The organism is Pseudomonas sp. GYB4201, assembly GCF_056312595.1.
Window position 1 is genome coordinate 55,506 of sequence record NZ_JBWGIG010000007.1, and the last position, 57,671, is coordinate 113,176.

The window sequence follows — 57,671 nt, forward strand, 5'->3', positions numbered from 1 at the left end:
TCAACCAGAACGGCAAGCTGTTTGCGAACGGCGCCCTGAGCCTTGGCAGCACAACCCTGGACAACCGCCAGAATGGCCTGGTGGGCGCGCTCGGGGCCATGACCCTGAACGTGGGTGCTGTGGACAACCGCGGCGGCGAGCTATCCAGCGATACCAACCTGAGCCTGGCGGGCCACAGCCTGGACAACAGCGATGGCGGCCTGGTGATTGCCACGCAAACCCTGGGGTTGAGCGTCGACCAAATCCTCGATCGCAATCACGGCCAGCTGACGGGTAAAGCGGCGCTGAACCTGACCGGCCAAACCTTGGACAACACCAGCGGTGTGCTGTCCAGCTTGCACAGCCTGCAGGTCAACCTGACCGGCACCCTCACCAACAGCCAAGGCCTGCTCAGCAGCGAAGGCCTGCTGACCGCCAGCGCCGCCAGCCTGTCCAACCGCCTGGGCAGCTTGTCCAGCGCCGGCCAACTGAGCCTGACCACCACTGGCGCCGTCGATAACCAGGGCGGCAAACTGGTCACCGACGGTGGCCTGGACCTGCACAGCGCAAGCCTTGATAACAGTAACCAAGGCACCGTCAGCGCCAGCCAGGCCATGGCGATCACCACCGGCACGCTGAACAACCAGCACGGCGGCAGCATCAGCGGCGGTGACACCCTGGCTGTGGCAGCGGGGCAGGTCAGCAACGGCGACGGCGGCAGCATCGCCGCGCAGAACGCCGTCACCGCCAGCGTCACCGGCCTGGACCAGAACGGCGGCAAGCTGTTCAGCCACAGCGCCCTGACCCTGGACCTCAACCACGGCGCCCTCGCCAACCAGGCCGGCCTGATCAACGCGCCATTACTGGTGCTGAAAAACCTTGCCGCCGTGGACAACACCGGCGGTGAAATCTCCAGCGCCCAGGCCTTCACGTTCGATGCCGCCAGCCTCACCAACGACAACGGCAAACTGCTCTCCAACCAGGCCCTGGCCGTTACCGTCAACCAGGCCCTGAGCAACCTCAACGGCACCATTGCCGCCGCCAGCCTGCACGTGCAAGCCGCCAGCCTGAACAACGCCGGCGGCACGCTGAACAGCCAGGGCGACCTGAAGCTGATGGTCGACGGCCAACTCACCAACAACAACCTGGGCCTGATCAACGCCACCGGCAACCTGGCCATCAACGCCGCCGCCATCGACAACAGCAACGGCGGCAACCTGCTGGGCAGCGCCATCGCTTTGGATTTTGGCGCCGCCACCGGCGACCTCAACAACGCCAGCGGCCTGGTCACCACCACCGGCCAGCTGACCGTCAACCATCTGCGCGACCTCAACAACCAGCAGGGCGAGCTGTCCAGCAGCCAAAGCCTCACCCTGGCTGGCCGCACCCTGGACAACACCGGCGGCAAGCTGATCAGCGACAACCTGCTGACCCTGACCGCCAACAGCCTGCTCAACCCCGGCGGCCTGGTGTCCGGCTGGCAGGGCGTAAGCGTCACCGCGGGCAGCCTCGATAACCGCAACTCCGGCACCGTTTCCAGCCGCTACGGCGACGTCACCGTTACGGTGCAGGGTGACCTGCTCAACGGCAACAGCGGCGCGCTGGTCAGCCAGGGCGCACTGAATGTCAGCGCTGGCACCCTCGACAACAGCGCCGGCATTCTCTCCAGCGCCGCCGGCCTGACGTTGCAGGCCATCAGCCTGAGCAACAACGCCGGCTCTATCGCCGCGCAAAACGCCTTCAGCTTCACCGGCACCACCTTTGACAACAGCAACGGCAGCGTCACCAGTAACGGCGCCGCCACCCTTGGCCTGCTGGGCGTGCTGACCAACACCAACGGCAAGCTGGCCAGCGGCAGCGACCTGCTGATTCAGGGCGCCACCCAGGTCAACAACCGCAACGGCCAACTGGCCAGCCAGACCCTGCTGACGCTGCTCACCGGCGGCCTGGACAACAGCAACGGTGGCACCCTTGCGGCCAACGACGCCCTGGTGATCACCGCCACCGGCGCCGTGCAGAACAGCGCCGATGGCCTGATCTACAGCCAGCACGCCGGCGTCACCCTGCACGCCGCCAGCCTGGCCAACAGCCGCGGTACCCTGCAAAGCCAGGCCGCCCTGAACGTCACCACCACCGGCGACATCGACAACCAGAGCGGCACCCTCCTGGCCCAGGGCGGCGACCTGAGCGTCAACGCCGGCAACCTCGACAGCCGCGGCGGCACCCTCAGCAGCCAGACCGGCGCTTTCACCGCGCAGCTGACCGGCGTGCTGAAAAACGGCTACGACCTGACCAACGCCAGCCAGAAGGGCAATATCCAGGCGCAAAGCCTGAACCTCACCAGCACCGGCCTGGACAACGACGGCGGCCGCATCGCCGCGCGAACCGGCGACGCGGTGGTCAGCACCGGCGACTTCAACAACCAGAACGGTGGGCTGTACGCCACCGGCAAGGTCAAGGTCAATGCTCACAACCTCGACAACAGCGGCGCGGCCGATGGGCAAATCGGTGGGCAGCAGATCGACCTGAGCCTCAGTGGTGCGCTGAACAACGAGAACGGTATCGTTGAAAGCGACAGCACCCTGGGTGTCACCGCCGCCAGCATCGACAACCAGGGCGGCCAGTTGCGCGCCCTGGGCACCAGCGGCACCACGCTGTTCACGGTCAGCGGCTTGCTGAACAACAGCAATGGCACGTTGGAAACCGCGAACAGCAACCTGGCCTTGAACACAGGTGCCCTGCAAAACCAGGGTGGTTCGATTCTGCACAGTGGCAGCGGCACATTCGGCCTGGGCCTCAACCTGTTGCAAAACGCCGGTGGCAGCCTGGTCAGCAACGGCAACCTGACCGTCACCGGTGACAGCTGGACCAACTCCAGCGTGCTGCAAGTGGGCGACCTGACGGTCAATGTCGGCACGCTCAACCAGACTTCCACCGGCCAGTTGCTGGCCAACCACAGCTTTACCGGGCGCGGCGGCAACTGGAACAACGATGGCCTGATTGCCAGTAACGGCAGCGCCGACCTGCAGGTTACCGGTAGCTATGGTGGTGCTGGCAGCCTGACCAGCGTTGGCGATCTGACGTTCGCCGCAAGCCAGGCCAGCCTGGGCGCCGCTACCTCACGGCTGACCGCTGGCGGCAATGCCGTGATCAACGTAGGCGGCATCCTGGCGAACCAGGGGCGCATCACCGCCAACGGCGGCCTCACCGTCAACGCCGGCACCCTCGACAACTACGGCACCCTGGGTGCGGCCCAGGACGTGACGCTAAGCACGCCGACGCTGCTCAATGAGGACGGCCTGATCTTTGCCGGTGGCAACCTGGCCCTGCGGGCCAACACCTTCACCAACCATGAAGCCAACGTCTATGGCCTGAGTGATGTCAGCATCGGCGGCTACAACGGGGTGACGCGTTCGGCCAGTGTGTCCAACATCTCTGGCGGGTTGGAGAGTGCAGGGGCGTTCACCATCGATGCCGATGCGTTCGAGAACCGTACCGAGGGTGGTACGGCGGCAGGTGATCGTGTCCTCACATCAGGGTATATCGCCGTTAGATGCGATGACTGCAAAGGGGATTACTACGACCTGAAATTGGTTGCACAGGAAACCTTTGAAAGCAGCGATACCGATACCAGTCCCGCGGCCACTCTGTCGGTCGGCAAGGACTTTGTATTTCATGGCGGCAGCTTCCTCAACAGCAAAAGCACGATCGCGGCGGGGGGCAACATTACTATCCAGGCCGACACCCTGCAGAACGTCGGCTCCGTCAGCGGCACCATTGAGCGTACCCGCACTTATTCTGCTCATGATGTGTGGGGGCAAGCGGCAGAGGATCTGATGTCCAACGTCGTCATGCCGTACAACCAAAGGAATAACCCTGATTTTCCATTGGTTTACTACATCGACGATTCAGGGGCAGTCCGTACGGCTGTCGCTAAATCCGTGGCACAACGCAATGGAGGGCGAGACGGCGTTATTGTCAGCGGTGTCACACTGAAGGATTCAGTGACCGGTAATACTGTCACAACACAGTTTGACGATGTTTACGGCGTTGCACTAACAGGGCTAAGCCACGGTTTCGAGGGCAAGGTTACATCGCAATATGACCCTGCAAACCTACTGGCTGTACCCAGTGAAGTGACGCAGTTCACGTTGGTTAGCGACGTCGAACAGGCCACGGACAATACAGGAGCGGCCAGCACCGGCACCATCCGCAACGCGGTTATCCAGGCCGGTGGCACGGTAGCCATCACCGCCAGCCAAACCCTCACCAATAGCGTCATCCACGAGGACTACGGCTACAACGCCGGCGCCAACCAGGTTCAAAATACCCAGCCCGCGACCGGCCCGCGCGTGGTCGTCAGGGTCAACGCCCAGTTGCCCCCGAACCTGGCGCAGCAAGAAGTCGATCCGCTGACCCTGCCAGGCTTTAGCCTGCCCACGGGCCAGAACGGTCTGTTCCGCATCAGTGGCCAAGGCACTGGCAGCGTTGTTGCGCCGCAGGACTGGACGCTGAGCAGCGGCCAATTGAGCGGTGTGCAGACACAGGTCACGGCCCCCGTTGCGCAGGCACGCGCCGTGGACGTGGGCAGCGTTGCACCGGCCTCCAGCACTAGCCTCTCCCTGGGGCAGGGTACGGGCAGCAGTTCAACGGTCGCCAGCACCGCCAGCCAGACCGTGGCTCGAGTACAGGGCGTGCCAGACACAGGCGCCGTTTCCCAACCACAAAAATACCTGATCGAGACCAACCCGGCGCTCACCAGCCTCAAGCAGTTCATGAGCTCGGACTACATGCTGTCGGCGCTGGGCTACAACCCCGACGACAGTGAAAAACGCCTGGGCGACGGCCTGTACGAGCAAACCTTGGTAGACCAGGCCGTGGTCGCCCGCACGGGTCAACGCTACATCGACGGTGAAACCAGCGACGCAGCGCAATTCAAGTACCTGATGGACAACGGCATCGCCGCCCAGCAGACCTTGAACCTGACGGTGGGCACTGCACTGACAGCCGATCAGGTCGCGGCGCTGACCCACGACATCGTCTGGATGCAAAGCGAAGTCGTCGACGGCCAGACCGTGCTGGTTCCGGTGGTCTACCTGGCGAACGCCAACAACCGCCTGGCCCCGACCGGGGCCCTGATCGCCGGCAGCGACGTGAACCTGGTGGCTGGCCAGACCATCACCAACGCCGGCACCGTGGCAGCGTCCAGCAGCCTCTCGGCCATCGCCGGTACAGACGTGGTCAACAGCGGGGTGCTGCAGGCGGGCGGCCGTCTTGACGTGTTGGCCAGCAACAATGTGGTCAACCAGGCGGGCGGCATCATCGCCGGGCGCGACGTCGGCATTACCGCCGTGGATGGCAACGTTACTAACCAGCGCACAGTCAGCTCGCTGGACAGCACCACCGTTGCTGGTGTCTTGCACCAGGACTTCAGCGACAACGCCGCCCGCATCGAGGCAGCGAACGGCCTGACGGTAAACGCCGGCAATGACGTGGCGAACCAAGGCAGCGTGCTGCAAAGCGGCGGCGCTACCAGCATCAGCGCCGGGCGCGACGTGACACTGGCCAGCACCGCCCTGACCACCTCGGCCAGTGCCGGTAAAAACCACACCAGTTCCAGCATCACGCAATTGGGCTCCACCGTGACCAGTGGCGGCGACCTGACCGTGCAGGCCGGCCGCGATCTCAGCGTGGTCGCCAGCCAGCTCAGCGCCAAGGGGGACGTGGCGATGGCAGCCACCGGTACTCTGGACATCAGCTCGGCGGCCAACGAAACACACTCCTATTCGAAGGGTAAGCACGAAACTCGCCAGGAAGACCATGTCCACCAAGTCAGCAGCGACGTCACGGCGGGCAACAGCATTACCCTCCAATCAGGGAGCGACCTGACGCTTGAGTCCAGCCACCTGACGGCGGGCACGGATGCAACGGTTGCTGCCGGCGGCAAGCTCAATGTACTGGCGGTGCAAGACACCGACTATTCGCTGTACGACATGAAGAAGAAGGGCAGCTTCGGGTCGAAAAAGACCAAGCACGACGAGGTTACCCAGGTCACCAACATCGGTAGCGCCATCACCACCGGGGGCAACCTCACGCTGGCCAGCAACAGTGACCAACTGTACCAGGCGGCCAAGCTCAACAGCGGCAATGACCTGACCATTTCCAGTGGCGGCGCAGTGACGTTTGAGGGCGTTAAAGACCTTCATCAGGAGACTCACACCAAAAGCAGTACCAGCCTTTCCTGGAACAGCATGAAGGGCAAAGGCAGCACCAACGAAACCCTGCAGCAAACAGAAATGACTGCGAAGGGCAAGACCGTGATCAACGCGGTCAACGGTCTGAACATCGATGTGAAGCAGATCAACAAGGAAACGGTTAGCCAGGTGATCGACACCATGGTGAAGGCGGATCCGAGTTTGAGCTGGTTGAAGGATGCCGAGGCACGGGGCGATGTGAATTGGCAGCAGATCAAAGAGTTGCATAACTCTTTCCATTACAGCAGTTCGAGCCTTGGGGAAGGGGCGATGCTGGCGATCGTCATCATCGTTTCTGTACTGACCGCAGGGGCGGCTAGTACGGAAATTGCGTCGCTGGCCAGTGCAAGTGGCGGAAGTGCAATGGCGGCGGGCACCGCCACGGCAGCAGCGGGCTGGGGTAACGCAATGCTTACGGCTGCTGTAACGTCTACGGCCAGCAGCGCCGCAGTCAACGTGATCAATGACAAAGGAAACCTAGGGGCAGCGCTGGGCGACACACTGAGTTCCAAAAATCTTAAGAATGTTGCCATTTCGTCGCTGACGGCTGGTGTAGCTTCGGGTTACATCAACCCGGCATTCAGCGGCACTCAAGTGCCGTTCAATGACCTCACCAAAGGTTTCGACCTGTCGACCCTTTCGGGTATTGGTGGCTTTGCGGTAAACGCGGGGGTTAACGGTCTTGCGTCGAGCGTTATCAGTACCGCGATAAATGGTGGGAGCTTCGGCCAAAATCTATCGGGAAGCTTGGTCAGTTCAGCTGCCAACGTAGCAGCTGCGGTTGGCTTTAACGCGATCGGCGGGTACGCCGAAACCAAATACCTGGCTGCGCAGAAATCCGGTGACGTCGTCGGTGAAGCGATGTGGGCCGAAGGCGGTGTTGCGCGCACCGCGTTACACGCGATCTTGGGAGGCGCGATAACGTCTGCCGATGGTGGGGATTTCGCTACTGGGGCAATTGCTGCTGGCGCCAGCCAGGCGATGGCCGGAGTCCTTAACACTTCGTTCAACAATCATCCTGAGTTGCGCTCAGCGATGTCGCAGGTGGTGGGGATTATTGCTGCCGGGGCGGCAGGGAAGGATGTAAGTCAGGGCAGCTGGATCGCCCAGATGGGTGATGAGTACAACCGTCAGTTGCACCAGCCGGAGGCTGTCGCGCTCAGCAAACTCAAAGCAGATCATCCAGAGGATGCCGAGAAATACGACGCGGCAGCTTGTGCGCTCGTTTACTGCAGCAGGTCTGTGCCGGTAGACAGTACGCCTGGTTCTGACTATTTGAAGCTTGCCGCGATGGAGGCAGAAGGGCGCTCGTATATTGCGCAGGAGGGGGCGCTAATTGATACAGGGGCGTTTACATACGACAAGGTTGATGAGCTAAACGATTCAATGCTCGCGGGTGGCGAGGTCACTCAGAGGATCGCAAGCGGAGCTAAGGCCGTAACTAGCGTCATTGCGGGAACCTCGCTAGGTGCTCTCACGATGGCAGAGGCCCCTCTATGTATAAGTATTGCTGGCTGTGCAGCGCCTGGCGTTACCGGTGCACTCAGCCTTACCGCCTTGAATGACGGAAGAAATTATACCAACGATACATTTGCTCCTTACACCAATTCGCAGGCATCTGACGTTCTGAAGTCATTTAACCCCGCGACCTATCCTGGTGAGTCTAACCCCGTAGGAAGCTTGCTTAACTCCCTAGGGCTCCTTGGGGCGGGCGCGGCAGGCAGTAAAGTTCTTTCAAATCTAGACAGTTATGGGAGTAAAATACAAAGCGGGAGTGCTGAGCTTGAAAGCGAATTTAAAAGCTTGGTTGGCAAACTTGAGAGCCTGTTTGGCCCTGCTGGTGATTTAGAGACTCCGCCAAAAACTGAAATAGTAGCGACTGATACGAAAGGAGGAGGCGTTGGTTCCTCTCCTTCCCCTAACTCTGAAGTCGTTACGTCGACTTCAGCCCAGGTTGCTGATCTAGGTCAGGTACCTAACCCGAGCGGAACGCTAGCGCCTACAGGAGGCGTTCCCGGTGAAGGTACGCCGGTCGTATCTGTTGGTGGCGTGAACACCGGTCTTGTGACGGACGCGAATGGTGGGGTATCGTGGGGGGCCGCTGAAGAGGCTGCGGGTGCAAAAGAGGCTGCCGCCGCCAATGAATTAGCAAGATTAACTGAACGGGCGGTGCAAATTCGCTCGGAGCTAAATATTGGTAGCGGTAGGAATATTGCTGTTGCTGAGTATTCAATTGATGGACAAAGCGCTGAGCTTGTAGGGGTAAGCGGGCTAGCGAAGCGCCCTGGAACGGTCGATGTCCCTGAAAAACAGGTCTTCGACACAATACAAACTGGTAACAATCCAAGGACAATGGACTCAGAGTATAAAATATTGTCGAGTTTGGCAGATAAGCTAACACCCTCGTCACAAGGGGTCGTGAATATTTACTCAGAGCTCCCAGTTTGCGTTTCATGCAGCGGGGTTATAAGTCAGTTTCAGCAAAGGTTCCCCGGTGTGATTGTTAAAGTAGAAACAGGAAAGCCAAGATGAAAAGCGTTCGGGATATTTTTCATGAGTTAGTGCTGCGGGGAGTAATTTTAGATTCTACTTTTGTTGGTTGCACCGAAGCGGAGATTGCATCAATCGAGCAATATTTTGGTTGTAAAATTCCTTTGGCATATCGTGAGTTTTTGACGATTGCGGGGCGTTCGGCTGGTAAGATTTTTTGTGGTGTTGATATATTTTATCCGAGATTACTTAGCCTAAAGTTTGAGGCGGATGAGTTGCTTGATGAGTTAGGTCTCTCTGATTTACTGCCTACGGATGCTAAGATATTCTGCATGCATCAAGGATATGAAATTAATTATTTTCTACCGGTCTCTGACGATCCGCCAGTATTCCAATTTTTTGAAGGTCAGAGTTCGATAGCTAAAACTTGGGATAGCTTTTCAAGCTTCTTAATTGCATCAATAGGAAACCATCTTTTACAATGGACGGACTTAAATTGACACGGTTTAAGGTGTTACTTCGAGTGCAATAAGGTGCAAAAGGCGCAGGGGCATCCTTAGAACGAGGTCTTGCCTATGACAATCCGTCAAATCTTGTTCAAAATCGTGTAAGTGAAATTTAGTCACAAATACCTGCGAACGCTCAAGGCCGAATAACTATGGGTGTTGCAGTAGTAGAGGATGCGAATGGTGTTCGCTCTGTTCTAGTCAGTACAAGTGAACCTCGTGGCTATCTTCGCCCTGGAGTAAGTTTGCAAGAAGGCGAGAAAGTAGTTGTTGGGACTGGCCACGCAGAAGCTGATACTGTCAGCTATGCCAACGCTAACGGATTGAAAGTTATTGATGTTGGTGCGACGCGCCCGGTCTGTGCGTCGTGTCCAGAACGTAATTGAGCCGACAGGGGCCAATGTGTCAACGCCATTAAAACCACTACCAAAGGCTAAGCAATGATTATGCGTTTAGAAATGGTTGAGAAAGGCCTTGTGGAAAAGCTTAAGTTGGTCAGTGGTGAGCAACGAAGAGTTGCTGTAAAAGTGGCTTGCGAACTTGCTTTTCAGGCTTGTCCAGTAGAGATGCCTATTGTTATCGAATCTCTTAGGCAACTTCGATCTGGCAATAAGCTCACGCCGGATCAGGTTTCTGGGCTGAATGCTTTAGCTGCACAGTTAGATGAGAAGTATTTTGATGTGCACGATAGCCTGGATGAAGGAGAAAACTTGAATGTAGAAGGCCTTCTGCTGTTTAGCCAAGCTCGTGCTGTCTCGGCCCTGTCCTTAGCTGGTGGAGACGATTCGCTTATGACAGCGACCGAAGCAATATATGAGGCATCATCAGCCGTTGAGGATGGAGCTCATATATTTAAAGCAGTACTTTCGGTTTTGCCAGAGTCTTAATTGGCAGGTATTTTGCTTTGGCTGATATCCGGCGCACTCTTGCGCCGCTTTTTTTAGTTGCTGTTGCACCCTGATTGTACTCTTTCTGCACCCGCTCTGACGACCTACGGTCTATCTGCTCAATACGCCCTTTTTTAGCATGATTTTTTGCTCCTTAACGGCTTTTTGTTTCCTTCATAAGGTGTTGGAGCAAAAGACACTGCATCCGGTTTGGTTTCTGGAGAAACAAGTGTTGTACCGGAAAAGCTGCCGCCAACGACGCAAGCTTCGATGGTACAAAAGCGGGAGAAGCGCTCTCGAATGATGTTCTAGTCGAAGCGCGTATTGGTAATGGTACGAAGGGTCAAGGTAGCGGAAACAAAGTAGACCAACTTCCGAATAAACAAGTTGTTGGCGCTGATGGAGAACCAATACCGGTGTGCTCAGAGCTAGAAAACTCAACGATCCTTATGCAGCCCAAGAGTTTTCATCGACTCCGATTGCGCATGGTTTTCCCGATATTGTCCATAACTATGCAGATAGCGCGACTAGATTTGCTCCAAATAACGGTTCGTCGCTTTGCCAAGTGTCAGGTAGCTAGAACGGTGTGTTGGGCAGGTTTGAATGGATTGTAGATCTGAAGTTTGGTGGTGTGACACACAGAATGTTTGTACCAAATGGAACTGTTAACGGTATACCGGTGAAATCATGATTCAAGCAGTCTTTGAACGAATTGCCAAACCGGCATTACCGCCGTGGATGGCAACGTTACCAACGAGCGCACAGTCAGCTCGCTGGACAGCAGCACCGTTGTTGGTGTGCGACACCAGGACTTCAGCGACAACGCCGCCCGCATTCCAGCATTTCCACAGCCAATCCGATTTATGCGGAGTCTCTCGCTAGGGGTGCCGCTCTTTTGAAATCAATTGGATATCCAGGATTTAAGTAATGATTAAAGTTGGAGATGTATTTGCTATCGCAACTACGAATGGAAAAGCATATTTTCAGTTTGTGAAAAAAATCCCTCCTATGGGTTCACTAATTCGTGTCTTGCCAGGTACGTATAATGACGAGCCAGAGTTGGACGTCTTGGTAGAGGAAGAAACAAATTTCTGGATTTTTTTCCCTGTCTCGGCAGCTCTGAAACAAGGGCTCATCCAAAAAAATAAGGCTTGTACAATTCCCGCGCACTCCAAGGAGACCCCGACCTTCCGTGCTGGAGTAGTGGACCCTTCAACTGGACGTGTCGATACTTGGTGGCTTTGGAATGGGGAGAAAGAATGGAAAGTCGGCGAAATTACAGAAGAGCAGCGAAAGTTACCTATACGTGGATCATGGAACGATACGCTATTGGTTCAAAGAATTGAAGAGGGCTGGTTGCCGGAAAAAGATAGGCGTTAACTCTGGCGGCTTTAGTCACATCCAAAGCTTTAGGTGCATAAAGTGAAGTTGCATTTTTCATGGGAAGAGTCAGCAGGAGCTCTTTCACAGCACTATCGACACTGATCACGGGTGCTGGTAATGACGTGGGCGATCAGCCGCAAAGATGTGCTAAAAACGAACAGTTGTTGGGTAATACCTCTTGGTCAAAAGGAAGTGTTTTGCATGTCGATTCGCAGTTTTTCAATTCCAGTACTTTGTCTGCTGTCCTCTTTGGCGCTCGCGGAGCCGCCAAGCCCTGAAGCGATTGACGAGTATCATGCCGCCCGGAAGGACATGGATGAACTGCAGCACATTGCGTCGCAGCTTCAGGTCTTATTGACTCAGACGGACACTGACAAAGCGAAGGGAAGGGCACTCGCTGAAAAGTTTGAGACGGTCAATGATCGCATGTACGCGCACCTGGACCGCGCAATCGCTGCTGGACACGCTGTGGCGATGTACCAAAAGGCTACACTGTTAATGTTGAAATCGACCGTGAGGCACGACAAGACAGTTTGCGAGCTCTATGGTCATGCGGCTGAGCGTGGGCTTATGGCAGGTGCTCTAGCCTATACCAAGTGCGTTGACTTCTTTCCGCCAACCGATGAGTACACCAAGCGGCTGAAAATACTTCAGAGCGCGGTCGATGGCCAGGATCCGTATCTGTCGGAGTACCCGTTGTTGATGAGATTTCCGTATTGCTTCCCCAAGCACAAAGCAGCGCTCAAACCAGGGGAAGATGCCATTCAATGGGTCACGGACAACGCGCGACCGCAAGCATTAAGCGCTGAGGACTTTCGCGCCGAAGGCTATTACACGCTGGCTATGACGGGGCCGGACGACCAAACGAAAGAGCTCAAGGCGGGGTTCTTGAAATTGGCTTTTTCTTATGGGTGCCGAGAGGATTCGGCGCGGATTGCGAAGTCCTTGGGCGTGACAGTTCCAAAGGGAGCTGCTGGGGTTGCTGCTTCGGTGAATTAGGTTGAGTGGACGATTGTTCCCCGTGGCCAGCGCAGCCTTCGGCAGCGGCTACGGGATTGGGCGCTGGGTGAAATGTTGGCGGTGGTTGCCCAGGTGGTTGTGCAGATTTCGCGTAGCAGCGCATTAAAAGCTCGCTGGCAAGCCAGCTCCCACAGGAATCCGGCTGGCACAAGATTGCAGGGATTTTGGTGGAGCAGACCAGAGGCTGAGGAACCAGCCCACAACTTAATACTCAATTTAACATAATATACATTATGCGTAGTGTCGTATGCGGTGGTCTGGGCCAGGTGTGGTGTCGGGATTGCTTAAAAATGCGAAAGCCGTGACTAAATGTGCGAAAGCTCGAAAAATCGGGGGTCTAACCGAATTTACTTGCGCTGGGGATCAAGTCGTTTGCTTGCTTAAATCTGCGAAAGCTAACGCCCACTCGACGCGCTACTGAAGCGAATCCTCATGCAAAACTCTTTGTCAACCCACCCAACTAACACACCATTTTACCTCACGAACTCTGTGGTAGGCACGCGGTGGTCGCTGCAGCTCGTCGCGTACTTCACAAATGTCACAGCGCGTCGCTACAAGAAATCTGCAGCTCGCACCAAGAGTCCTCAGAAGTGATTTTGAGAACGAGCCGGAACTAATCGTGAGAATTTAGCTGTTTGTCGCTCATTCGCGGATTTACTGCAGTCCGCCACTCAACCAGCAGCTCTTGCTGCCCTGGCTCTAACACGGGGCTCAGCGTTACGCTGAGCAGCTATTTTACCTGATGAGCCAGGCGTCCATGACGTCGCGGTTGATGCTTCTCGTCGCAAAGTGGATTGAACTGAATTGAAGCCTTTGATTTCTGGTCAGTTTCAGGTGGGCTAGCTTTTCGTTCTCAATTTGTCTTGCTCGTGGAGTCAGTGCTATCGGTTTTTCGTTCTCAATTTGACTTGTCCGGCCTGTCCGTAGCACGGGTACCTCGATGCGTCGCTACGCGAAATCCAAGCATCTCCGCAGGGGTAATGGCCGCAGATTTCACGTACAGGCGCCCACTGATGTGAGCGTATTAAGCCAAAGAGCAGTCTTCTGAGGTGCAACCAGGCCAATTCGCCGTTAATCATGTTACTTGCGGTGAGGCCCATCGTCCCTGGTGCATGCCCTGGACATGGGTACCAGGCTGGCAGACGGCGCAGCCCTAGAGGCTTCACATGCGTAGCCCCGCGGCTTGTTTGCCCGCGACACGGGCCCGATAGGTAAGGCGATTTAGCTGTCTTTCCTGCACCGGTCGCTGCAGAAAGCGGATTATTGTACGCTGTATCGCTGCATCAAGCCGGGCAACCCTGTTGATGATCAAATGCGCAATTGCCCGAAAGGGCATAAAATAGTTACCCTCTTTTATCGTTCTCCTAGCAGCCCCCATAGTTAACTCAACTAAACGGCTATTTAGTTGAGTTATTTATTTGGCATTTTTGTTCCTGCCCCTACCTGCCTCAAGCAATTTTACGTGTCGAGCTTAGCTCTCGAGATCAAAGCTTCATGTGAGGTTTGGTCGGGAATATTTGTCCAGTATTGATTCGAGTAGCTATCTAATTCTGCCTGGCTTGTAATCGGCTGAAGCTTAGTAGTAAACGCCTTGTGAAGATAAACATTATGACCAAGGGCGATGGCACTAGACATTTGACGGAACCAGAAAAACTCTCCTTCTCCCAGCAAATCATTTGAAATAACAATGTCGTAGCGTTCTATAAGATAGTTGAAGAACACTTTTTGGGTGACAGTCCGGAGAATTTCGGAATAACTAGAAACATAGGAGCGCCAGCCCCAAATCTTGATTGCGGGATGGGCATTTACATCCGTGGTCGTCCCCCTGATGTAGTACACGACCGAAAGGCCAATATCGTCAATTAATGCAATTTCGAGCTCAGCCCCGCCAGCCTTTTCGCGGTTATCTAGCCGGATCAGGCGATATCCAGGTATCAATGTGCAGCCAGCATCTTCGGCAATATCTGAGAGGTGCGTGGCTGAGCTGAGAGCCGCGTAAAGCGCGGCATTGTCGGCGTTTTTTGTAAGGTATGCCTTGGTGTCTTGAACCTGGGATCGCGTGATCATAGAGGTAGATGGCTCAGATAAATTGTAATTAAAACGAATTCCGACTAAAAAAACCATCAAAGCTCGCCACTTTCCTCAGCAGTGCTAGTTGTTCAAAGCATGCCGTGGGAATACTCTGTGTTGCTGAAAAGGCAATCCGCCTTCTTGATTACCACCACCTCTAAACTGGACTTCTTCGCCTTGATGGCAGTGCTTAGCCCCCTTCCCCATCGCCTAACGCAAGTATTTCACACCACCGGCTCATTGCCGTGCTCCCAGGAAATCAGAGTGACTAATGGAAGAACTGCAGAACGTCCGAATTAAAGACCGCACTCCTGATGGCCTCCGGGATCGACCGCCTACGCGGCATCTAATGTATCCGCACCTAGTTCAGGTCAACGGTGCTATCTGGAGCTCACCGTCCATAACTGATCCAGCCGAGTGGTGAAGCTCTGGCTCATCATCTTCCGACGCATTCCCCAATCTGGATTTGTCGGCACGCTTGCCAGGCGCATGGTGCCCCGCCCCCATCGACCGTTGATGGCATCCATCAGCCCCATGACCTTCTCGGTGGCCGCCGGCTGCGAAATCGAGAACAGATCCTCGGTGTACTCGCCTTTCTGGCAGAGGTTCAGCAAGAGGACTTCGGCCTTGCTGTACTTGAAACCAGTTCGGTAGATACGGTCAACCGCCTCAACGGCAAGCTTGGTCATCAGCCGTGTATCGTCCGTGGGATAGGGCAATTCGACGATGACACCGTTAGCGTACCTGGCCTCATCGGGATTGAAGAATCCGGTACGAATGCTCACCCGAAGCTTCTTGCACAGCGACTGCTGCGCCCGCAACTTTTCGGTGGCGCGCGCCATATAGGTCGCCACCGCCTCCTTGATGGGCACCACATCCGTCAGGCGCTTGCCAAACATCCGGCTGCAACATATCTCCTGCTTGGGGGGATCCGGCTCGTCCAGCTCAAGGCAGGGTGTACCGGCCAACTCGCGCGCGGTCTTCTCGATCACCACACTGAAGCGCTTACGCAGCATCCAGGGATCTGCCTTGGAGAGCTCCCAGGCACTGTTGATACCCATCCCCTCCAAGTGGGCAGTCATCTTGCGGCCGACGCCCCAGACATCCGAGGCCGGGCATTTCTTCAGCACCCATTCGCGCTTGACCTGATCGCGCAGATCCACCACTCCACCGCTTTGCGCCTGCCACTTTTTCGCCGCGTGATTCGCCAATTTGCTTAAGGTCTTGGTGCCGGCGATCCCTACACCTACGGGTATGCCTGTGCTGCGGTAGACCTGTGCGCGAATCTGACGGCCAAGCTGCTCCAGGTCACCGGGTACGCCGGACAAATCAGCGAAAGCTTCATCGATGCTGTAAATCTCGACCTGCGGCACCAGCGACTCGATGACCGTCATGACCCGCTCGCTCATGTCGCCGTACAGCGCGTAGTTCGAGGAGAAGGCGACTATGCCGTGCTGCTTGAGCTTTTGCTTGATCTGAAAGTACGGCTCGCCCATTTTCACGAACGGCTTGGCGTCGGCGCTACGGGCGATGACGCAGCCATCGTTGTTGCTGAGCACCACGATGGGCGTGCTGCGCAGGTCAGGTCTGAACACCCGTTCACAACTTGCGTAAAAGCTGTTGCAGTCGATGAGGGCGAAGACAGGATCAGGCTTTGGGATCATGGGCGCGCACGCTAAAGGTCACGACGCCCCAGACAACCAGCTCATCGCCCTCGAGGATGTAGCGCGGGGGGTAGCCGGTATTTTCGGACATCAGGATGATGCTGTCTCCCCGCTTGCACAGGCGTTTGCACACCGGTTCGCAATTCACGGCGGCAATCACGATATGACCGTGCTCGGCAGCGATCGAGCGGTCGACCACGACCAGATCGCCATCGAAGATCCCTGCCCCCTCCATGCTGCTGCCCGAGATCCGCACCAGGTAGATATGGGGCGCGCGGATCTCCAGCAACTCATCCAGCGAGATGTGCTTCTCGATATGATCGGCGGCGGGTGAAGGAAAGCCGGCAGGGACCTTGAACGAATACAACGGAAGCGGGGCCCCGCCCTCACCCAGCGGTCCCAGGAATGTAATGCTCATGACGAACGCCTTGCGAAAACTGTATATGCATACAGTAGACGTAAAATCTTCCACCGGGTCAATCTTGGCGGCGAGGTATTTCGACAGGTGGGGGCGCTCGCGCTGGGCGGCGACTGGAATGAAAGGCCGCGCGTCACTCTGGCCGGGCGTAGCCCGATATCGATTAGCCCAACGTCCAGGATAAGGCGAAAAAGCAAAGGCCACCGTATGTTGGTCACTGAAAATCGCCTTACACGCCGCCCCTGATCGTAAAAACACCTCTGCGGATCCCGCTGCTAACCTCAGGACTAACCAGGAGGAAATGTCGATGACAGCTATTCAAATGTTGCAGAAATTGATGGTGGCGCAAGTGCAGGCCCACCACGCCCTCGGCGCGGCGGTGGAGGAACTAGCGTTGTGGGCGGAAAACAACGGAGGCAGTGAGGCCGCGGTTAATGTGCGGAGCGCCCTGAACGGCCTGGATGACTCATCAGCTCTGATTGGGGCCTGCCTGGAAACCCTTGGCAAAGAAGCCATCAATCAGTCCTAAAAACAGAGCGATTCAGCGTGAACTCCCTTCACCCAATTGATGGCAAGGAGTACACCTGTGCGCCGTCATGATTTTCAGCAGTTCTTCGGCTCACCCACCGTCACCGAATGCAGCCAGCACCCAAGTAACTGTCTTGAACTTCTGGCAAAGGAAGCGTTATAAAACGGCGAGCTGACGAGGCTACTTCAGGGCTTCGCGCAGTAGAACATCGGGTTGCGGATCTGGCCGATCGCTTTGACCAGACTGTGGATGGTCCAGTGTTTGAGTAGAAAAGAGTTATGCTGGCGCACCCGAACTGAAACGCCCGCTATTTTGCGGGACAGGGGGCCAGCATAAGTTCCGCGACAATACTGCAGCCCGGATGACCGTGTTTGGATGGAATTCAAGCCGTGAGTGGGCCGCCCTGCCCTCGAAGCCCTCAATCCCTCCGCTAAAGCCGAAGCCTGCAGCAGGCTATATTAGCGGCGCAGGTCCGCCAAACTACTATAGGTATACAGCTGGGCTTGCTCGCGGATAGCCCCGCTGGCGAACTGCATCGGCACCGGGAAGCTGAAGACCACCACGCTCTCCAGCGTGAAATCTCCTGGCAGGCCGACGTAGGCCCCTACTCGTTCCTGATGGTCGCGTAGCACTCGCACTCGGTCTAAATGCTTCCTCAGCAGATCACGCTTGCCGTTGACTTCCACACCACGAAAGTCGCTCAGCTGTTCGGCGATTTCACCATAGGTCTTGCGAAACTGCAGATCTTTGCACTCAATAATTAAGACGCGGTTAAGCTCCGGGCTCCAGGCCAGGACATCGACATCACCGTAGTCGCGGTCAAGGCTTTGTTTTAGTATTTTGGTGAGCTTGAGCTCGGCCGCCGTCTCCCAGCCTAGCTCCCCGAGTCGAGCCATAACCTTCGAGTTGAAGGCCATACCATCCCTTTCACGCGCGTATCCCGCATAGCGCTTCATTGAGGCCCCCAAATGCCGGTCAGGGTAGCTACCGCTGTAGTAATTCTGCACCGTAGCGGCGAACCCTTCGCGCACCAGGCCGGGAGCGAGGATAAGCGTCGGATCAGCATCGAGGTCCAATTGGAAGATGGGTCGGCGCAAGGCGCTTTCCAGCGATCATAGCTTTCCGTATCGGGCCCACCAATGGGAGACGCCAGTTCACTCCACCAACAGCGCTTGGTCGATAAGAATGCACCCTTCGGCCGACCTGGCGCATTCACGCTACCATACAGCGGTTGACGATCATCTTCCTCAAAATAGCTCTCTTCCGCTTTTCGAATGGTAAACCAGCTGCCATCCACGTATGCCTGCGCGTGCTCGTCAGCTGCCAATAGCACCCGTTGACGAAGATCCAGTAAACCGTTTTGAGTAATAGAAACCACCAAGTTGGCCTCGCTGGCCTCGTCCGGGATCTCGGCATGCGGGATCATGTGCCCGTCTAGGGCATCCGCCCAGGCGTAGAGATTCAATAGCCCATTGACGTTCTGCAGCCAGACATTGCTGGCTTGCAGGCGTGCCTCCGATTCCCACAACCGCCAAAGGTCCAGAGTCTTGAACCCTCTGATATGGTTCAGGATGTAAAGATCATGGATGGCGATCGCCTCAATCTTCCAGTCCGCTCGCGGCGGGACGTCAACCGCCATGCCCATTCCGCGTCCGACCCCGCAGCACACCAGCAACGTAATGCCACTCTCAAAGAACGCGTCCTCATGAGCCTGCTGCTGGGCTTGCTCCACGATCCTAGAGACGTTAGGCGCGACAGTCTCGCCCGCTCCGTCAACGCCGGTGAAACCTCCCTGGTTGAGGTCCTCCAAACTGTCCAGCACAAACACTAGATTGAGCCAGCGGCCTGTATCCACCTTGCGGGTAATATGCGCCATAGGCGCAGCCAGCTCATGCACGAACACCGGCGGTTGCCGAGAGGTCAACGGCACCGCATCGTGGAGGAACTGGGCGTACTCAACCCCAAGGTTGTACTGCAGCGACGCGAGAGCCTCACGGGTGCCGAAGTTGCGCAAGCACCACCAGCGGATGGCTAGAGACACTGCTGTCGGCAGCACCATATAAATAGTATCGCCGACCATTGCCAAGGGGTGACGCTCTAAATCTGTATTGCCGAACGATTGCTCGTTTAGACCTTGCCTGAGTTGCGGGTCGAACATGAACGGGCGAAGGTCATCTAGGTCCACCCCAATAGCGCGTAGGTCCGCTGCGTTAAGCCCGACCAACTTGCGCAATTGGAGGGCTTTCGACGCCACGCGTAGCGGCAGGCTGGGAAGTCCCATCTCGGCACCGCTTTGGTTGCGGCTCAGTCCGGCTCGGGAGCAGATCAAATCGGAAACCTTAAGCAAAGCATGCCCAGCATCGACAATAGCTTTGAACTTGCCCTCAGTCGGCATGTCATCGAGTAGGTTGACAAACCGCTGCAAGTAGAACCCTGCGCCCTCCCAGATGCCGGACAGAATTCGGTAATTACCGCGCCTAGAACTGATATTCTCGACTAACACATCTTCCGGCGGATCCTCCAGTACCCCCACCGCTTCACCTGCCGCGTGAAATCCGTACACCATCAGTTCTGGGGGCAACGGCCGCTCTCCATTGCCCACTGCGATAGCCATGTGAATCAATAGTTCGACTCGCAGGCAGTGCTTTTGGCAGTCCGGGCGGAGGAGTAGGCCGCCAAACACCGCCGCGCTTTTCACCGGGCAAAAGTCGGCGAGTTTTTTAAGCAGCGGCGAGCACGACTCCATTAGTGAGCCGAGGGATTGTTGGCTAAACCCTCCTACCATCTCGGCCAAAATCGATTGGAGATCCGTCTGGATGGGGTCGAATTCCGCGTCCTGCATGTCCATGATCATTCCAATGAAATACTCCGCCGATGATGGTCATAAACTGCGGATGCTGTGGATAAGGTGAGCAAGAGCAGTTCGAGTGGAGTGTACTATGCAAAGTCCAGCCGCATATCGCCAATGAGGAATGTGCGTCTCCGCTAGGGCGCTCAGGTTGAGCCTCATCAACCCAATGGGTACCTTCCTCCATCGCTCAAAGCGATCGTCCTCATCGAAAATCATGTCCCCTCCATAAAAGCTCACAGTGACTGTGCCGCGAACTCCATTTCATCACTCGTTCCCTACCATCATCCCACCGTCAGGTCGCCTATACTCTAGTTCATTATTCAGCCTGATCCTGCGTACCTCAAGATCTGGCCGGGCCACTATCCGCTTTGGGCTACAGCCCTTCGCGACAAGTTGCATTCGGCCAACAGTCGCTGTTCGGTATGTCTAGCCCCTCCAGGAGGATTCACTAATCCGCCGTCATTGGATTGCCTCGGCCTGCTACAGGATGTCAATGCGGTGGTGGATATGAAATTATTGGACGCTCCGACTATATAAGGAAGATCGCTGTTGTCTGCTACCAAGGATCTCATTTCTCTGCACCTGGATAGGGCAGCGGCGCAACTGCGTGCCGAGGCGCTTGAGCAAAACCGGGCCCTCCACATGGAATTGCAAGAGCTCAAGGCGTCGAGCGCTCGTCTGCTACACGAAGTCCAGAGCCAGATCGGCAACGCCGAGGCGAAGGTCGTCGAGCGGGCCATTGAGAAGACACTTTCAATTCTTCATCACATCAAGCAATGGATTCTCGCGATCGGAACCTTCATTACCCTGGCATTGGCCGTGGGGGCATTCTTTGGCTACAAAAACCTCGCCGACAGCCTGACGAACACCTTCACGAACAAGGTTGACCGGTGGTTACGCTTCGAGGACGGTGATAGCGATGAAAGCAAAGCGCTTGACGCAATGCGTACCCAAGCGCTGCTGGACGCCTACATGGTGCGGTTCGCTCGCGAGCGTCTGGATGGGCGCACTGGTTCGTCGTCTCTGACAGAAGCTGAGCGGCAGCGTTTACTCGTGATCCTTCAGGATCCCTCATCGGATGTAGGGCAGTTCTCTGATGCGTTGACCATCATTACCCGTAGTCGCGGGCTATTCGCACCGAGCTGGATGGAAGATCCAACCGGTAAGGCCCTTGCCCAATTGGTCAACGACTCATCTTTGAGCCAGCACAAGCGTGTTTTGCTGCTGGAGCGGCTTAAGTCAGACCGTGCTTTTCTACCGTTCTCGCGCGCCCTCATTGTTGACGCAGATAACGATTGGTCTATGAAGATGCTGGCATTCGATAACCTCAAACTGTTCGATGATCCTAAGGCCATCGCATTCGCTCAAGCCAATGTGGCCAAAGTGGATCGGTACTATCGCTCAAAGCTGGCGCTCTATATCGCGCATAAGACAGGATCCTACTCAGCGGTCAAGGAATATGCACAGTTCCTGCGCCAGACAAAGCCAGAGCTGTGGCAGTCCGATCTTCTGGAACTGGTAGGAGGCTTAGGTGGAATCTTGCCAAGCACTGGTGATTTGCCGTTGGAGGATATCAGTGCCTTGATCGGTGATAGCATATTACTGGGGGCGGGCATTCGCTTGACTGACCTTTTAGGTTCCCGACGCTTGGCCCTCGAGTTGGATGGAGGCTACGCGACGTTGGTCGAGCCCGGCCGCTGGCTCAATGAGCCACGTGTGATTGGTGCGATTATCCGAAGTCGGCCACTTTCACCTGATTGGTTGGCCAAGGCGGTTTCGTTCTTCCAGGTCAACGACCAAGGTTATGAACTGTCGACTCTACAACTGACGCTTCGAGATAACGACCGCCTACTGACTCAACAGGGTGCCGTCGGCGCCAGCGACGTGCGTGGCCAAGTGTGGTTGAGGATGGAAACCGTTCCAGGGGGACATCAACTTACCGCTACTTGGCGCAGTGCGAACACTGGTCGGATATCGGCAAGTGTGATCGAGGCACCGCAGCGCTTGCCAGATAGCCTTTTCCAACTGTCGTTCGATCCCCAGTTATTGAAAAATCTGACCTATCAAGCGCGCGTCTATGAAGACTACCTATGATCATTGGGGTAACCCGGCGTACGTGGACTTCGTCGCGCGCTCCTACTAACAGCGTCGTAGCGAAAGACAGGAACTAACATGTGTAGCATTCCTCAACCTCGCTTGGAAGCCCTCGACCACGCCCATCATCACCGATGAGGCCCATGAGCGTTTTTACACGCTCTGAGTCAGAAGCAGACGGTCGGGTGGTCATGCCAAGCAAAAAGGTGCATTGCATGACGTATAGGGCCGCTCGGGAGCCCACCTGACCGACGCCATCCTGACTCCGGACATCACGCCAGACGATGGTCAGATAGCGAGATTCCCGCCGGTGCCCCTCCCTCGTCAGGTTCGACGACTGCCGCTGTACTTGTTCTGCTAGAAGCCCATCCGACCGCCGTAGGCTACCTAGGTCAGAGTACGCAGATACCGCAGTAGGTCAGGCCAATCCTCCAAGGCAGCACCAAACATCGCGCGCGCCGACACTACTGGAACGCGCAACATCGTGGCTTTTTTCATCGCCGTCACGTAGCTAAAGATGAGCTTGTGCGCGGCACCGGCTGCCCTGCTCCAACATTGATCATCCTACGCAGCCATTGGCAATGCGTTGTCGTAAGTTCCTCGGCAAGAGGCTCACCAACCCACCTATGACGCCTACTGGACTTGGGTGCGCCCCTACATCAAGCGAAGGAACCACTCGCGGCCATGCTCGAAATACTTAGTGCCAAATGCCAAGCAGCACAGTCGCAAGGATTACGGTAGCTGCCCCACCGATGCGGGTTGAAATCTGCGCAAAGGGCATGAGCGCCATGCGATTGCAGGCAGACAATATAGCCACATCACCGGTACCACCCAAGCCACTGTGACAGCAAGTAACGATTGCAGCTTCGATCGGGTACATTTTCAGCCAATTGCCTACGAGGAAGCCGGAAAGCGCCATTGCTGTCACAACAGCCACGCAAACCATCACATACCCCAGTGAAAATACGCTTGCGACACTTTCCAGCGGGACGTAGAGCATGCCCAGGCCAATCATGGTCGGCCAGATAAACGCAGTGGAAATGAGTTTGTAGAAACGCTTGCTGCCTTTCTCAAGACGGTCAGGCAACACACGCATGTATTTAAGGAGCACCGCAGCCACAATCATCATCACAGGCCCGGGGATATGAACCAGCTTCTCCAGCAAGCCGCCCAGGATGAAGAAGGCACAGATCAACAAAACGCCGGCGCCCATGTAGCGGAAGTCTACTTCCTTGTCGTCATCTTCTTGAACGTTGAACAAATCATTCTCTTCGCGTGCGCGAATGAGCATGCCGTCACCGTGTAGCCCCGGTTTACGTACAGCAATCCTTGCCAGTACACCAGCGCATATGATGGCCACGATGTTACCGACCACTGCTGCAGGCACCAACTGCGCCACAAATTGGTCAGGAGTGCCTCCCAGGATGTGAGCGTAAGCCAACGAGAGCGGGAGAATCCCTTCGCCGATACCACCACCGATGATCGGGACAATGATGTAGAAAAGGGTGTGGTGCACGGTATAGCCAAAGCACACTCCCACCAGCAGCCCCGCCAATACTGCCGCGACGGTGCCGGCAAGCAGTGGGACGAACATACGCAACATGCCCTGTACCAATATGAGCCGATTCATCCCTAGAATGCTACCTACTACTAGGCTGGCAATGACAAAGTAGAGGAAGTTGGCATCCTTCATCAGCATCTTGGTGGCGTCGATTGTGGCGGCTCCAAAGAAACCATGAAACACCAATACCGAGGGCAATAACAGACACAGAATCGCGCCACCGCCAATATCCCGCAGGATAGGCAGGCGCTGTCCAACCTGTCCCAGCAGCATGCCAAGCGTCATGATTACGGCCAACCCGCCAGTCATGGTTTTGGGGAGGAAGCCTAGGTGGGCGGATAGAAAAACAATGAGGGCGATTCCGATGAAATACGGCAGCGGGATTACGCCAATCTCGTATTCCAGGAAAGCATTCAGACGGGATTTTCTGGTCAGAGCAAGCGGTATGGAGCTCATGCGCAATTCCTCGATTTATTTTTGTGTGAGGAGAATGGAATAGGCCCAGGACACGGTTTCCGAGGCGTAGGCAGATGCTATCCTCTACAAATCTTTGGAAAAACTAGACTCGCATGCATACTATGAACACGAAACATGAAGAATCGCCATTGCCAGAAGACCTACGCGTTTTCCTCACCGTCATACGCAAGTCCAGCTTTGTCGGGGCGGCAGAGGAGCTGCAGCAGTCGCCGGCGTATGTCAGCAAGCGCATTAAAGTTCTTGAGCAGGTATTGGGAACTAAGTTGCTCCATCGCACGACTCGCCGCATCGCCCTCACCGATACTGGCGTGCGAGCACAGCAGTGGGCAGCGCGCATTCTTGATGACATGGATGACTTCATGGGTGAGCTGAGCCAGGTACGCAAGGCCCCCCGCGGACTCATTCACCTGTGCAGTAGCTTCGGCTTCGGACGCAATTATGTTGCGCCCGCCATTGCCGACCTTGCCGTCGCCTACCCCGACCTGGAAATCCGCCTGGATGTATTTGACCGAGTTGTCGATATCGTCGCGGAGGGCTTTGACCTTGAAATTCGAGTAGGGGATGACATCCCCGGCCAGCACATCAGCCGTCAGTTAGTAGCTAACCGGCGTATCATTTGTGCGACGCCACAATATCTGGAGAAGCGTGGTACTCCCCAAACGGTTGAAGACCTGGCAAACCACGATTGCCTGGTGCTCAAGGAGCGCAACAATATGTTTGGCGTATGGCAACTCCGGACCGACAAAGGCGAGGAAACGGTGCGGGTGAATGGCCAACTCTCGTCCAACAATGGTGAGATCGTCCTCCAATGGGCGCTGGCACATCAAGGGCTACTGCTTCGTTCCATGTGGGATGTGAAGCCGCTGCTCGAGCAGGGGCGTCTCGTGCAGGTGCTGCCCGATTGCAACCAGAGTGCCAACGTATGGGCCGTGTACCCTACCCGTCTAGCCGAATCGGGGAAACTGCGTGCCTGCGTGGAGTTTCTAGAGGCCTGGTTCAGCCGCTTGCAGGCAGACTGAACCAAGGCTGTGCCAACACGTCCACTAGGCAGGCACCCTTTGCCGCGCGGGATTTCATCGAACTAGGGGGTCAAGGTTACCAAATGAAATTGCTTTGAGTATTCCAACCTCTCTATCCGGAGCCCCGCAGAACGTGCGTCTGCGGGCAGTCAAATGCTCGTCACCTCGCCAACTACGCCAGCCAGGGGTTGGATTGCAGGTGCTGAGCCTCGAACGTGCGGATTTCATCACTGCGTTGGAGGGTGTTACCGATGGCGTCCAAGCCTAGCATCAACGCCTGCTTACGCAGGGCATCGATTTTGAAGGCGATCGCCCGACCATCTGCCAGCAAAATGTGCTGAGCCTCCAAATCAATGGCGACACTCGCGGTGCTATGGTCACTGACCACCTGGCCCAACTCCTTAAGCTCAGCCGGCGTCAATTGAATGGTCAGCACACCATTGCGTTGGCAGTTGTCGTAGAAAATGCCGGCAAACGTGGTACCGATCAGCGCACGGATCCCCAACTGTTTCATTCCCCAAACAGCATGCTCACGGCTGGAACCGCACCCGAAGTTAGGCCCGACCACTAGGAACGCTGCATGCTTCCAGGGTTCCTGATTGAGGACAAATTCAGGATTGGGATTACCATCGGCCAGAAAGCGCAGGTCGAAAAAGGCACCACGGTCTAGCCCGCTGCGATCAATGCCCTTGAGGAATTGCTTCGGCATGATGACATCGGTGTCGACGTTGGCGGCCAGAATCGGGGCGGCTACGCCTTCCACGTACTTGAATGGTTGCATGCTCACACCTCCATCGCCAAAGAACGAACGTCGACCAGATGCCCGGCCACCGCTGCGGCCGCGACCATTGCCGGGCTCATTAAATGAGTACGAGCACCTGCGCCTTGCCGGCCCTCGAAGTTGCGGTTGGTACTGGAGGCACAGCGGTCTCCAGGGCTGAGTACATCATCGTTCATCGCAAGGCACATCGAACAACCCGACTGCCGCCACTCGAAGCCTGCCTCCCTGAATACTTGGGCGAGGCCTTCGGCTTCAGCCTGGTCACGTACCAAGGTTGAGCCTGGCACGATCATCGCCCTCACACCACCGGAGACCTTGCGCCCGCGAACCACCCGCGCGGCATCACGCAGGTCTTCGATGCGGGCATTGGTACATGATCCGATAAACGCATGGCTGATGCGTATGCCTTCAAGTGCGGTACCAGGCTGCAGGTCCATGTAACGCAAGGCGCGCTGCAGGTCCTGGCGCAGGATCAGGTCCGGCTCCTCCCGTGGGTCTGGGACCCGGCCGGTGATAGCAACTGCCTGGTCGGGGCTTGTGCCCCAGGTCACCATTGGCTGCAGGTCGGCGATGTGCATCAGCACTTCCTTGTCGAAAGTGGCGCCGGGGTCGGTGAACAATAGTCGCCACTGCGCTACCGCAGCGTTCCATTGCGCGCCTTTGGGGGCGCGCGGCTTGTCCCGCAGGTAGGCGTAGACCTTCTCATCGGGTGCCATGAACGCGCCCCGGGCCCCCGCCTCGACCGCCATGTTACAGATGGTCATCCGCGCCTCGACGCTGAGGGCGCTGATCGCGGGTCCTGCAAATTCGATGGCGTACCCAGTGGCGCCGGCCGCGCCGATCTGTCTTATCAACTCCATGATGATGTCCTTCGACACCAGCCCAGGGCCAGGCTGCCCCTCGACTGTTACACGCATGGTCTTCAAACGCTTGTAGACCAGCGTCTGAGTGGCGAGCAGATGTTCGATCTCCGAGGTGCCGATCCCAAATCCAAAAGCTCCCAACGCTCCATAAGTCGTGGTGTGGCTATCGCCGGCGGCAACCACCATGCCCGGAAGAATGAAGCCCTGCTCCGGAGCGACCACGTGCTCGATGCCTTGGCGCTTGTCCAATACATCGAACAGCTCAATACCGAAATCGCGGCAGTTCTGTTCGAAGTAACTTACCTGCAGTGCGCCGCCTGCGTCCGGCATGGTGGCGATGCGCTCGGATGCGGTTGGATTCACATGATCAACCACACACAGGGTCGCCGAGGGGCGCCACACTTTGCGATCAGCCTCCCGCAGGCCGCTGAATGCCTGGGGGCTGGTGTACTCATTAGCCACCTGGCGGTCGATGTACAACAGGACATGACCCTGATCGTCCAGCTCGCAGACAGTGTGGGAATCGATATGCTTCTGATACAGCGTTCTTGGGATGCTCATCGCAAGTACGTACCCTTGTTGTTTTCAGCCCGAAGGCGTCACGGTCACTGCAGTGCAGCGTTAACAACAGGATAGCGCCATGACAATACCCATCAATACCTGAACAGTGCACCTTTAATTCACGATCTGTGCATTATCAAATACGAGGTATGAGAAGAAATATCGCGCAGCTAGCGAGAAATAGAGAAAAAAGTCTACAAAGCAAAATTTCAGGCACCTGGTAAGCCCATTTTACGCCCCATCCGACGCTAAAAAAGCCACCCAAAGCCATGGCTGCGCCCATGGTCCAATCCACATGGCCGGCCATTCCATAAGAGATCAATGTGACTACTGTGCTCGGAAGTGCAAGGGTCAAAGCCATCCCTTGTGCCGCGACTTGTGCGAAGCCGAAGACGCTGGTCAGTACAGGGACAGCGACAACGGAAGCGCCTACGCCAAAAAAACCACCCAGCACGCCGCACGCCCCACCCACCACTGCAAGTCGGGGGCTGGTCGAAAGCAACAGCACTTTTGAATCAGCTACCAGCCGAGCCCGGACCAGGTTAAGTGCTGCTAACAAAAGCATCAGGATGGCGAAACCGAGCTGGATGATGCCGGGATTCAGCAATATCGCGATATGGGCTCCCAAGGTGGCAGTCAGCAAACCTGCCCCAGCCAACGGCAGTGCCAGTGCCCAGCACACAGGCGTACGTTGCTGGTAGCGCCACAATGCAATGGCGACGTTGGGAACCATCATTATCAGGGCCGTGCCTTGGGCAAGGGTCTGGCCTTGCCCGAATGCAATGGTCATCACAGGGATGGCGATCAGCCCACCACCAATCCCAAAGAAACCGCCCAAGGCGCCCATCGCCATACCAAAGGCAAACTCAATCAACAACGTAAACACCACCACGTTTCCTATCGGCAGCTTGCCTCGGAATAAAGAGGCAAAAGTCGCAGTATCCCCCCTCTTGAAGGCAGAACAATAAGGAGTGTGGAAATACAGTCTGTACGGTTCGTGGTTAATGAGGGAAATATTTGGCGGTGATGCAACAGCGCGTTAGCAAAGTGCTCGCATGATCATCGGAAGCACAATCTCGACTGGGTCTTGTTGAGGCAGCTTCGCTTGTTTTAAGCACTGAGGCATCAAATTAAGCAGCGTCACGACGCTGTTCGCCCGTGCTCGTATGATCGCTTCGTCATGGGCTTTCATCCAAGGCGCTATCAGCGAGCAAATCCATTGTAAATACTGGTCCTGTAGTGCTTCAAATCGCGAAGCGAATGCGGCCGTTAGATTAGCGCTTTCCTTCTCAACCAATTGAAAATGTAACGCCATCGAATCATGAAGCGATATGTGTAGCTCCACCGCGCTGCGCAAGCGTCGGCTAGGTGAAAGCTTACAGTCGGACAACGACACATGGAAACAAAGCGCCCTGTACAGTTCTTCGAAAAACTCAAACAGAAGCTGTTCCTTGCTATCGATATGGTAGTAAATGGCTCCCGGACTCATGCCAAGACTTTTCGCAAGATCTCGGACACTGACTTGCCTGAATCCATGGACCGCGAAGAGCTGCAGTGCCGCCAGTCGCAGTTCATCAAAGCAAGGCTTGGCGTGCTCAGCGCTCAATAATTCTCGGACTGGGGCATTCATTTCGCTGACCTGGGTATCGCGATCACACCTGCTGAGCAGGGAGACCAGTGGTGAATGTAGGTACGTTGCCCTTCGGGGCTCGCAAGCCGACCAACGTTAGCGCTCCTCCTGACAAAAAAACCCATATGGCTTCAAGGCTACTGAAAACCTGCCCATCCAGCGGGGCATCCTGGCTCAGGCATTCGAGTATCAGCCCTGCCAGCACAATCCTCATGAACTGGCATGTCGCATCGACATCAAGCGACGCATGCAACTCTCCGAGTTCGATGGCCTGTACCAGCATTCGCCTGACCTGATCGGAAAATCGCGATTGCGCTTCGCTGAATCGCGCGGCTATCAAGGAAAAGCGAGCTCGCCCTTCACTGTTGCACAGCATGATCTCGCACAATTGCCGAGACGGCTGCTGCGTGACGGTTGATACAACGGCCACGCGTAATGCCTGGAGCGCCTCCTTTAAGCTGAAATGGTCCGAGAAGAACTCTTCAAACGGCAGCGAGTGGCTCTCCAGAATGTGTTTGAGCAACGCCCTCTTGCCGGAAAAATGCCAGTAAACCGCGCCACGGCTGACGTGTGCTTGTGAGGCAATCATTTCAAGGGTGGCGTTGACATAACCTTGCGTAGCGAACACGTTGATAGCGGCGGTGATCAAGTCGGCGCGAGTGGCGGCCGCCTCATCCAAGGTTTTTCTAGTCATTCGGAGGGTCTCCCTTAGCATTCAGCCCCTGATAAGCCGCTCTATGCCAAGCGCTTTGAAGATCAGCCGGTCAAACCACCGGTTAGGCAACACCTTGCCCAAGTACCAGAGCACATCAAGTGGGTAGCGCGTGCGTGGTCGGGGGGTTTGCAGTGCAAGGCGAACAGCTTTTGCCACCGATTGAGCCGGCTTTGCCTGTTGTTCCTGCCGTCGCAGCGACTGGTTGAAGCGTTGCCACAACAGCGAGTAATCGGTGCCGGTGTATTGCTGATCAGGGCCGCAGGCTTGAGCTTTTTCGAACAGGCGGGACTGAATGAAGCCCGGCTGGATGGATGTGACATGGATGCCGTAGGGCATCAGTTCTCTACGCATCCCCTGCGTGATGGCTTCAACGGCATGTTTAGAGCCCGCGTATGCCGTCAGAAAAGGAACAGTGACCCCGCCTGACACAGAGCTGATGTTGACGATACGGCCTGATGTTGCACTCGAGCCCCCAGCCGCCTTCAATAACGGCGCAAAAGCACGAGTTACGGCCAGCAGACCTAGTACGTTGACTTCGAACGTCGTCCGTATCTCTTCGAATGGTTGCAAAAGAACAGGGCCGGCAAAGCTAACTCCGGCGTTATTCACCAATCCATGCAGCGGCTGTCCATCAAGTAGATCGCTCACCTGGTCGACAGCATGTTGAAGCGATTGTGGGTCGGTGACATCGAATATCAACGGAACGAAAAATGGACCGCCACGGGCAACCAGCAACGCTGCATCGGCTTCTCGGCGAACGCTACCCAGCACCAGATACCCCTGCGCCAGCAAGTCTTCTGCTATCGACTGGCCAATGCCGCTGGAGACTCCCGTCACCAGCACTGCGGGCATGGCACGAGGCGACGTCACGACGACAACTCCGAAACTTTGAGCACCAGCTTGCCGGGGCTTTTACCGCCGAAAATAGTCGGCAGTAGCTCAGGTGCTTTCTCGAATCCTTCCACTAGGCACTCCTCAACGTGCAAACGGCCCTCCGCAACCCATTGAGCCATCTGGCTCGCGCCCTGAGCCATTCGATCACGATAAAACGACAGCAAGATGCCCTGGATGGTGAGGTTATGCGTGAGTACTCTCATGAAGTTGCGTGGCCCCTCGGTGACCATCTCGGTGTAGCCCGTCGATAGCGCCCCGCATATCAGGACGCGGCCACGGGGGGCCATGTGCATCAATAAGGTATCGAGCATGTCGCCGCCAACATTATCGAAGTAGGCATCAACGCCTTCCGGACACACTGCGCGCAAGCGTTCATCAAGGTTTTCACCCTGATAGTCGATCGCCACGTCGTACCCTGCATGGTCAACGATCCATTGACATTTTTTTGTCCCGCCGGCAATTCCAATGACCCTTTTCGCCCCCAGCGCTTTAGCCACGCCAGCTGCCAGCGAGCCAATGGAACCCGATGCCGCCGACACAACCACGGTATCCCCTGGCTTGATGTTCAGCCCATCGGCCAGCCCGAAATAGGCTGTCAATCCACCGACGCCGAAAACGCCCAGATTCCACGACAGGGGATAATCCCCTGACGGTAATTTCCTGAGGGGCACGACACCATCAGCCCGCACAATGGCGTAGTCCTGCCAACTGAGCAGGCCTTCAACCAAATCACCGGGCGCGAAGTCGGGATGCCGTGACTCGATGACCTTCCCCAGGCCGATGGTACGCATCGGGTCACCAGGGTAGATGGGCGGCAGGTAGCCGCCCTCTTCCGTCAACCAGATACGCTGGCTGGCGTCGTAGCCGAAATACAGGCAACGCACCAGCACATCGCCTGGCTGAGCAACTGGCACTGCACCTTCGTGATACCTGAAATCGCTGGGATGTACAGCGCCCACCGGACGCTGCGCTAGTAGCCATTGTCGATTGATCTGAGTCTGGGTCATCGAGCACTCTCTTATTAGATCCGGCGGTCAACACCATGCCAGTAAGGTTCGCGAATCGCTTTTTTCAGCACCTTGCCAACCGGGCTTCGAGGCAAGACGGCAACAAAGTCCACCGTCTTGGGTGCCTTCACCGGCCCCAGCTTCTCCTTGCATAATGCGATCAATTCCTCGACGCTGGCCTGCCCCTCGGGCTTGAGCTCAACCACCGCTTTGACGGCTTCGCCCCAATTGTCATCCGGCACACCGATGACTGCACAATCGAGTACCGCGTGGTGAGTCCAGAGCACCTGCTCGACCTCGCTGGGGTACACGTTGAAACCACCGCTGATGATCATGTCGCGCTTGCGGTCGGTAATGTGGAGGAAACCGTCTTTGTCCAGGTGGCCCACGTCCCCGGTATGCAGCCAGCCATTGATAATGGTTTCTGCTGTCTTGTCGGGCTGCTTGTAATAGCCTTTCATGACAATGTCACCGCGAATGCAGATCTCGCCACTGCCGCCGTGTGCAAGGATATTCCCCTGCTCGTCCATGATGGCCAAGGCGTTCAACACCGATGGCTTACCGCAGGACAACAGGCGTTCGTCGGGAGCGATTTCACCATCGATCAAATGATCACTGGGTCGCATGGCGGAAATCCCCCCTGGCGCCTCGGTCTGGCCATAGCCTTGCAACATGATCGGACCGAACACGGACAAGGCTTGCTTGAGTTTCTCCACCGACATGGGGGCTGCGCCATACATGAAATAACGCAGCGAGGAGAAGTTGCGCTGACGAATGTCCGGCATCTCCAGCAGCCGGTAGATCACAGTAGGCGGAAGAAAGAACTCAGTGACACCGTGCTGCTCGATCGCGTCAAGCAGCGCAGCCGGATCAGGCTTGGTAAGCACTACTACTGTACCGCCGCGAGCCGTGGCCGGCAGCGACAGGAAGCCAGCCGAATGCGTCATCGGCGCTGCGGCCAGGTTTACGATCGGCTGTTGTGACTCGTAGTGATTATTGAGAATTGAGGTAGCGATCGACACTCCCAAGTTGCGGTGGCTCAGCATCACCCCTTTGGGCAAACCAGTGGTGCCGCCCGTGGGCATGATGGCAGCCAGATCTTCAGGTTCGCTCTGGAACGTGGGGGCCGACTTGGGTTGATCGGCTATCCATTCCTGCAACGAACTGCATCCTGGAACATTGCCGTCAATACAGATCAACCGACGGATACCCGGGCATCGCTCCCGAATTTGCTCAACGGCTCCGGCGAAATAGTGCTGGAAGAACAGCACCTCGACGTCGAAGCCATCGAGCAGCTGTTGCTGCTCCAACAAACTGCTGCGCGGGTTCACCGGTACCCAGGTGAAACCGGCTCGCCACATGCCGAGCACGCACATCCAGGAAATGGGGTGGTTGGCGGACAACACCGCCGCTTTGGTTTCCTTGGCAAGCCCGAGCCCTAGAAGCGCATGAGCAACTTGGCAGGTGATGCCATAGGCCTCGTTGAAACTCCAACGTTGGCCATCCATGACGAATGCAGCTCCCTGACTGTTCAGAGAGTGCCCTCTGTCGAAAAAGTTAATGATTGACATAGGCAAGGCTCATACGTGCGTTAGCGTTGGGACGACAGGTGACGAGAAATCACGTCGGGCAGATCCAGTTCGTGCTCACGGGTCTGTCGCAGGGACAGCACCGCCTCGACGCCTGCCTTGAATTCTTCACTCGCTGATGCACGGCGGAAGGCATCGTTTTCTGCGGCCAGGCCGGCGAACATGGGCTCCACCATGGGTGAATACACCTGTTTCAATACCTCTTTGTGCATCGCGACCACGGGCGCTGAGCGCAGCGCGATACGTGCGGCTAGCTCATTGACGTAAGCGTCCAGTTGATCGGCAGGCAGCGCCCGGTTGACCAAGCCGTAGCGTTCGGCTTCCAGACCGCTGAAATCACGTCCGCTGAGCAGCACCTCCAACGCACGGCCCGGGCCCGCGGCCAACGCGGTACGAGTGGTACCACCGCCACAGGCCAGGAAGCCGCCACTGGCCTCAGGCGCACAAAACTTAGCGTCCTCGGTAGAGAAGCGCATGGAAAGCCCGAGAATGAACTCAAGGCCGGCACCCCGGCAGCGACCCGCGACCTTGGCGATGGTCACCTGGGGCAAGCTTTGCCACGATAATGCCAATGCCTGTAACGCGTTCATATCGGGGTACTTGCTGGCCTTAGAAGGATCGCCCGCTTGCTTGACCAGGTCTTCAAGATCGAAATGGGCAATGAAAAAATCGGGATCTTCACTTTCGAAAATAACAACGCGGGTTTCCGGGTCAGCAAACAGGCGGCCGCCAAGCTGGAATAGCTCCTCGATCATCTTGGAAGACATTAGATTGACAGGGGGATTGAACAGGTTGACCCGCAACACGGCGCCGTCCTGTCTCAAGGAAAGAGTGGAGAAGCTCATAAAGGATTCCTCAGAAAAGGGGTGACTGACGGCCGGGCTCAAACAACCTGTTCGACTTTGATGGCGGCATAGCCGAAGCTTTGCAGCACGCCCATCAATTCGCGATGGCCGAATACCTCACTGGGCGAACGAAGGCCTGTGACGCGCGGTGTCTCCACCGCCAATCGACTGGCTGCGTAGGCTTGCAGCAGGCCCGTGGTCAGATAACCGCCCGTGCTGAAAATGGTGCTTTTGACGGCCACGTTGTTGCCCGTCGCCAGGCAGATATCGATGGAGCGGTGAACCTGCCGCGCTTCACGAGGGGGCGAAGCGGGAGTGATGCCTTTAGCCATGTGATCGAGTACATCACGCAGCTGGTCTTCCGGCAGCCACTGCAACTGCACCTTGTAGGCGCGCTCCAGTTCCAATTCTTTCTTGTAGAGCTCTTGATTCCAGATGGCGACGTCCATCTTGCAGTTGCGAACACGCCCGTCCTTGCGGAACCAGATAGGGTTGGAGGAGCCGCCCCAGTTAGACGTGATCAGGATCTCGCCAGACGGCGTGCAGACTTGCCCGTTCTCGATGCCTGGGTAGCGCACCAGTTCACGGTCCTTGAGGTAGTAGCAAGGGTGGCGCACCGCGTCGAGGATCGTCTGCGCCGACGCCACCGTAGGGACGGCATTGCCGATACCATGCATGCGTAGAGAATCGACGCCCGGAGTCTCCAGGCAATAGCGCGCTCCGATTTCGCTGAGGCCATACATGTAAGCCATAGAGGGCACCATCACCAGGCCCGCCTTTTCGAAATCGCGGCCGAAGTGCTCTTCCAATTGAAGAATGGCCGACTGCTCGCCGGTGGTGTCCAGGTAGTGGACGCCGCTGCGCACACAGGCCTCTGCCACTGCCAGGTTATAGCGCGTGAACGGGCCCACCGTGTTACAAACGACCTTGCAACCATTGAACAGCTCGGTCAGAGCCTCGACGTTATGCTCGACCTCGACGATCTTGTACTTGGCGTTCTCGATGCCAGGTACCAGTTGCAGCTCTTTTTCGATGCGACCGCGGTTGCGTCCCGCAGCCAGAAAAGGAACCCCTAGCTCGCGCAGGTGCTCGGCAACCAGGCGGCCGGTGTAGCCGCTGGCGCCATAGATGACAACGGGATATTCGGTATTCAAGGCACTTTCCTTTTTTTATTAGTTGAACGACGGTGCAAGGAAACTCAGGCTCGGCCCCAGCCTTCTTCGCGATGCAATCGGCTTAAGAGGTGGCCGTAGTGCATCTGAAGAATGTTGTTCTCGCCGTCTTCTATCTGCATGGCACGGGCATCGCGAAATAGCTTCTCGACGGGGTACTCGCGGCTCAACCCGGCGCCGCCGAACAGTTGGAGTGATTCATTCACCACCGCCATCAGCTCGTTGCAGCAAAAGGCCTTGCCAGACGCCGTGAAGTAGGGATGCGGGCGAGGCGAACATTTGGTGAATTCGGCGACGTGCCGGGCCATCGCACGAATCGCCTCCACCTTCATGCCAATCCCGCCCAGACGGTGCTGGGTCAGTTGATGAGTGGCCAGCAACGCGCCGCCCTGCTTGCGTTCATGCACATACGCCAGCGCCAGTTCAAAAGCCGCGCGGGCGACGCCGGCAGCAATGTGACTCATGGCAGTACCCGCCTGGGCCCAGGCGTAGGCATGTTTGAGTTCGTAATCGTCGCGGGTGGCGATGGCGAATCGGCGCGGCACCCGCACGTTGTCGAAATAGATCTCGCCTTGCGGCAGAGAGCGTTTGCCCAGTTTCTCGAGCGGCTTTCCGCGGGAGACGCCCTTGAGGTCGAGCGGTACGATTACGTTGCAGCCAAAAGTGCTGCCGTCCTCGTCGAAGAACCCATTACCGTAGTCGGCGACGATATCCATCAGGGCCACTTGCGCGACCGGACCATTGGATACCCAGGCAGAGGTCTGACCGTTGAAGATGACTTCGTCGTCGGTAAATGTGGCCTGCAGGTTACCTTTGTTACCCATGGAGCCGGGATGACGCTCTTCCGGGTACAGGATCAGGCCATCGGAACCGCGATCGGGCTGGGTAGCGCACCAGCATCCCAGTTTGCCTTCACACAGGTCGATCAGTTCTTGCTGACCACTTGCGCGAGCCATGGCCATGGGCATGCCACCTGCACCGCTGGAGACAGCCAGGCCCGCATCGCCCCAGGCCATTTCTTCGATGGCAATGCCTTCCATGCGGGCCGCGTCCCTGGGCGCAAGCTCGCCCATGCTTTCCGGGCTGAACCCCAGCTTTTGCATTTCCAGGTGGTATTGCCAGAACGGGGAGCCTTGCTGATAGGCTTGCACGGCCGGCATGCGGTCGATTTCCGTACCGAGGGGACGCATCACGTCCTTGGCGAAACGATGCATGACTTGCTGGACGCTTTGCTCTTCCTCGGTCAAACCCACGTCGAAACCAGAGAGACCGACGATAGGCAGGGGTACTTCATGACGCGTACTCATGCATTTCTCCTTCTTGTTTTTATTAGCGCTGCGCAATCGCGTGAGGCATGGCAGCGTTGCTGATAAGGCAGCAACGAGGGCGCGCGGTCCTTCGTTGTCTTGACTCAACAGTACGAGCTTGCTGATGGCCATGCCCCCCCATGTAAGAGGGGTCAGCCACCCATCAGAACGCGGCTTCGTCGAGGGCCATGACCGATTCACCGCCCTGCATTGCAACTAACGCCAGCCCTTGGGCCTGCGGCAAAACGTGTTTGGCGTAAAAGCGGGCCGTCAGCAACTTGCGCCGCAGGAATGCTTCATCACCCTCACCCGCCGCCAACTGACGGGTCGCGGCCAGCGCTGCGCGCGCGGTCTGCCATCCACCGGCCACCGTGCCGCAGAGCTTGAGCAGGGGGACTGAACCTGCCAGCACCTGGAGCGGCTGCTGGCTGTATTGGGCCAACGCCCAGCCGGTAGCCTCTTGCAGCGCGTCTACCGCCCTTCTCAGCGCTGACTCAATGTCGGCCAACGCCAAGCCTTCCTGACGCAGATGCCGCAAGGTGGAATGCACCTGTTCCAGCCAGGCGCGCAACGCAGCACCACCGTCACGCACCAGTTTTCGTTCGACCAGATCGTGCCCCTGAATGGAGGTGGTGCCCTCATAGATGGTGGCCACCCGCACATCACGCAGCGGCTGCGATACGCCGCTTTCCTCGATATAGCCAAGCCCACCATGCACCTGAATCGACGTCGAGGTGACGTCAACCCCTGTCTCGGAAGCCCAGCCCTTGAAGATTGGAATCATCAAATCCACAAAGGCCTGCCGCTCACGGCGCACGGCAGGGTCTGGATGGCTGCCGGCCAGGTCGCGGGCTGCCGCCACCACATAGGCCACGGCGCGCATGGCTTCAGTCTGGCAGCGCATCAGCAGCAACATGCGACGCACGTCCGGGTGCTGAATGATCGGCACTGGCTCGACGCCGCCATTGGCCAGCCGCCCCTGCACGCGCTCGCGGGCATACGCCAATGCTTGCTGGTATGCGCGCTCGCTGGCAGCCACGCCCTCAAGGCCGACGTTGAAACGTGCCGAATTGACCATCACGAACATGGCTTGTAGGCCTTTGTTTTCCTGGCCCACCAGCCATCCGACCGCGCCCTCGCCCTCCCCCCCGTACACCAGTGTGCAGGTGGGACTGCCGTGGTTGCCCAACTTGTGCTCGATGCCGGCGCAGTGCACATCGTTGCGTTGCCCAAGCCCATCGCTGGTAGGCAACAGTTTGGGCACCAGGAACAGTGATACCCCCTTCGAGCCCGCAGGCGCCCCGGGTAGCCGCGCCAGAACCAGATGAACGATGTTATCGGCAAGATCGTGGTCGCCAAAGCTGATGAAAATCTTCTGCCCGAACAGACGGAATGTCCCATCCGACTGCGGCACTGCGCGGGTCTTGAGCGCCCCCACATCGGAGCCTGCCTGCGGCTCGGTGAGGTTCATGGTGCCGGTCCATTCACCGCTGACCAGCTTGGGGATATAAAGCGACTTCAGTGCATCTGTCCCCGCATGGGCCAGCGCCTTGGCGGCAAAGCTGGTCAATTCCGGGCAAAAGCAGAAAGATTTGTTAGAGGCGACGAACATCTCCTGCAACGCGGTACATAGCAAGGTCGGCAGGCCCTGGCCACCGTACTGCGCCGGTATGGACACATTGTTCCAGCCCGCTTCGATGAATTGACGGTACGCCTGTACGAAGCCTGGAGCCGTTGACACGCCTTCGTTGCTCCAGCTAGCGCCCTGCCGGTCACCCACACTATCGAGTGGCGCAAGCACATCCCGGGCGAAACGCGCGGCCTCCTCGAGGACCGCGTCCACCAGGTCCGAGTCGGCCAAGGCTTGGCCCTCCGCGAGCTGGGCAACGCCGTGGATATCTGCAAGCTCGCGCAGTGCGAAGCGAATTTCATGCAGAGGGGCTGAATACGCGTTCATTTTATTCTCCAGCTGAAAATGACTGTGTCGTGAGTCTATGGCCCACGTGTTCACAGGGTGCGGCAAGTGGTGGGGGGAAGGGCCACCCACAAAGAGGGGGTGGCGAGCGCTGACATAGCCACAGCGCCGGGCCGTTCATAGACTCCAGCATTCGTTAAAGCCCGCTGCAGTCTCTGCAATGGACCAACAATGAGGAGACAAACAACAATGAAGGCATTGGTGGCCGTAAAACGGGTCGTGGACTACAACGTAAAAATTCGGGTGAAGGCGGACCATTCCGGCGTCGACCTGAGTACCGTGAAGATGAGCATCAACCCCTTCGATGAAATTGCCATCGAAGAAGCCGTCAGGCTCAAGGAGTCTGGCGTCATTTCCGAAATCATCGCCGTGAGTTGCGGGGTGTCGGCCTGCCAGGAAACGCTGCGTACCGCGCTGGCCATAGGGGCTGATCGGGCGATCCTTGTCGAGACCGATGTTGAGCTGCAACCCCTGGCCGTGGCCAAGCTGCTCAATGCCCTACTCGTCCAGGAACAGCCTGACCTGATCCTGCTCGGCAAGCAGGCGATCGACGACGACTGCAATCAGACTGGGCAGATGCTCGCCGCACTGGCAAACCTGCCTCAGGCCACCTTTGCCTCAAAAATTGTCATAACAGAGCAACATGCCCTGGTGACTCGAGAAGTCGACGGTGGCCTGGAAACCCTCCAGCTCGATCTGCCGGCATTGATTACCACTGACCTGCGGCTCAATGAGCCCCGCTATGTGGCGCTGCCCAACATTATGAAAGCCAAGAAAAAGCCCCTGGACATTGTCACGCCGCACACGTTGGGCGTCGATGTGACACCAAAGCTAAACACGCTTCGGGTCAAGGAACCTCCGATTCGCAGTGCAGGCATAAAAGTCAAAGACGTGGCCACGCTGGTGGAAAAGCTCAAACACGAAGCGAAGGTAATCTGATTATGACCATTCTGGTAATTGCAGAGCACGACAACGCTGCGCTCAAGCCCGCAACGTTGAGCGTGATCAACGCTGGCAAACTCATCAACGCCGACGTTCATGTTCTGGTGGCCGGGCATCAAAGCGGTGCCGTCAGCGAATCCGCGGCGCAGGCGAGTGGCGTGAGCAAGGTGCTCTATGTCGACCATCCTGACCTGGCCGACGGCTTGGCCGAAATAGTGGCCGCTCAAGTAGTGTCAATCGCCCCGGGCTACAGTCATATTTTGTTCGCTGCCACCTCCTACGGCCGCAGTATTGCGCCACGCGTCGCTGCCCATCTGGACGTGGCGCAGATCAGTGAAATTACCCACGTAGTCGACCTTGATACCTTCGAGCGACCAATCTATGCCGGCAACGCCATCGCCACTGTACAGAGCCACGACCCAGTGAAGGTCATCACGGTACGTACCACGGCGTTCAATCCCACTCCGGCTGAGGGGGGGGCCGCCTCTGTTCAAGCCTTGCCCAAGATGCAGGTCGAGCAGAAAAGCCGGTTCGTCAGCCGAGCACTGACCCAGTCCGATCGACCAGAGCTGACCGCCGCCAAAGTCATTGTTTCAGGCGGAAGAGCGCTGGGCTCCAGCGAGAAGTTCAATGCGCTGCTCCAGCCACTGGCCGACAAGTTGGGGGCCGCCCTGGGTGCCAGCCGCGCTGCGGTCGATGCAGCGTACGCACCCAACGACTGGCAGGTCGGCCAGACTGGTAAAATTGTGGCGCCCTCGCTTTACATCGCAGTGGGCATCAGCGGCGCTATTCAGCACTTGGCCGGCATGAAGGACTCCCACGTCATCGTTGCCATCAACAAAGACCCGGAGGCACCGATCTTCAGCATTGCCGACTATGGCCTGGAGGCCGATCTGTTCACTGCCGTTCCTGACCTGGTAGCCGCCCTATGAACACTCTAACTGTACCGCTTTACCAAAACCTGGACGGCGTAGCGCTCATCACGCTTGATAACCCACCGGTCAACGCCTTGTCCTTTGCCCTCAGGCTTCACCTGCGCCAGGCGCTGCTGGGTGCCCTGAAGGATGAAGCGATACGCTCCATTGTGCTGACAGGCGCCGGCCGCGGCTTTTGCGCGGGTGGGGATATCAGCGAGTTCGATTCGCCGAGCCTGGCGCAACTCCCCCTGCTGGACCTGTTCTGCCTGATCGAGGACAGCCCCAAGCCCATCGTCGCCGCGATGCATGGAAGCGCGTTGGGAGGTGGCTTGGAGCTGGCCCTGGCGTGCCACGCCAGGGTCGCCAATGCGCAGACGCTGGTCGGGTTGCCTGAAGTACATCTGGGGCTGGTCCCTGGCGCAGGCGGTACCCAGCGCCTGCCACGGCTGGTGGGGCTGGAAACGGCGCTTAATTTGGTACTCCAAGGGCGCCCAACACCGGCCCAGACGCTCAGTGAAAGCGGTCTATTCAATTCCGTCACGGCCGATCAGCCGATTGATACAGCCGTTTCCCTGGCCCGTCAATTGGCGGATCGGGCCTCAACTGGCTCGCCGATCCCACGCACGGGCAATCGCCCGATTGAGATGGAAAACGCCCAGGCGTATCTGGCCTACGCACGCGCCACCGTCGCAGCACGGTCGCGGGGGCTGGTCGCGCCGCAAGCCTGCGTCGACTGCCTGGAATCAGCGGTCACACTGCCGCTTAAGGAGGGTCTGAAATACGAGTTCGAGACGTTCTGGAAACTGCGCGAAACGCCACAATCCTTTGGCCTGCGCCATGCCTTCAAGGCTGAGCGCAAGGCTTCGCAACTCGTCGGCGAAGCTGGGAAAACCACCCCGAAAAAAATCCAGCAGGCGGTGGTGGTCGGCGCTGGCACCATGGGCTCAGGCATCGCCATCACGCTGGCCAATGCCGGGCTGCACGTCACGCTGATCGAGCGCGAGCAGGCAGCACTGGAACGTGGATTGACCAATGTACGTGCGCATTACGAGGGGGCTCTGAAGAAAGGCCGCTTGACGCAGTCCCAGGTGGATCAGCACCTGGGGCTATTCAAGGGTGCGGTGAACTACGAGGCCGTGCGCGAAGCTGACATCGTTATCGAAGCCGTGTTCGAAGATCTGCACGTTAAGCGAGCCGTTTTTGCCCAACTGGATGAACTGGCCAAGCCCGGAACGTTGCTGGCCTCCAACACCTCGATGCTGGACCTGGACGTCATAGCCGGGTTTACCCGCCGTCCCCAGGATGTGATCGGCTTGCACTTTTTCAGCCCTGCTCAGCTGATGCCGCTACTGGAAGTGGTAGAGGGTGCGCAAACATCGCCGGACACATTGGCAACCGCCATGGCGTTCGCACGCCAGATTAAGAAGACCGCTGTGGTATCTAAGGTTTGCGAAGGCTTTATCGGCAACCGCATGATGCAGCCGTACCTGACCCAAGCGGGTTTTCTGCTGGACGAAGGCGCCCTGCCCCATCAGGTCGATAACGCTATCGAGAAGTGGGGCATGGCCATGGGGCCTTTCCGCGTCTGCGACCTGGCCGGCAACGACCTAGGCACCCAAATTCGCGAACAACGTCTGACGCGAGACCCCAGCTTGGTGTTTTCCCGCACGCCCGAGGTCATCACGCAAATGGGCCGTTACGGTCAAAAGGTTGGTCGAGGCTGGTACGACTACGTGCCTGGCCAGCGAGCGCCGCAGCCTAGCCAGGAGGTCAACGACGCCGTGGTGGCGGAGTCGACACGGCTGGGTATCGAGCGGCGCACCATCAGCGACGAAGAAATCGTTGATCGGCTACTGCTGGCACTCGTTAATGAGGGCGCCAAGATCCTTGAAGAAGGCATCGCCCAGCGAGCATCGGATATTGATGTGGTGTATATGGCCGGCTACGGCTTCCCTCGCTGGCGAGGGGGGCCGATGTTCGCGGCCGACCAGCGCGGTCTGTCCACTGTGCTCGCTGAACTCGAGCGCTTTGCCCAAGGCCCAGCCTACCAGCAAAGCACAAACACGTGGCGCCCCGCACAGCTCCTGAACCAGCTCGCCGCACAAGGCCAATCCCTCAGCACCTTCAACGAATCGGAGGCCTCATGACTGAAGCCGTTATCGTCTCAACCGCCCGCACAGGCTTGGCCAAGTCATTCAAGGGCGGCTTCAACATGACCCACCCGGTGACCCTGGGTGGCCATGTGGTCAGCCACGCTATAGAGCGCGCCGGTATTCTCCCTGCCGACGTTGAAGACGTGATCTTCGGCAGCGCCTTCCTGGAGGGGCCTGGGGGCGTCAACATCGCGAGGCTGGTGGCCTTGCGCGCCGGTTGCCCGGTAACCACCGGCGGCCTCACGGTAAACCGCTTCTGTTCCACTGGTCTGCAGTCGATCGCCTTGGCTGCGCAGCGAGTCATTGCTGGTGAAGGTGACATCTATGTGGCTGGCGGTGTCGAATCCATCACTCTTGTACAGTCCCATGCCAATACCTTCAACCAAAAAGAGACTTGGATTGAGCAGCATCGTCCAGAGGTGTATTGGGGCATGCTGGACACGGCTGAAGTCGTCGCCAAACGCTACGGGATCGATCGCCGCGAACAGGACGAATACGGTGCGCGGAGCCAGCAACGCGCGGCTCAGGCCCAGCTTGAGGGGCGCTTTGCAGAAGAAATCGTGCCCCTTGCCACTCGCATGGCGATCGTTGCCGCTGATGGTAGCATCAGCACCCAGGCAGTCACTGTCGCTCACGACGAAGGCATCCGCGGCGACACGACTCTGGAGGGGGTTTCGGGTATTCGTACAGTACTGCCCGGCGGCTCCATTACTGCAGGCAATGCCAGCCAACTGTCCGACGGTGCCTCGGCCTGCGTCGTCATGAATGCAGACCTGGCCAAGCAACGCGGTCTTGCGCCCCTCGGCATTTTCCGAGGGTTCCAGGTTGCCGGGTGCGAACCGGACGAAATGGGTATTGGTCCTGTTTACGCTGTACCCAAACTGCTGGCCAAGGCAGGGCTGAGCGTCGATGACATCGGCCTTTGGGAGCTTAACGAGGCGTTCGCTGTGCAGGTTATTTACTGCCGCGAACGGCTGGTAATTCCCGACGAGCGCCTGAACGTCAACGGTGGCGCTATTGCGGTGGGCCATCCGTACGGCGTCACGGGTTCCCGTCAGGTCGGGCATGCGCTGATCGAGGGGCGCCGGCGCGGCGTGCGTTATGTCGTGGTCACCATGTGCATCGGTGGGGGGATGGGTGCCGCAGGGTTGTTTGAAGTACTGCCCTAAGCAAAGAAGCCAGGGCTGTGAAAACAGCCCTGGCTTCTTGACTGAGTACTGGTTTTGATTCAGGCGATCAGATCGCCAGCTTACGCTTCAGTAACGCCCCGTACCCTTGGGGGAAGAGTCTCGAAATACGATGCAGTGTCTTGGCGCCACTGCCCACCAGCAGACGCTTGTCTCCACGTATCAGGCCTTCAACGATCTCTTGTGCGCACGCCTGGGGCGTGGTGGTCATCTGCCCAAGCAAAGCCTTCGACAACTTCTGCTCATAGTCGGTACCCGACGCCGCGACCGGCGAATTTTGGCTGATATTGGTATTGATGCCACCAGGATGCACCAGCACTGCGGTCACTCCAGTTCCCTCTAGTTCCTGCCACAGTGTCTCAGTCAGCCCGCGCACCGCGAACTTCGCCATCACATAAGCTGCCTGGCACGGCGTTGCGAGCAGGCCGAAGACGCTGGACACGTTCACTACGCAACCTTCGCGCTGCGCCAGGAATTTGGGAAGGAAGGCCTTGGTGCCGTGGATAACGCCCCAAAGGTTGATGTTAATCACCCGCTCCAACTCTTCGTAGGTGATGTGCTCAATGGACGCGATTACGCCGATGCCGGCATTGTTGATCACTGTATGGACTGCACCGAAGTCGGCAACGACATCGTCTGCGAACTTGAATACAGCTTCGCGGCTGGACACGTCCAGTTGGTATAGCCGAGCGTCCGTGTCCTCCGGCAGTTCCTCAAGGGTTTTCGCAAGGGCCGCGCCGTTGACGTCCGCCAGGGCCAACCGAGCGCCCTGTGAAGCTAACGCGACCGACAAAGCCCTACCTATCCCGGACCCAGCCCCGGTAATGGCTACCACCTTTTGCCTAAACATTCACACCTCCACTTTTAGCATTGTTATTAATCAATCAACGGTGCAGTGGCAATTGCGCCTGTGCGATCAATGGGCGCTGATGCACGTCGCTGGCCATCATCGTCTCTGGACTGTGTTCGTTTGCCCGAATCGGACGAGCTTTTTGCATGGGCTTGAGCAGAAAATGTGCAAGGGCTGGAATCAACACCAACGCGCCAACCATGTTGCCGATGAACATGAAGGCCAGCAGAATGCCCATGTCAGCCTGGAACTTGATTGGCGACCAGGCCCACACGGCAACGCCGATGGCCAAGGTGAATGCAGTCAGCATGACGATCCGCCCGGTGAACAGCAGTGACGTTTCATACCCGGCCTGCAGCGTCTCCCCAGCTCTCAACCGCGCCAGCAGAATACTCATCACATACAGCGCGTAATCCACGCCGATGCCTACCCCCAGTGCAATCACTGGTAGTGTTGCGACCTTCACGCCAATCCCCAGCGCGACCATCAGGGCCTCGCACAGCAATGATGTCAGCGCCAGCGGCACCATCGCGCATACCACAGCGCGCCAGGACCGGAAGGTAAGAAAGCACAGTAGTGTCACAGCCCCGTACACCCAGAACAGCATTTCCCGGTTCGACTGCCGCACAACAATGTTGGTCGCCGCCTCGATACCGGCGCTGCCCGCGGCCAGTAGGAATTGCGCGGAGTCGCCCTGGTTTGCCTGAGCAAATGCTTCGCTGCTTTCAACCACTGACGTCAACGTGTCCGCACGGTGGTCGCGCAAGAAGGCTGTGACAGGCAGCACGGAGCAGGTGGCGTTGTAGAGCCCACGAGGCGAGTTTGACGTGATGGTATTGAGCATGTCGCGTCCACGGGGCAAGTCCAGCCATTTGGGATTGCCCTCGTTGTAGCCACTGAACAGCAACCGCTGCTGGCTGGCCAGCGAGCGCGTACTCTCCACGGCAGGCAGCGCCTGCAACTGCCAGTCGAGTGCATCGACCCGGGACAAGGCATCGTAGGAAGCACACTCGCCTTCCGGGGTGCGGACCATGACGATAAACACATCGCCACTGGCACCGTAGTGCGCATCGATGAACGCGCTGTCTTGGTTGTAACGTGAGTCAGGGCGTAGCTCTGGAGCGCCTGGGTCAAGGTCGCCGATCTTCAAATGAAGGCTGGTGGCAAATGCACCGACACCGATTATCGCGGCGACCACCAGTGCCAGCGCCGCGCGGCGCCGCTGGGTGAATGTACCCAGGTAATGCCAGATGAAGTGTTTGTCACCCCTCTCGGCACGCAGGCTACGACCAGCCGCACGTTGGCTGACACCGACGAAGCTCAATAACACCGGCAGCAGTATCAGGTTGCTGAAGATGAGAATGGCAACACCGAGGCTGGCAATCATGGCCAACTCCTGGATCACCTCGATGTGGATGACCAGCAATACGCCAAACCCCACGGCGTCACACAGCAAAGCCGTCAAGCCCGCCAAGAACAGGCGGCGAAACGTAAAGCGGGCAGCCACCAACTTGTGCATGCCGCGCCCAACGTCCTGCATGATACCGTTCATCTTCTGAGCGCCATGGCTCATGCCAATGGCGAAGACCAGGAACGGCACCAGCACTGAGTAGGGGTTGAGATCAAAACCCAACAGCGGCAGGCACCCCAACTGCCAGACCACCGCGATCAGGGAGCAGATCACCACCAGCAGGGTGCTACGCATGCAACGGGTGTAGAAATACAACACGGCCGCTGCCAGCAGGATGGACAGCAGGAAGAAGGCGGCGATTTTGTAGAGCCCGTCAATCAGGTCGCCCACGACCTTCGCAAAGCCGCTGATGTGGATTCTCACGCCCTCGCGCTCGTATTTGTCGCGAAGCGCCTCTAATGCCACGTTCAGACTGCCGTAGTCCAATTTGCGCTGCAGTTGGGCGTTGTCGCCCAGCAGCGGCACAGATACCAGGGCCGACTGCTGGTCTAGGCTGACGATCTGGCCAATCTCCCCAGAACGCTGCACATTGATCCGCAGTTGTTGAAGGTCCTCCGGCTTGCCGTCGTAGCCGTCAGGGATCAACGTACCGCCATCGAAGCCGTCTTCGGTGATGCCTTGCCAGCGGGCGTTCGGGGTCCATAGGCTCTTGAGCCCGGGACGATCGACGCCCGGCAAGGCCAGTAAGTCATTGGTGATCTGCTGCAATAGATCCAGGAACCTGGGGTCATAGATATCGCCTTGGGCGGGCTCCACGGCCACCCGAAGCAGGTTGGGGGTCGGCAGGTCGTCCTTCATGGCCAGGTAATTGACGATGAAGGGATGCTGGGTAGGAATGGTCTTTTCGAAGCTGGCATTGATATGCAGCTTCGGTAATTGCCAGGCCGCCAATGCTGTGCACAGCGCGCAAAGGATCAGCACGACAAACCGGTGATTGAAGAGCAGGCGCTCTATTCTGGAACCAGACTGAGGATCGAACGGAATGTCGCCGGCCGGACGATGCTCATTTTCAAACGATGCGTTCATCAATTAGCACTCAAGGGCGCGACAGGGCGCTGATGTTCGTGGGGCCGAGACTTCCGACACTGACCACCCCTTCCCCGCCTGCCAAAGCGACAGCCGAAGGGTTGGCACCTGCAGAGGTCTGGAGCTTGCTCAGCCGGTCACGCGCCAGGCGGTAGAGGGTACCCGCCTGGTCAGCCAGCAATACATCGCCGCCCGGCAAGCGCAGGCTGGCCGTAACATTGACGGGGGCAGGCAAGGTCACCGGCTCAAAGTGGGCTCCTCGGTCCACCGAGCTAAACGCAGACCCGCGCAGGCCAGCCACCAGCACTTGCGCATCGAGTACTTCCAGCACGAAAAAGCTGCCCTTATAGGGCGACGTCAGTCGTTCGAAATGCTCGCCATTGTCTGAGGAGCGCATCAGCAAGCCCTGCTCCCCAGCAATGAATACCTCGTTGCCTTGGGTCTTGACTGCGTACAAATGCAGGTCGTTGGCATTATCGAGATGATCGGACCACACCTCCCAACGCTTACCGTCATGACTGCGCAGCGCCAACCCGTAAGCCCCCACAAGCCAAATGTCGCCAGCCTTGTCGATGCTCATGTCAAGCCAGGGCTTGTCAGGCCCATCGCTGGCGAATTGCTGTGCCTTGCGCTCAGCGCCACGCGCCTGCTCATTGTCTTTGCCATAACGCTGAGCCAGTGATTGAGCCTGCTCCTGGTACAGCGCGATGACATCCTTGCCGTCCAAGACACGCTCCCATGTCACACCCGCATCCGTGGTTTCTAGCACCACACCGTTATGGCCGGCCGCCCAGCCATGAGACTGGTCGACAAACCGCACCACGGTGAGCGTAACGCTGACGGGAGCGTGCGCCTGAGTCCAGGTAACGCCCCGGTCATCGGAGTAAAGAATCACCCCATGCTCTCCTACCGCCACCAACCGCTCACCCGCCGACGCCACGCCGAGCAGTCCAGCATGCTGAGCGCGAGGCGTGATCAACGCTTCGCGGACCATAGGATCGGCAACACGCAACGACGGTTTGGTCGCCGGTGAGGCGCCCAGGGCGCCCCCACACAGCGCCACTACCAACGCACAGATGTTGCGTACATTTGCGTTCATTCGTGGCTCCTCAACGCAACTGATCGCCGACCATCGCATCAGGGGTGAAGGTGCTGTCCTGAAGCGCGGTGGCAGGTTGGAGGCCGATGGCCGACGCCGGAATGTTCACGTACGGGCCTGCGTACCAGGCGCCCGACACCAGGTCATAGAAGCCGTAGGTTACGTGCTCGGTCAGCGCCATTTCCGGGTAGGTAACCGGCATGCCGAACAAGGTTTTCCACAACTGGCCATTGGCGTCCCAGCGATCGGCAAGCACGGCGAGCCAGGAATCCTCATCGATGTAGTAAACGCCTTTTGGCGAGGTGTGACGCTTGCCCGCCTTGAGCTGCGCCTCCACAACCCAGACGCGGTGAAGCTCCCACCGTACGTAGTCGGGGTTGATGTACGAGCCACCGATCAGGGCCTCGGCGCTTTCGGGCTGCAGCATCTTGTATTCGTTGTACGGGATCAGCATCTCCTTCTTGCCCACCAGCTTCCAGTCGAACAAGCCGGGGCCGCCACCAAACACACTCACTTCGTCAAAGCTCATCAGGCCTGCGGACTGCGGTGTCGGTGTATCGCCATTGGGGTTGGGCAGCTTGCGTACTCGGCGCTGGCCCGTCAGGTATACCCAGGCCAGCGACTTGGTATCGTCCACGTTGACTCGCCCGATAATCGCCTCGCCGGCGCGGATAGGCGGGCCGTCGTTGACCACACGGGTCATCCAGTAAGTACCGTCGAACTTGTCGGCAGAGCCTTCGGGGTCGTAATACGGCATTTTGATTTCCTGCCGTCCTTGTACGGCCATGACCTTCTGACCATTAGCCGTAACCATGAAGGTCTGGCCGTTCAGGTTACGCGTCGCGGTGCCCTGATACCTCAGCAGGTGATTCCACATTACCTCAAGCCCCGACTTGGGTACTGGAAACGGGATACCACCGAACGCACCGGACGGCACGGGGTAGCTGGTGCCATTGACGAGACTGGCGCGGGTGGCGTTCTTGAAGGTGTTGTCGTAGACAAACTGCGGTGCCACCGCGGTACGGTGAGTCGGGTAGACATCCATCCGATACGAGGGATAGCGCTTGAGCATGGCCTTCTGGCCATCGCTGAGCGTATCGGCATACTTGTCCATGTTGGCGGCTGTCACCGAATACAACGGTTTCTCGCTGGCATACGGGTCAGGCCGCCGCTGACCGGCTTTGTAGCTGGCGGGCTCCTTCAGTTCACCACCGGCCCAGGCCGGAATAGTGCCGGTCTTGTTGCCCGCACGTTCTCCGCCTAAAGGCGTCAACGTGGTCTTGAGTTGCGCCGCCTCATCGGCACTGACGCCTGCCTGAGCGAACATTGACTGGGCGCCCACGCAGGCGAACAGAGCCGCGCACAATGTAATTGTGTTCAGTTTCATGGAAGTCTCCCGAATGCTTAGAAGGTACGGCTCAACGCCAAGGTGACGTAGTCGCGATCACGGAAATATTGGTCGTAGTTCCAGGCTTGCGTGCCTGCGGCACTGACGGAGCTGAATAACGTCCCGGTGCTGCCGAAGAAGTGGGTCACGTTCAAGCCCAGGCGCCAGGTGTCCAGGTAGGTCGCGCTGACGCCAAGGTTTACCGAGCCGCCGTTTTCGGGGAGCGGAGCCGGGCCCACCATGTTGCGCGAGCCTTTTGGCTGATAGGTCACGCCGACGGGCAACCTCACATCAACCCCTGGGAAAGCCTGGTAGTACACCGGCTCAAACAACGCCTGCATCTTCCAGGCATCGCGTGTGCCGTTGGGTTTGCAGACTGAACCGGGGAAGGTTGACGGCTGGCAGCCGCTCAAGGTGTCCGCGTTCTTCTGGACGCTCAGCACGCGCGTGAACGCTACCTCGGCCAGCAATTGGGCATCATCCCAAAGCGGTGTGCGGCCCAGGTTTGCGCCGAAGGCTGACACGTTGACGTGGAACGTACGTCCGGTCGCGTATTCAGCGCCGTTGCCGATGTCATAGGCGTTGGGTGACAGCAGATCTTGGTTAAAGCGCACCGAGGACTCGATGGCGAGGTTGAACAATCCAACGTTATGGTTGGCGCTGGCACCGAACACGTTGATTCCGTCGTGATAGTTCTCGTAGAAGGTCTGAGTCACGGGATTAATGACAAAAGTGCTGGACTTGCTGTTGAACCGCACTGCGTACAACCCGTAGTCGGTGTCCTCAGTACGGATCCGCAGTGCTACGCCGCCCTGCCCGGAATTGCTGGCGTCGTGGGTAGAGGTACGGGTCAATACCCCGGTAGGGGTGTAGATAATGTTAGCGTCGCGCTGGAAATCCAGCGGCGAGAAATAACTGCCCGTGCCTTGGGAGCGGTTCTCTTCCCAATGCAGTTGGTAGAAGGCGTAGGCCGTGATGTCATCGTTAATCTGATACTGGCCGGACACTTGCGGCACCGGCCGCAAGATTTCCTGGAATCGCAGGTTCGGAACTGCCAAAGCCTTGGCTTGATCAACCGGGGACATGGCACCTGCGATGGCGTTGTCGCCAAAGAACAGACTCTCACCCCAAACCAGACTGTGCTGGCCCAAACGGATGGTCGCGGCGTGACCGCCAACATCGAAGCGCTGGGAAACGAAGGCATCAAGCAACTCGGCATCACGGCCGTTGGTATCCCGAGTGTAGGACGTGAACTCGGTAGGCTTGGAAATCTCCGTGGAGTTCACAGCGCTGGTGCCCGGCCCGAATGCGCCGCCGGTGTTGTTGTCATTGCTGCGGTTGTAAACGGTGTCGTACCAGCCGGCACCACTGATGCGAAAGCCGAACTGTTTGTAATTCCCTTCCAGCTCGCTCAGCACATCGATTCGGTTGGAAATCAAACCACGCTTGCGGAAGTTGCTATCACCATCACCGAGATTGGCATCGCTGGTGAGTTTGGAATCAGCATCGTGCAAGCGGTAGCCTGCGACATACTTGAAGGTGTTATCCCAACGCAATTTGAAATCAGGGTTACCTGTATCAATTTCAGCAGCCGTTGCACAGACGGTCGATAGACAGGCTGCCAAGGCAAGACTGGAACGTTGCAGGCACTTTGACTCAGACAACGAGACAGGGTTTCTGTACTCCACAGACTGCATCCTTTGCCGGTCATTGCCGGCCGTTATTGTTGTTGTAAGCGGGACTGCATATCGAGACGCTGAACAAAAGGTACGAACTTATCCGGCGTATTACCCCCCCACCGAGGAGTGGGATGGGTTGGTGGACAGCAAGAGCATGATCGCGCAGCGGCTCACCCTCCTGCGCAGGAAGGCGAGCCTATGGAAGCGAGTCTTGGCTTAGCGCGTAAACAGGTTGACGGTCACCACCGCTTCTTCGTAGGCGATGGAGCCGCCACCATTTTCCTGCAACGCCACCCGCGCACCTTCAACCTGACGAACGCCTGCTTCGCCACGCAACTGGGTGACCAGTTCGTGGATTTGGCCCAAGCCTGTGGCGCCGATGGGGTGCCCCTTGCACTCAAGGCCGCCCGAGGGGTTGACCGGAACACGCCCACCGATCGACAGTTCGCCGGCCAGCGCTGCCGGCCCACCACCGCCCATGGGGGTCAACCCCAGGTACTCGACGGCAATGATTTCCCCCATGGCACTGGCGTCATGCACCTCAACTACCGATACCTCGTTCGGGCCAATGCCAGCCTGTTCATAAGCCCAACTGGCGGCGCGGCGACACACGGCCTGGTCGAACTGCTCAGGGGTTCGGTCGGTAGCCGTAGCAATGGCCGTTGCGCGCACTTGAATGGCACGACGATGGTCGATGCCCAATCGCTTCAAACCCGCCTCGGTACATACGATCACGGCAGCGGCTCCGTCAGAGAGCGGCGAACACATGGGGAGCGTCAACGGGTAAGTAATCGCTGGCGCGGCCAGTACTTGCTCGATGGTGAACGGCTCACGGTACTGGGCCAGGGGGTTGTGAACCGAATGCATGTGATTTTTCGCCGAGACGGCGGCAATCTGGCGTTGGGTGGTGCCGAATGTCTTCATCCAGTAGCGGCAAGTAGCAGCGTAGATAGCCATGAACCGGCTGTAGGGGCGATCTGACTCGCTGCCCTCGGGGGGCTCTACCCCTGCCCCCAACTCCAGCAGGCGCGCTGCGTTTTCATCCGCGTTCAGTACATCCCAGCCGCCCTCGAATAGTCCCAACGAACGGCGCTTGTCCTCGATATTCATCTTCTCGGCCCCCAGCGCCAGAGCCACATCGCACGCGCCAGCGCGCAATGCCTGTACGGCGAGTTGGAAGGCGCTGGTGCCCGAAGCGCAGGCATTTTCCACGTTCCAGATCGGAATGCCTGTGACCCCGATTTTATTCAGGACAATTTGCCCTGGCACGGCGGTCTGCCCCTGCAGGGCACCCTGGGTGACCCCAGCATAGAACACTTGACCAATATCACTGATCGAAGCGCCGGCATCTTTAAGCGCAGTGGTCAGCGCCTCTCGAGCGAGGCTATCCAGGGATCGTTCGATATGACGCCCGAACTGCGTCATGCCGACGCCGACTACATAGACAGTGGGAAACATAGATTTTTTATTCTCCGTGCGACGACGTAATACAGCCAGATATCCATCGCAGGGGGCGCAGGCCCCACTGCATGACCTGCACGGTACGGTGACGCTCGGGTGGGCCACCCCCCCCTTGAAGGGTGGGCCAATAGCGCTGGCATCGGTGGCGTTCACGAACCCAGCGCGCTACCATCGGCTGCATAAAGCTGATATCGCTGATGTCAAGCGCGGTTGTTGCAGGGTGGCGTCAAGTGCTCCAGTTGCCCTAATAAAATAATAATGAGCGGCCCCGACGGTGGTCTTTAACGCCCCGTCTGCACTCCCGGCCTCATCAATACCGGGAGCAAATGGGCTGCATGACCACGGAGAATCCGGCCATGGGCGTCTTCAAGCCAGCCCCCGCAGTCATACTCAAGTCAACACCACCCCGTTTTGTTCGCGGTTTCCTGGATCGAGAAAGGCTTCATTTGAACCGCGTCGAATCCAGTGGCGCGCAAGTCACCGCCTTGTTGGCACCCACCGGCTACGGCAAAACCTCACAGCTCAATTACTGGCGCCGCGCAGTGCTGGGCAGTGGAGGGCTGGCCTTCTGGTTAACTCTGGATAACAAGGACGATCCCAGAACGTTTATTCGCGGTTTGGCTTATACAGCGCAATTATCCTGCGGCAAACGCGCCTTCGATGAAGCCTTCATTAGCTGGATTGAATCCTGCACCGATCATCAGGACGCCATCACCGGCTGGCTGGCTGAGATCGCCGACCTCTCCGTTGAGGTCGTGCTTCTGCTCGACGATGTAGACCGGTTACCTACCGTTTCTCGGCAGGAAGTACTGACTTACCTGCTGGGCAATGCCCCCGCGAACTTGCACGTGGTACTCGCCGCGCGACCAGCGGGCGCCCTTGTGGCCAGCGGAGCACTGCGTACCGCCAGGATAAACAAACTGAACGCCACGGACCTGCGCTTCCGCCTTGAGGAAACCCAGGCAGTGCTGTCCTCCGCCTTGGGGGGGCGTTGCAATCTTGACGCCGCCGCAGTCTTGCACGAGCTGACCGAAGGCTGGCCATTTGGCGTGCAACTGGCCGCTGCTTCGCTTTATCGCAGCGGTGACCTGGAAGGTTTGATAGGCGCAGCCACCGAAGACATTCGCCGTTATTTCATTGACACCGTGATAGACCGGCAGTCGGCTGACGCTGTTCATCTGCTGACTCGGTTATCCCATTTCGACTTAATACACATCGACATGTGCGCTTCGCTGTTCAATCGCAGCGACATGGGCGACATTTTGCTTCAGTTACAGGATGAAACCCCGCTGCTCACCCGATCTGAGGACGGCGGCTGGATGCGCCTGCACCCTTTGGCGAGAGAAGTACTGGCGCAGCGCCTCACTGGGCTGCCGGACAGCGAGCTCAGGGTGCTATCGCGTAAGGCATCCGCCTGGTACGCGGCCAATGGTTTGCCAGAGCAGGCGGCGCAACAAGCGTTTTTGGCCGGAGATATCGCCACTGCACTGGATCTGGTAGAGACCTGTACTCATGATATGACCGTTCAAGGCAAAAGCTCCATGGTGCTGGCCTGGTACCGTCGGCTGTCGCAAGAACAACTGTGCCAACACCCCGGATTCTGGTCATCCACAGCCTGGGCGCTGGCCATGAGCGAGCACAGTGGTCAGGCGCAACCACTCGTCGACCGTATCCGTACAGACACCAACCTCAGCCAGGCCCAACAGTTCGAAGCGATGCTGATCGAATGTACGGCCGCAGGGTTTGCCGACCGAGCCGACGATTTGCGCCGCAAAGTGCAGGCTTGGCCCGAACCGCCTGCGGACGCCAGGCCAGGCGACGTTCCTGTTTATTTGATCAGTAAAGGACTGGTCGCACTTTACAGCGGGCAGCCGGACCAGACCCGCCAGCAACTGACGCGCATCCAGGAACTGGATCAAAAGTCCGCCTTCTCCCCCGTCTCCTTCGGACTGGCTGACTATGCATTGGGGCTAACTTATCTTTGGGAAGGTCGTTATGGGTTGGCAGAGCAAGTATTGCGCCCTGCCCTTAACCGCGCGGAGGAGCGTTTGGGTCGACAAAGTCCGGTGGCCTGCTTGATCGCTGCTTTGCTTTCCCAGGCGTGCTGGGACGGGGTGAAAGGATGTGAACCTGAAGCGTTTCTCGCCGGCAGACTGCCAGTGCTGGAACGTTTTGGCCTTCCCGATGCAATGATTGCGGCATACAGGACGCTGGCGCGGGTCGCTGACCACGAAGGCCGCCAGGATCAAGCATTCGACTTGCTCGCGTCCCTGAACGCCATCGGTGAAGCTCGGTCCATGCTGCGCCTGCAGGTCGCAGCAAAATTTGAGTTAGTCCGCATCCATGCCCGGCACGACCGACACGAAACCGCTCAGCGCATCAGCCAGGAGATGGACAATCTGATTCAGATGCATCAGGGCAAGACAGCAAAAATTTACACCGATTGGTTGCACCTCCACGCACATCTAGCCCGGGCTTATGCATTGTCAGTCCAACAGGATGGACATGCGCTAGGCAATAACTTCGCCGAGGCCGACCTGGCTTTACAGCTTTCACTGAGCATGAAGCGCGGCAATGAGGAGGTTGAAGCTCGCCTGTTGCGCGCTGATGCCTTGAGTCACCAGCAACAGCCCGAAGCACACTCGATGATGTTGGAGGCCATCAGCCTGGCACAGGCGGGAGGTATGCTGCGCACCTTGCGAGAACTGCAGGGGGACAAGGTAGCAGTGCCCGCATCGAGCACCCCGCTTGCCAAAGCCCCCCCCGCTCAGGACGAAGCGTATGCCAAAGGCGCAGCCCTACTGACCGGAAAGGAACGCGAAGTGTTGGTCCTGCTCAGTAGAAGCATGAGCAACAAGGAGATAGCACGTGCCATGGTGGTCAGTGAAGAAACCATCAAATGGCACATGAAAAACCTTTTCAGCAAACTTAATGCCGCAGGTAGAAAACATGTTGTGGCACGCGCACGTGTATTGGGCCTTGTTGATTAGCCGGACGCGTAAGCGTTGTAGTCCGGATTCAGTAGCGTGCGCGATGTAACAGCAACGCGCACGCTCTCTTAAACCAATAGCAAATTTAATAACGCTCAATTCCCATCTATGCCACGGGTTAACCAGGCGGCGTGGTTGCGCACGGCTATTCATTCAATATCAAACAGGAGGTCACTTATGGAGCATTATCAAGCGCCGCTGGACGACATGCGCTACGTCATCGCGGACTGGCTGGATGCACCCGCCACCTGGGCAAGGCTACCTGCCTTGCAGGAGGTGGATGCGGACCTTGCCGACCAGGTACTCAAGGAAGCGGCCCGATTCGCCAGCGGCGTGATTGCCCCTCTCAACGCCAATGGTGATCGTCAGGGGTGCCGCTTCGCCGACGGGAAAGTCTCAACGCCTGACGGTTTCCCGGCCGCCTATCAAGCCTTCGTCGATGCCGGCTGGCCCGCCTTGGCCGCGCATGCTGAGGATGGTGGTCAAGGCTTGCCGCAACTACTCAACACGGCGTTGCTGGAGATGCTCTATGCCTGCAACCATGCGTGGTCTATGTATACGGGTATTGCCCACGGAGCCTATGAGTGCTTGCGCTTGTACGCACCGCAATGGCTGCGCGAGCGCTACCTGCCCGCCATCGTCAGCGGAGAAATACTGCCCACCATGTGCCTGAGCGAGGCTCAGGCAGGCAGCGATGTAGGCTTGCTGCGAACGCGGGCTGAGCCTCTGGAGGATGAGGGATACCTAATCTCTGGCAGCAAGATTTTCGCTTCCGGAGGCGAACATGATCTCACGCACAATATCCTCCATCTGGTGCTTGCACGGTTACCAAACGCCCCGGCCGGCAGTCGCGGTATTTCGCTTTTCGTGGTACCCAAGCATCTGCCCGATGGCAGCCTGAACGCCGTTCACTGTGATGGCATCGAGCACAAAATGGGCATTCATGGCAGTGCCACCTGCGCGCTTCGCTTCGATGGCGCTCACGGCTGGATGCTGGGTGAGCCCAACCAGGGGTTGGCCGCGATGTTCGCCATGATGAACTCAGCCAGACTGTACGTCGGCATGCAGGGCCTGGGGCATGCGGAAGCCGCCTGGCAGAGTGCGTTGAATTATGCCCTTGATCGGCGGCAAATGCGGGCGGTGTCCAGGCCTGCGGATGCTGTTGTGCAGGAGGCCGATCCGATCCACTTCCACCCGGCGCTGCGGCACACCCTATTGGAGCTACGCGTTCATACCCAAGGCATGCGCATGCTGGGCTATTGGGTGGCCCACATGCTGGACCTTTCACATTACAGCCCCGAGGCGCCAGAGCGTGAATCGTGCAGCGCATTGACCCAGTTGCTCACGCCGCTGGTGAAGGCCCATTTCACGGAGCGGGGCTTTCTGAGTGCCAGCGCGGCACTTCAGGTATTCGGGGGTTACGGCTACTGCCAGGAATACCCCATCGAACAAACGCTGCGTGATAGTCGCATCGCCATGATTTACGAAGGCACCAACGAAATTCAGGCCAACGACCTCCTGCTGCGAAAGGTACTGCGAGGCAAAGGTAGCCTGAGTGCCCTGATGAAGATTTATCGCGAAGAAGCGGCGCTGGTAGCCAGTACGGCGCAATGGAGCGAACCCGCGCGAACTTTTGCACAACAGACGTCACGGCTCGAGGGCGCCGTGGAAGCGATTCGAGAGGCAGAATTGGATGATGCTGAAGCACCTTATCGCGTTGCGGGCTCGTTCCTGCGTTGGCTTGCCGTGCTGAGCGAGGGGTATGTGTGGCTACGCGCCGTTCGCGTCAGCGCCGGCAAGCTCGACAATCCCTTGCATGCCGCGAAATTGGAATCTGCCCGGTACTTCTTCGATTTCTGCCTGCCCAAAGCCTCACATCATCAAGATCAGGTATCGATTGGCCTTAAAGCCACGCTGCCTTTTTTGACAGCATGATCCCCTCGCCCAGCCAGGTATTTCCTGGCTGGG

38 protein-coding genes (1 of these 38 only partly in view) are annotated in these 57,671 nt (G+C 57.8%); 14 read left to right on the forward strand and 24 right to left on the reverse strand.

Annotated elements, in window-relative coordinates; translation table 11 throughout:
- From AC0Z2B_RS08550 to AC0Z2B_RS08570, 5 genes are all read left to right on the forward strand, one after another.
- Positions 1–8,765, forward strand: partial view of a two-partner secretion domain-containing protein gene (locus AC0Z2B_RS08550; protein WP_476295968.1) — the 3' portion only. The gene continues 2,224 nt to the left of window position 1, outside the view; only the last 8,765 of its 10,989 coding nucleotides appear in the window; its start codon lies beyond the left edge, outside the window; it ends in the stop codon at positions 8,763–8,765.
- The gene (locus tag AC0Z2B_RS08555; RefSeq protein WP_476295970.1) at positions 8,762–9,223 is read left to right on the forward strand and encodes an SMI1/KNR4 family protein; all 462 of its coding nucleotides are present in this window, start codon (positions 8,762–8,764) and stop codon (positions 9,221–9,223) included. The genes AC0Z2B_RS08550 and AC0Z2B_RS08555 overlap by 4 nt, the downstream gene beginning before the upstream one ends.
- 446 nt (positions 9,224–9,669) lie before the next feature.
- Positions 9,670–10,116: a hypothetical protein gene (locus AC0Z2B_RS08560; RefSeq protein ID WP_476295972.1), complete on the forward strand. Its 447-nt coding sequence runs from the start codon at positions 9,670–9,672 to the stop codon at positions 10,114–10,116.
- Between the two features lie 927 nt (positions 10,117–11,043).
- Positions 11,044–11,496: a hypothetical protein gene (locus AC0Z2B_RS08565; RefSeq protein WP_476295974.1), complete on the forward strand. Its 453-nt coding sequence runs from the start codon at positions 11,044–11,046 to the stop codon at positions 11,494–11,496.
- A gap of 204 nt (positions 11,497–11,700) precedes the next feature.
- Positions 11,701–12,498 carry a hypothetical protein gene (locus tag AC0Z2B_RS08570; protein WP_476295975.1) on the forward strand — a complete coding sequence of 266 codons (798 nt, stop codon included), beginning with the start codon at positions 11,701–11,703 and terminating at the stop codon, positions 12,496–12,498.
- Between the two features lie 1,479 nt (positions 12,499–13,977).
- On the opposite strand, the gene AC0Z2B_RS08575 is transcribed toward AC0Z2B_RS08570, so the two are convergent.
- From AC0Z2B_RS08575 to AC0Z2B_RS08585, 3 genes are all read right to left on the reverse strand, one after another.
- Positions 13,978–14,643, reverse strand: coding sequence for a hypothetical protein (locus AC0Z2B_RS08575; RefSeq protein ID WP_476295977.1), 666 nt, complete (start codon positions 14,641–14,643; stop codon positions 13,978–13,980).
- A 326-nt stretch (positions 14,644–14,969) separates the two neighbouring features.
- Positions 14,970–16,250, reverse strand: a complete 1,281-nt coding sequence (locus AC0Z2B_RS08580; protein WP_476296225.1) for a Y-family DNA polymerase — start codon at positions 16,248–16,250, stop codon at positions 14,970–14,972.
- Positions 16,237–16,671 (reverse strand): LexA family protein, encoded by a 435-nt coding sequence (locus AC0Z2B_RS08585; protein WP_476295979.1) that lies wholly within the window; start codon positions 16,669–16,671, stop codon positions 16,237–16,239. Before AC0Z2B_RS08585 ends, AC0Z2B_RS08580 begins: the two co-directional genes overlap by 14 nt.
- Before the next feature lie 307 nt (positions 16,672–16,978).
- On the opposite strand from AC0Z2B_RS08585, the gene AC0Z2B_RS08590 reads away from it, so the two are divergent.
- On the forward strand, positions 16,979–17,200 hold the full coding sequence (locus AC0Z2B_RS08590) for a hypothetical protein (RefSeq protein WP_476295980.1): 222 nt from the start codon (positions 16,979–16,981) through the stop codon (positions 17,198–17,200).
- 458 nt (positions 17,201–17,658) lie between these two features.
- On the opposite strand, the gene AC0Z2B_RS08595 is transcribed toward AC0Z2B_RS08590, so the two are convergent.
- Entirely contained in the window at positions 17,659–18,156 is a 498-nt protein-coding gene (locus tag AC0Z2B_RS08595) for a hypothetical protein (protein WP_476295981.1), read from the reverse strand.
- Positions 18,153–20,048 (reverse strand): hypothetical protein, encoded by a 1,896-nt coding sequence (locus tag AC0Z2B_RS08600; protein ID WP_476295983.1) that lies wholly within the window; start codon positions 20,046–20,048, stop codon positions 18,153–18,155. Before AC0Z2B_RS08600 ends, AC0Z2B_RS08595 begins: the two co-directional genes overlap by 4 nt.
- A 552-nt stretch (positions 20,049–20,600) precedes the next feature.
- Here AC0Z2B_RS08600 and AC0Z2B_RS08605 point away from each other — a divergent pair.
- On the forward strand, positions 20,601–22,145 hold the full coding sequence (locus tag AC0Z2B_RS08605) for a hypothetical protein (RefSeq protein WP_476295985.1): 1,545 nt from the start codon (positions 20,601–20,603) through the stop codon (positions 22,143–22,145).
- Between the two features lie 697 nt (positions 22,146–22,842).
- On the opposite strand, the gene AC0Z2B_RS08610 is transcribed toward AC0Z2B_RS08605, so the two are convergent.
- Positions 22,843–24,162, reverse strand: a complete 1,320-nt coding sequence (locus AC0Z2B_RS08610) for a 2-hydroxycarboxylate transporter family protein (protein ID WP_476295987.1) — start codon at positions 24,160–24,162, stop codon at positions 22,843–22,845.
- Between the two features lie 122 nt (positions 24,163–24,284).
- Between AC0Z2B_RS08610 and AC0Z2B_RS08615 the strand changes: the two genes are divergently transcribed.
- Positions 24,285–25,202 carry a LysR substrate-binding domain-containing protein gene (locus AC0Z2B_RS08615; protein WP_476295989.1) on the forward strand — a complete coding sequence of 306 codons (918 nt, stop codon included), beginning with the start codon at positions 24,285–24,287 and terminating at the stop codon, positions 25,200–25,202.
- Between the two features lie 172 nt (positions 25,203–25,374).
- Here the strand turns inward: AC0Z2B_RS08615 and leuD are convergent, their stop codons facing one another.
- From leuD to AC0Z2B_RS08675, 12 genes are all read right to left on the reverse strand, one after another.
- A complete protein-coding gene (gene leuD / locus AC0Z2B_RS08620) occupies positions 25,375–25,989 on the reverse strand; it encodes a 3-isopropylmalate dehydratase small subunit (RefSeq protein ID WP_476295990.1) in 615 nt (204 codons plus the stop codon).
- On the reverse strand, positions 25,986–27,407 hold the full coding sequence (leuC, locus tag AC0Z2B_RS08625; RefSeq protein ID WP_476295992.1) for a 3-isopropylmalate dehydratase large subunit: 1,422 nt from the start codon (positions 27,405–27,407) through the stop codon (positions 25,986–25,988). Before leuC ends, leuD begins: the two co-directional genes overlap by 4 nt.
- Before the next feature lie 136 nt (positions 27,408–27,543).
- The gene (locus AC0Z2B_RS08630) at positions 27,544–28,293 is read right to left on the reverse strand and encodes a sulfite exporter TauE/SafE family protein (protein WP_476295994.1); all 750 of its coding nucleotides are present in this window, start codon (positions 28,291–28,293) and stop codon (positions 27,544–27,546) included.
- 153 nt (positions 28,294–28,446) lie between these two features.
- A complete protein-coding gene (locus AC0Z2B_RS08635; protein WP_476295996.1) occupies positions 28,447–29,037 on the reverse strand; it encodes a TetR/AcrR family transcriptional regulator in 591 nt (196 codons plus the stop codon).
- 22 nt (positions 29,038–29,059) lie between these two features.
- Positions 29,060–29,731: a TetR family transcriptional regulator gene (locus tag AC0Z2B_RS08640; RefSeq protein WP_476295997.1), complete on the reverse strand. Its 672-nt coding sequence runs from the start codon at positions 29,729–29,731 to the stop codon at positions 29,060–29,062.
- A 21-nt stretch (positions 29,732–29,752) separates the two neighbouring features.
- Positions 29,753–30,622, reverse strand: coding sequence for an SDR family oxidoreductase (locus AC0Z2B_RS08645; protein ID WP_476295999.1), 870 nt, complete (start codon positions 30,620–30,622; stop codon positions 29,753–29,755).
- Positions 30,619–31,653: an NADP-dependent oxidoreductase gene (locus AC0Z2B_RS08650; protein ID WP_476296001.1), complete on the reverse strand. Its 1,035-nt coding sequence runs from the start codon at positions 31,651–31,653 to the stop codon at positions 30,619–30,621. Before AC0Z2B_RS08650 ends, AC0Z2B_RS08645 begins: the two co-directional genes overlap by 4 nt.
- Positions 31,654–31,667: 14 nt before the next feature.
- A complete protein-coding gene (locus AC0Z2B_RS08655; RefSeq protein WP_476296003.1) occupies positions 31,668–33,224 on the reverse strand; it encodes an AMP-binding protein in 1,557 nt (518 codons plus the stop codon).
- A gap of 20 nt (positions 33,225–33,244) precedes the next feature.
- The gene (locus AC0Z2B_RS08660) at positions 33,245–34,087 is read right to left on the reverse strand and encodes an enoyl-CoA hydratase/isomerase family protein (protein ID WP_455921162.1); all 843 of its coding nucleotides are present in this window, start codon (positions 34,085–34,087) and stop codon (positions 33,245–33,247) included.
- Between the two features lie 38 nt (positions 34,088–34,125).
- On the reverse strand, positions 34,126–35,241 hold the full coding sequence (locus AC0Z2B_RS08665; RefSeq protein ID WP_476296006.1) for a saccharopine dehydrogenase family protein: 1,116 nt from the start codon (positions 35,239–35,241) through the stop codon (positions 34,126–34,128).
- A 44-nt stretch (positions 35,242–35,285) separates the two neighbouring features.
- A complete protein-coding gene (locus AC0Z2B_RS08670) occupies positions 35,286–36,566 on the reverse strand; it encodes an acyl-CoA dehydrogenase family protein (RefSeq protein ID WP_476296008.1) in 1,281 nt (426 codons plus the stop codon).
- A gap of 163 nt (positions 36,567–36,729) precedes the next feature.
- Entirely contained in the window at positions 36,730–38,523 is a 1,794-nt protein-coding gene (locus AC0Z2B_RS08675; RefSeq protein WP_476296010.1) for an acyl-CoA dehydrogenase, read from the reverse strand.
- A gap of 207 nt (positions 38,524–38,730) precedes the next feature.
- On the opposite strand from AC0Z2B_RS08675, the gene AC0Z2B_RS08680 reads away from it, so the two are divergent.
- Genes AC0Z2B_RS08680 through AC0Z2B_RS08695 form a run of 4 tightly spaced genes read left to right on the forward strand, consistent with a single transcriptional unit; the run spans position 38,731 to position 43,722 of the window.
- Positions 38,731–39,480 carry an electron transfer flavoprotein subunit beta/FixA family protein gene (locus tag AC0Z2B_RS08680; RefSeq protein WP_476296012.1) on the forward strand — a complete coding sequence of 250 codons (750 nt, stop codon included), beginning with the start codon at positions 38,731–38,733 and terminating at the stop codon, positions 39,478–39,480.
- Positions 39,481–39,482: 2 nt separating this feature from the next.
- The gene (locus AC0Z2B_RS08685) at positions 39,483–40,415 is read left to right on the forward strand and encodes an electron transfer flavoprotein subunit alpha/FixB family protein (RefSeq protein WP_476296014.1); all 933 of its coding nucleotides are present in this window, start codon (positions 39,483–39,485) and stop codon (positions 40,413–40,415) included.
- Positions 40,412–42,547: a 3-hydroxyacyl-CoA dehydrogenase NAD-binding domain-containing protein gene (locus tag AC0Z2B_RS08690; RefSeq protein ID WP_476296016.1), complete on the forward strand. Its 2,136-nt coding sequence runs from the start codon at positions 40,412–40,414 to the stop codon at positions 42,545–42,547. The genes AC0Z2B_RS08685 and AC0Z2B_RS08690 overlap by 4 nt, the downstream gene beginning before the upstream one ends.
- Positions 42,544–43,722 carry an acetyl-CoA C-acyltransferase gene (locus AC0Z2B_RS08695; protein ID WP_476296018.1) on the forward strand — a complete coding sequence of 393 codons (1,179 nt, stop codon included), beginning with the start codon at positions 42,544–42,546 and terminating at the stop codon, positions 43,720–43,722. Before AC0Z2B_RS08690 ends, AC0Z2B_RS08695 begins: the two co-directional genes overlap by 4 nt.
- 67 nt (positions 43,723–43,789) lie before the next feature.
- Here the strand turns inward: AC0Z2B_RS08695 and AC0Z2B_RS08700 are convergent, their stop codons facing one another.
- The 6 genes from AC0Z2B_RS08700 to AC0Z2B_RS08725 all read right to left on the reverse strand — a co-directional run bounded on the left by AC0Z2B_RS08700 (position 43,790) and on the right by AC0Z2B_RS08725 (position 52,710).
- The gene (locus AC0Z2B_RS08700) at positions 43,790–44,590 is read right to left on the reverse strand and encodes an SDR family NAD(P)-dependent oxidoreductase (protein WP_455921170.1); all 801 of its coding nucleotides are present in this window, start codon (positions 44,588–44,590) and stop codon (positions 43,790–43,792) included.
- Positions 44,591–44,624: 34 nt separating this feature from the next.
- Positions 44,625–47,087 (reverse strand): efflux RND transporter permease subunit, encoded by a 2,463-nt coding sequence (locus tag AC0Z2B_RS08705; protein ID WP_476296020.1) that lies wholly within the window; start codon positions 47,085–47,087, stop codon positions 44,625–44,627.
- A 10-nt stretch (positions 47,088–47,097) separates the two neighbouring features.
- Positions 47,098–48,186, reverse strand: coding sequence for a WD40/YVTN/BNR-like repeat-containing protein (locus tag AC0Z2B_RS08710; RefSeq protein ID WP_476296022.1), 1,089 nt, complete (start codon positions 48,184–48,186; stop codon positions 47,098–47,100).
- A 10-nt stretch (positions 48,187–48,196) separates the two neighbouring features.
- Positions 48,197–49,573, reverse strand: coding sequence for a DUF1329 domain-containing protein (locus AC0Z2B_RS08715; protein ID WP_476296023.1), 1,377 nt, complete (start codon positions 49,571–49,573; stop codon positions 48,197–48,199).
- Between the two features lie 17 nt (positions 49,574–49,590).
- Positions 49,591–51,261 (reverse strand): DUF1302 domain-containing protein, encoded by a 1,671-nt coding sequence (locus AC0Z2B_RS08720; RefSeq protein WP_455921174.1) that lies wholly within the window; start codon positions 51,259–51,261, stop codon positions 49,591–49,593.
- Between the two features lie 207 nt (positions 51,262–51,468).
- Positions 51,469–52,710: a thiolase family protein gene (locus AC0Z2B_RS08725; RefSeq protein ID WP_476296026.1), complete on the reverse strand. Its 1,242-nt coding sequence runs from the start codon at positions 52,708–52,710 to the stop codon at positions 51,469–51,471.
- Between the two features lie 359 nt (positions 52,711–53,069).
- Here AC0Z2B_RS08725 and AC0Z2B_RS08730 point away from each other — a divergent pair, with 359 nt between their 5' ends.
- Together AC0Z2B_RS08730 and AC0Z2B_RS08735 are read left to right on the forward strand one after the other, a co-directional pair.
- On the forward strand, positions 53,070–55,703 hold the full coding sequence (locus AC0Z2B_RS08730) for a helix-turn-helix transcriptional regulator (protein ID WP_476296027.1): 2,634 nt from the start codon (positions 53,070–53,072) through the stop codon (positions 55,701–55,703).
- Positions 55,704–55,880: 177 nt separating this feature from the next.
- Complete coding sequence (locus AC0Z2B_RS08735; protein ID WP_476296029.1) at positions 55,881–57,638, forward strand: acyl-CoA dehydrogenase; 1,758 nt, start codon at positions 55,881–55,883, stop codon at positions 57,636–57,638.
- The last annotated feature ends 33 nt before the right edge of the window (positions 57,639–57,671 follow it).

What these genes read in the sequence shown, in the direction of transcription:
- AC0Z2B_RS08555 (WP_476295970.1), top strand. Translation starts at nt 8,762, where the DNA reads ATGAAAAGCGTTCGGGATATTTTTCATGAGTTAGTGCTGCGGGGAGTA.
- AC0Z2B_RS08560 (WP_476295972.1), top strand. Translation starts at nt 9,670, where the DNA reads ATGATTATGCGTTTAGAAATGGTTGAGAAAGGCCTTGTGGAAAAGCTT.
- AC0Z2B_RS08565 (WP_476295974.1), top strand. Translation starts at nt 11,044, where the DNA reads ATGATTAAAGTTGGAGATGTATTTGCTATCGCAACTACGAATGGAAAA.
- AC0Z2B_RS08570 (WP_476295975.1), top strand. Translation starts at nt 11,701, where the DNA reads ATGTCGATTCGCAGTTTTTCAATTCCAGTACTTTGTCTGCTGTCCTCT.
- AC0Z2B_RS08575 (WP_476295977.1), bottom strand. Translation starts at nt 14,643, where the DNA reads ATGGTTTTTTTAGTCGGAATTCGTTTTAATTACAATTTATCTGAGCCA.
- AC0Z2B_RS08585 (WP_476295979.1), bottom strand. Translation starts at nt 16,671, where the DNA reads ATGAGCATTACATTCCTGGGACCGCTGGGTGAGGGCGGGGCCCCGCTT.
- AC0Z2B_RS08590 (WP_476295980.1), top strand. Translation starts at nt 16,979, where the DNA reads ATGACAGCTATTCAAATGTTGCAGAAATTGATGGTGGCGCAAGTGCAG.
- AC0Z2B_RS08595 (WP_476295981.1), bottom strand. Translation starts at nt 18,156, where the DNA reads ATGAAGCGCTATGCGGGATACGCGCGTGAAAGGGATGGTATGGCCTTC.
- AC0Z2B_RS08600 (WP_476295983.1), bottom strand. Translation starts at nt 20,048, where the DNA reads ATGGACATGCAGGACGCGGAATTCGACCCCATCCAGACGGATCTCCAA.
- AC0Z2B_RS08610 (WP_476295987.1), bottom strand. Translation starts at nt 24,162, where the DNA reads ATGAGCTCCATACCGCTTGCTCTGACCAGAAAATCCCGTCTGAATGCT.
- AC0Z2B_RS08615 (WP_476295989.1), top strand. Translation starts at nt 24,285, where the DNA reads ATGAACACGAAACATGAAGAATCGCCATTGCCAGAAGACCTACGCGTT.
- leuC (WP_476295992.1), bottom strand. Translation starts at nt 27,407, where the DNA reads ATGAGCATCCCAAGAACGCTGTATCAGAAGCATATCGATTCCCACACT.
- AC0Z2B_RS08635 (WP_476295996.1), bottom strand. Translation starts at nt 29,037, where the DNA reads ATGAATGCCCCAGTCCGAGAATTATTGAGCGCTGAGCACGCCAAGCCT.
- AC0Z2B_RS08640 (WP_476295997.1), bottom strand. Translation starts at nt 29,731, where the DNA reads ATGACTAGAAAAACCTTGGATGAGGCGGCCGCCACTCGCGCCGACTTG.
- AC0Z2B_RS08650 (WP_476296001.1), bottom strand. Translation starts at nt 31,653, where the DNA reads ATGACCCAGACTCAGATCAATCGACAATGGCTACTAGCGCAGCGTCCG.
- AC0Z2B_RS08655 (WP_476296003.1), bottom strand. Translation starts at nt 33,224, where the DNA reads ATGTCAATCATTAACTTTTTCGACAGAGGGCACTCTCTGAACAGTCAG.
- AC0Z2B_RS08660 (WP_455921162.1), bottom strand. Translation starts at nt 34,087, where the DNA reads ATGAGCTTCTCCACTCTTTCCTTGAGACAGGACGGCGCCGTGTTGCGG.
- AC0Z2B_RS08670 (WP_476296008.1), bottom strand. Translation starts at nt 36,566, where the DNA reads ATGAGTACGCGTCATGAAGTACCCCTGCCTATCGTCGGTCTCTCTGGT.
- AC0Z2B_RS08675 (WP_476296010.1), bottom strand. Translation starts at nt 38,523, where the DNA reads ATGAACGCGTATTCAGCCCCTCTGCATGAAATTCGCTTCGCACTGCGC.
- AC0Z2B_RS08680 (WP_476296012.1), top strand. Translation starts at nt 38,731, where the DNA reads ATGAAGGCATTGGTGGCCGTAAAACGGGTCGTGGACTACAACGTAAAA.
- AC0Z2B_RS08685 (WP_476296014.1), top strand. Translation starts at nt 39,483, where the DNA reads ATGACCATTCTGGTAATTGCAGAGCACGACAACGCTGCGCTCAAGCCC.
- AC0Z2B_RS08690 (WP_476296016.1), top strand. Translation starts at nt 40,412, where the DNA reads ATGAACACTCTAACTGTACCGCTTTACCAAAACCTGGACGGCGTAGCG.
- AC0Z2B_RS08695 (WP_476296018.1), top strand. Translation starts at nt 42,544, where the DNA reads ATGACTGAAGCCGTTATCGTCTCAACCGCCCGCACAGGCTTGGCCAAG.
- AC0Z2B_RS08700 (WP_455921170.1), bottom strand. Translation starts at nt 44,590, where the DNA reads ATGTTTAGGCAAAAGGTGGTAGCCATTACCGGGGCTGGGTCCGGGATA.
- AC0Z2B_RS08705 (WP_476296020.1), bottom strand. Translation starts at nt 47,087, where the DNA reads ATGAACGCATCGTTTGAAAATGAGCATCGTCCGGCCGGCGACATTCCG.
- AC0Z2B_RS08710 (WP_476296022.1), bottom strand. Translation starts at nt 48,186, where the DNA reads ATGAACGCAAATGTACGCAACATCTGTGCGTTGGTAGTGGCGCTGTGT.
- AC0Z2B_RS08715 (WP_476296023.1), bottom strand. Translation starts at nt 49,573, where the DNA reads ATGAAACTGAACACAATTACATTGTGCGCGGCTCTGTTCGCCTGCGTG.
- AC0Z2B_RS08725 (WP_476296026.1), bottom strand. Translation starts at nt 52,710, where the DNA reads ATGTTTCCCACTGTCTATGTAGTCGGCGTCGGCATGACGCAGTTCGGG.
- AC0Z2B_RS08730 (WP_476296027.1), top strand. Translation starts at nt 53,070, where the DNA reads ATGGGCGTCTTCAAGCCAGCCCCCGCAGTCATACTCAAGTCAACACCA.
- AC0Z2B_RS08735 (WP_476296029.1), top strand. Translation starts at nt 55,881, where the DNA reads ATGGAGCATTATCAAGCGCCGCTGGACGACATGCGCTACGTCATCGCG.